Origin of the sequence: Agromyces sp. NPDC127015 (assembly GCF_042725165.1) — a bacterium.
Classification (GTDB): Bacteria; Actinomycetota; Actinomycetes; order Actinomycetales; family Microbacteriaceae; genus Agromyces; species Agromyces chromiiresistens.
In genome coordinates this window covers 621,252-674,840 of sequence record NZ_JBHXDI010000001.1, presented here as the reverse complement: position 1 = coordinate 674,840, position 53,589 = coordinate 621,252, and the positions used below count along the sequence as shown (strand labels likewise).

At 70.8% G+C, this 53,589-nt stretch carries 63 protein-coding genes and 1 tRNA gene (2 of these 64 running past the window's edge); 22 read left to right on the top strand and 42 right to left on the bottom strand.

Going from position 1 to position 53,589, the window contains the following annotated elements; translation table 11 throughout:
* Positions 1-1,571, bottom strand: partial view of a pyruvate carboxylase gene (locus ACFWGP_RS03160; RefSeq protein ID WP_231431218.1) — the 5' end (the start) only. The gene continues 1,834 nt to the left of window position 1, outside the view; only the first 1,571 of its 3,405 coding nucleotides appear in the window; its start codon is at positions 1,569-1,571; the stop codon falls past the left edge of the window.
* Positions 1,572-1,646: 75 nt separating this feature from the next.
* On the opposite strand from ACFWGP_RS03160, the gene ACFWGP_RS03155 reads away from it, so the two are divergent.
* A complete protein-coding gene (locus ACFWGP_RS03155) occupies positions 1,647-2,480 on the top strand; it encodes a ParA family protein (protein WP_231431219.1) in 834 nt (277 codons plus the stop codon).
* Between the two features lie 81 nt (positions 2,481-2,561).
* Here the strand turns inward: ACFWGP_RS03155 and ACFWGP_RS03150 are convergent, their stop codons facing one another.
* From ACFWGP_RS03150 to ACFWGP_RS03130, 5 genes are all read right to left on the bottom strand, one after another.
* The gene (locus tag ACFWGP_RS03150) at positions 2,562-3,107 is read right to left on the bottom strand and encodes a MerR family transcriptional regulator (RefSeq protein ID WP_304504451.1); all 546 of its coding nucleotides are present in this window, start codon (positions 3,105-3,107) and stop codon (positions 2,562-2,564) included.
* Positions 3,108-3,218: 111 nt separating this feature from the next.
* Positions 3,219-3,908: a MerR family transcriptional regulator gene (locus ACFWGP_RS03145; RefSeq protein WP_231431220.1), complete on the bottom strand. Its 690-nt coding sequence runs from the start codon at positions 3,906-3,908 to the stop codon at positions 3,219-3,221.
* Positions 3,908-4,321, bottom strand: a complete 414-nt coding sequence (locus ACFWGP_RS03140; protein ID WP_231432343.1) for an FHA domain-containing protein — start codon at positions 4,319-4,321, stop codon at positions 3,908-3,910. Before ACFWGP_RS03140 ends, ACFWGP_RS03145 begins: the two co-directional genes overlap by 1 nt.
* Before the next feature lie 107 nt (positions 4,322-4,428).
* On the bottom strand, positions 4,429-5,052 hold the full coding sequence (locus tag ACFWGP_RS03135; protein ID WP_275505894.1) for a CDP-alcohol phosphatidyltransferase family protein: 624 nt from the start codon (positions 5,050-5,052) through the stop codon (positions 4,429-4,431).
* 33 nt (positions 5,053-5,085) lie between these two features.
* Positions 5,086-5,535 carry an NUDIX domain-containing protein gene (locus tag ACFWGP_RS03130; protein ID WP_231431221.1) on the bottom strand — a complete coding sequence of 150 codons (450 nt, stop codon included), beginning with the start codon at positions 5,533-5,535 and terminating at the stop codon, positions 5,086-5,088.
* A gap of 59 nt (positions 5,536-5,594) precedes the next feature.
* Here ACFWGP_RS03130 and ACFWGP_RS03125 point away from each other — a divergent pair, with 59 nt between their 5' ends.
* The 3 genes from ACFWGP_RS03125 (at position 5,595) to ACFWGP_RS03115 (ending at position 7,024) form a co-directional block, all read left to right on the top strand.
* Positions 5,595-5,966, top strand: a complete 372-nt coding sequence (locus tag ACFWGP_RS03125) for an RNA-binding S4 domain-containing protein (protein ID WP_275505895.1) — start codon at positions 5,595-5,597, stop codon at positions 5,964-5,966.
* A gap of 78 nt (positions 5,967-6,044) precedes the next feature.
* Complete coding sequence (locus ACFWGP_RS03120; protein WP_231431223.1) at positions 6,045-6,338, top strand: GNAT family N-acetyltransferase; 294 nt, start codon at positions 6,045-6,047, stop codon at positions 6,336-6,338.
* On the top strand, positions 6,338-7,024 hold the full coding sequence (locus ACFWGP_RS03115; protein ID WP_231431224.1) for an NAD(P)H-hydrate epimerase: 687 nt from the start codon (positions 6,338-6,340) through the stop codon (positions 7,022-7,024). The genes ACFWGP_RS03120 and ACFWGP_RS03115 overlap by 1 nt, the downstream gene beginning before the upstream one ends.
* A gap of 29 nt (positions 7,025-7,053) precedes the next feature.
* Here ACFWGP_RS03115 and ACFWGP_RS03110 read toward each other — a convergent pair whose 3' ends face one another.
* Positions 7,054-7,788, bottom strand: a complete 735-nt coding sequence (locus ACFWGP_RS03110; RefSeq protein ID WP_231431225.1) for a hypothetical protein — start codon at positions 7,786-7,788, stop codon at positions 7,054-7,056.
* Positions 7,789-8,046: 258 nt separating this feature from the next.
* On the opposite strand from ACFWGP_RS03110, the gene ACFWGP_RS03105 reads away from it, so the two are divergent.
* Both ACFWGP_RS03105 and ACFWGP_RS03100 read left to right on the top strand, forming a co-directional pair.
* Positions 8,047-8,463 (top strand): YchJ family protein, encoded by a 417-nt coding sequence (locus ACFWGP_RS03105; RefSeq protein WP_275505896.1) that lies wholly within the window; start codon positions 8,047-8,049, stop codon positions 8,461-8,463.
* A gap of 227 nt (positions 8,464-8,690) precedes the next feature.
* The gene (locus ACFWGP_RS03100) at positions 8,691-9,335 is read left to right on the top strand and encodes a GTP pyrophosphokinase family protein (protein WP_376930426.1); all 645 of its coding nucleotides are present in this window, start codon (positions 8,691-8,693) and stop codon (positions 9,333-9,335) included.
* 18 nt (positions 9,336-9,353) lie between these two features.
* Here the strand turns inward: ACFWGP_RS03100 and ACFWGP_RS03095 are convergent, their stop codons facing one another.
* Positions 9,354-10,025 (bottom strand): helix-turn-helix transcriptional regulator, encoded by a 672-nt coding sequence (locus ACFWGP_RS03095; RefSeq protein WP_231431227.1) that lies wholly within the window; start codon positions 10,023-10,025, stop codon positions 9,354-9,356.
* Between the two features lie 64 nt (positions 10,026-10,089).
* On the opposite strand from ACFWGP_RS03095, the gene ACFWGP_RS03090 reads away from it, so the two are divergent.
* Both ACFWGP_RS03090 and ACFWGP_RS03085 read left to right on the top strand, forming a co-directional pair.
* The gene (locus ACFWGP_RS03090) at positions 10,090-10,881 is read left to right on the top strand and encodes a hypothetical protein (RefSeq protein ID WP_376930104.1); all 792 of its coding nucleotides are present in this window, start codon (positions 10,090-10,092) and stop codon (positions 10,879-10,881) included.
* A complete protein-coding gene (locus ACFWGP_RS03085; RefSeq protein WP_376930103.1) occupies positions 10,875-11,687 on the top strand; it encodes an isocitrate lyase/phosphoenolpyruvate mutase family protein in 813 nt (270 codons plus the stop codon). Before ACFWGP_RS03090 ends, ACFWGP_RS03085 begins: the two co-directional genes overlap by 7 nt.
* On the opposite strand, the gene ligD is transcribed toward ACFWGP_RS03085, so the two are convergent.
* Genes ligD through ACFWGP_RS03070 form a run of 3 tightly spaced genes read right to left on the bottom strand, consistent with a single transcriptional unit; the run spans position 11,676 to position 13,576 of the window.
* Positions 11,676-12,713: a non-homologous end-joining DNA ligase gene (gene ligD, locus ACFWGP_RS03080; protein ID WP_275505900.1), complete on the bottom strand. Its 1,038-nt coding sequence runs from the start codon at positions 12,711-12,713 to the stop codon at positions 11,676-11,678. The two genes, ACFWGP_RS03085 and ligD, sit on opposite strands and share 12 nt — an antisense overlap.
* A gap of 51 nt (positions 12,714-12,764) precedes the next feature.
* Complete coding sequence (locus ACFWGP_RS03075) at positions 12,765-13,043, bottom strand: DUF2277 domain-containing protein (protein ID WP_231431231.1); 279 nt, start codon at positions 13,041-13,043, stop codon at positions 12,765-12,767.
* Positions 13,044-13,060: 17 nt separating this feature from the next.
* Positions 13,061-13,576 carry a nitroreductase family deazaflavin-dependent oxidoreductase gene (locus ACFWGP_RS03070; protein ID WP_275505901.1) on the bottom strand — a complete coding sequence of 172 codons (516 nt, stop codon included), beginning with the start codon at positions 13,574-13,576 and terminating at the stop codon, positions 13,061-13,063.
* A 165-nt stretch (positions 13,577-13,741) separates the two neighbouring features.
* Here ACFWGP_RS03070 and ACFWGP_RS03065 point away from each other — a divergent pair, with 165 nt between their 5' ends.
* Positions 13,742-13,996 (top strand): hypothetical protein, encoded by a 255-nt coding sequence (locus ACFWGP_RS03065; protein WP_231431233.1) that lies wholly within the window; start codon positions 13,742-13,744, stop codon positions 13,994-13,996.
* Positions 13,997-14,032: 36 nt separating this feature from the next.
* Here ACFWGP_RS03065 and ACFWGP_RS03060 read toward each other — a convergent pair whose 3' ends face one another.
* A complete protein-coding gene (locus tag ACFWGP_RS03060) occupies positions 14,033-14,950 on the bottom strand; it encodes a YihY/virulence factor BrkB family protein (protein ID WP_376930102.1) in 918 nt (305 codons plus the stop codon).
* A 66-nt stretch (positions 14,951-15,016) separates the two neighbouring features.
* On the opposite strand from ACFWGP_RS03060, the gene msrA reads away from it, so the two are divergent.
* Positions 15,017-15,592: a peptide-methionine (S)-S-oxide reductase MsrA gene (gene msrA / locus ACFWGP_RS03055; protein ID WP_374201125.1), complete on the top strand. Its 576-nt coding sequence runs from the start codon at positions 15,017-15,019 to the stop codon at positions 15,590-15,592.
* Between the two features lie 86 nt (positions 15,593-15,678).
* Here the strand turns inward: msrA and ACFWGP_RS03050 are convergent, their stop codons facing one another.
* Together ACFWGP_RS03050 and soxR are read right to left on the bottom strand one after the other, a co-directional pair.
* The gene (locus ACFWGP_RS03050; RefSeq protein WP_231431236.1) at positions 15,679-16,596 is read right to left on the bottom strand and encodes a lytic transglycosylase domain-containing protein; all 918 of its coding nucleotides are present in this window, start codon (positions 16,594-16,596) and stop codon (positions 15,679-15,681) included.
* Positions 16,597-16,843: 247 nt separating this feature from the next.
* Complete coding sequence (gene soxR, locus ACFWGP_RS03045) at positions 16,844-17,326, bottom strand: redox-sensitive transcriptional activator SoxR (RefSeq protein WP_231431237.1); 483 nt, start codon at positions 17,324-17,326, stop codon at positions 16,844-16,846.
* A 79-nt stretch (positions 17,327-17,405) separates the two neighbouring features.
* Here soxR and fdxA point away from each other — a divergent pair, with 79 nt between their 5' ends.
* From fdxA to ACFWGP_RS03030, 3 genes are read left to right on the top strand one after another with little or no spacing between them, the layout of a single operon-like run.
* Positions 17,406-17,753, top strand: coding sequence for a ferredoxin (gene fdxA, locus ACFWGP_RS03040; protein ID WP_231431238.1), 348 nt, complete (start codon positions 17,406-17,408; stop codon positions 17,751-17,753).
* Complete coding sequence (locus ACFWGP_RS03035; RefSeq protein WP_231431239.1) at positions 17,750-18,289, top strand: flavin reductase family protein; 540 nt, start codon at positions 17,750-17,752, stop codon at positions 18,287-18,289. The genes fdxA and ACFWGP_RS03035 overlap by 4 nt, the downstream gene beginning before the upstream one ends.
* 50 nt (positions 18,290-18,339) lie before the next feature.
* Entirely contained in the window at positions 18,340-18,972 is a 633-nt protein-coding gene (locus tag ACFWGP_RS03030) for a superoxide dismutase (protein ID WP_231431240.1), read from the top strand.
* A 185-nt stretch (positions 18,973-19,157) separates the two neighbouring features.
* On the opposite strand, the gene ACFWGP_RS03025 is transcribed toward ACFWGP_RS03030, so the two are convergent.
* The 4 genes from ACFWGP_RS03025 to ACFWGP_RS03010 form a co-directional block, all read right to left on the bottom strand.
* Positions 19,158-20,408 (bottom strand): Fic family protein, encoded by a 1,251-nt coding sequence (locus ACFWGP_RS03025; protein WP_231431241.1) that lies wholly within the window; start codon positions 20,406-20,408, stop codon positions 19,158-19,160.
* A 138-nt stretch (positions 20,409-20,546) separates the two neighbouring features.
* The gene (rlmN, locus tag ACFWGP_RS03020; protein ID WP_231431242.1) at positions 20,547-21,776 is read right to left on the bottom strand and encodes a 23S rRNA (adenine(2503)-C(2))-methyltransferase RlmN; all 1,230 of its coding nucleotides are present in this window, start codon (positions 21,774-21,776) and stop codon (positions 20,547-20,549) included.
* An 89-nt stretch (positions 21,777-21,865) separates the two neighbouring features.
* Entirely contained in the window at positions 21,866-22,444 is a 579-nt protein-coding gene (locus tag ACFWGP_RS03015) for a histidine phosphatase family protein (RefSeq protein ID WP_376930101.1), read from the bottom strand.
* 84 nt (positions 22,445-22,528) lie between these two features.
* The gene (locus ACFWGP_RS03010; RefSeq protein ID WP_231431244.1) at positions 22,529-23,143 is read right to left on the bottom strand and encodes a helix-turn-helix domain-containing protein; all 615 of its coding nucleotides are present in this window, start codon (positions 23,141-23,143) and stop codon (positions 22,529-22,531) included.
* Positions 23,144-23,251: 108 nt separating this feature from the next.
* Between ACFWGP_RS03010 and ACFWGP_RS03005 the strand changes: the two genes are divergently transcribed.
* Positions 23,252-24,472, top strand: a complete 1,221-nt coding sequence (locus ACFWGP_RS03005; protein ID WP_376930100.1) for a globin domain-containing protein — start codon at positions 23,252-23,254, stop codon at positions 24,470-24,472.
* A gap of 52 nt (positions 24,473-24,524) precedes the next feature.
* On the top strand, positions 24,525-25,031 hold the full coding sequence (locus ACFWGP_RS03000; RefSeq protein WP_376930099.1) for an O-acetyl-ADP-ribose deacetylase: 507 nt from the start codon (positions 24,525-24,527) through the stop codon (positions 25,029-25,031).
* 3 nt (positions 25,032-25,034) lie between these two features.
* On the opposite strand, the gene helR is transcribed toward ACFWGP_RS03000, so the two are convergent.
* Positions 25,035-27,194, bottom strand: a complete 2,160-nt coding sequence (helR, locus tag ACFWGP_RS02995; protein ID WP_376930098.1) for an RNA polymerase recycling motor ATPase HelR — start codon at positions 27,192-27,194, stop codon at positions 25,035-25,037.
* Between the two features lie 342 nt (positions 27,195-27,536).
* Between helR and ACFWGP_RS02990 the strand changes: the two genes are divergently transcribed.
* The 4 genes from ACFWGP_RS02990 (at position 27,537) to ACFWGP_RS02975 (ending at position 30,414) form a co-directional block, all read left to right on the top strand.
* Positions 27,537-27,998, top strand: coding sequence for a DUF6325 family protein (locus ACFWGP_RS02990; protein ID WP_231431248.1), 462 nt, complete (start codon positions 27,537-27,539; stop codon positions 27,996-27,998).
* A gap of 3 nt (positions 27,999-28,001) precedes the next feature.
* On the top strand, positions 28,002-28,166 hold the full coding sequence (locus ACFWGP_RS02985) for a hypothetical protein (protein ID WP_231431249.1): 165 nt from the start codon (positions 28,002-28,004) through the stop codon (positions 28,164-28,166).
* Between the two features lie 494 nt (positions 28,167-28,660).
* A complete protein-coding gene (locus tag ACFWGP_RS02980) occupies positions 28,661-29,485 on the top strand; it encodes a hypothetical protein (RefSeq protein ID WP_376930097.1) in 825 nt (274 codons plus the stop codon).
* 554 nt (positions 29,486-30,039) lie between these two features.
* Complete coding sequence (locus tag ACFWGP_RS02975; protein WP_376930096.1) at positions 30,040-30,414, top strand: hypothetical protein; 375 nt, start codon at positions 30,040-30,042, stop codon at positions 30,412-30,414.
* A 1,379-nt stretch (positions 30,415-31,793) separates the two neighbouring features.
* On the opposite strand, the gene ACFWGP_RS02970 is transcribed toward ACFWGP_RS02975, so the two are convergent.
* The 3 genes from ACFWGP_RS02970 to ACFWGP_RS02960 all read right to left on the bottom strand — a co-directional run bounded on the left by ACFWGP_RS02970 (position 31,794) and on the right by ACFWGP_RS02960 (position 33,525).
* Positions 31,794-32,987, bottom strand: coding sequence for a tyrosine-type recombinase/integrase (locus tag ACFWGP_RS02970; RefSeq protein ID WP_376930095.1), 1,194 nt, complete (start codon positions 32,985-32,987; stop codon positions 31,794-31,796).
* Between the two features lie 33 nt (positions 32,988-33,020).
* Positions 33,021-33,269, bottom strand: coding sequence for a helix-turn-helix transcriptional regulator (locus ACFWGP_RS02965; protein WP_376930094.1), 249 nt, complete (start codon positions 33,267-33,269; stop codon positions 33,021-33,023).
* 179 nt (positions 33,270-33,448) lie between these two features.
* Positions 33,449-33,525: transfer RNA gene (locus ACFWGP_RS02960), tRNA-Pro, on the bottom strand.
* A 136-nt stretch (positions 33,526-33,661) separates the two neighbouring features.
* Between ACFWGP_RS02960 and ACFWGP_RS02955 the strand changes: the two genes are divergently transcribed.
* Positions 33,662-35,068 carry a DUF2252 domain-containing protein gene (locus tag ACFWGP_RS02955; protein WP_376930093.1) on the top strand — a complete coding sequence of 469 codons (1,407 nt, stop codon included), beginning with the start codon at positions 33,662-33,664 and terminating at the stop codon, positions 35,066-35,068.
* Here the strand turns inward: ACFWGP_RS02955 and ACFWGP_RS02950 are convergent.
* Positions 35,065-35,733 carry a hypothetical protein gene (locus ACFWGP_RS02950; RefSeq protein WP_275507104.1) on the bottom strand — a complete coding sequence of 223 codons (669 nt, stop codon included), beginning with the start codon at positions 35,731-35,733 and terminating at the stop codon, positions 35,065-35,067. The two genes, ACFWGP_RS02955 and ACFWGP_RS02950, sit on opposite strands and share 4 nt — an antisense overlap.
* The gene (locus ACFWGP_RS02945; protein ID WP_376930092.1) at positions 35,730-36,191 is read right to left on the bottom strand and encodes a MarR family winged helix-turn-helix transcriptional regulator; all 462 of its coding nucleotides are present in this window, start codon (positions 36,189-36,191) and stop codon (positions 35,730-35,732) included. The genes ACFWGP_RS02950 and ACFWGP_RS02945 overlap by 4 nt, the downstream gene beginning before the upstream one ends.
* A 78-nt stretch (positions 36,192-36,269) precedes the next feature.
* Between ACFWGP_RS02945 and ACFWGP_RS02940 the strand changes: the two genes are divergently transcribed.
* Complete coding sequence (locus tag ACFWGP_RS02940; RefSeq protein WP_275507106.1) at positions 36,270-36,890, top strand: GNAT family N-acetyltransferase; 621 nt, start codon at positions 36,270-36,272, stop codon at positions 36,888-36,890.
* 61 nt (positions 36,891-36,951) lie between these two features.
* The gene (locus tag ACFWGP_RS02935; protein ID WP_231431254.1) at positions 36,952-37,206 is read left to right on the top strand and encodes a hypothetical protein; all 255 of its coding nucleotides are present in this window, start codon (positions 36,952-36,954) and stop codon (positions 37,204-37,206) included.
* Between the two features lie 13 nt (positions 37,207-37,219).
* On the opposite strand, the gene ACFWGP_RS02930 is transcribed toward ACFWGP_RS02935, so the two are convergent.
* The 18 genes from ACFWGP_RS02930 to ACFWGP_RS02845 form a co-directional block, all read right to left on the bottom strand.
* Positions 37,220-38,128 (bottom strand): CHAD domain-containing protein, encoded by a 909-nt coding sequence (locus tag ACFWGP_RS02930; RefSeq protein WP_376930091.1) that lies wholly within the window; start codon positions 38,126-38,128, stop codon positions 37,220-37,222.
* On the bottom strand, positions 38,121-38,369 hold the full coding sequence (locus tag ACFWGP_RS02925) for a DUF167 domain-containing protein (RefSeq protein ID WP_231431256.1): 249 nt from the start codon (positions 38,367-38,369) through the stop codon (positions 38,121-38,123). Before ACFWGP_RS02925 ends, ACFWGP_RS02930 begins: the two co-directional genes overlap by 8 nt.
* Positions 38,370-38,393: 24 nt before the next feature.
* Positions 38,394-39,920: a ribosome biogenesis GTPase Der gene (gene der / locus ACFWGP_RS02920; RefSeq protein WP_231431257.1), complete on the bottom strand. Its 1,527-nt coding sequence runs from the start codon at positions 39,918-39,920 to the stop codon at positions 38,394-38,396.
* Positions 39,921-40,053: 133 nt separating this feature from the next.
* The gene (gene cmk, locus ACFWGP_RS02915) at positions 40,054-40,731 is read right to left on the bottom strand and encodes a (d)CMP kinase (protein WP_376930090.1); all 678 of its coding nucleotides are present in this window, start codon (positions 40,729-40,731) and stop codon (positions 40,054-40,056) included.
* A 21-nt stretch (positions 40,732-40,752) separates the two neighbouring features.
* A complete protein-coding gene (locus ACFWGP_RS02910) occupies positions 40,753-41,835 on the bottom strand; it encodes a prephenate dehydrogenase (protein WP_231431259.1) in 1,083 nt (360 codons plus the stop codon).
* Position 41,836: 1 nt separating this feature from the next.
* A complete protein-coding gene (locus tag ACFWGP_RS02905; RefSeq protein ID WP_376930089.1) occupies positions 41,837-42,616 on the bottom strand; it encodes a pseudouridine synthase in 780 nt (259 codons plus the stop codon).
* Positions 42,609-43,367 (bottom strand): SMC-Scp complex subunit ScpB, encoded by a 759-nt coding sequence (locus ACFWGP_RS02900; protein WP_275507110.1) that lies wholly within the window; start codon positions 43,365-43,367, stop codon positions 42,609-42,611. Before ACFWGP_RS02900 ends, ACFWGP_RS02905 begins: the two co-directional genes overlap by 8 nt.
* The gene (locus ACFWGP_RS02895) at positions 43,357-44,226 is read right to left on the bottom strand and encodes a ScpA family protein (RefSeq protein ID WP_374201126.1); all 870 of its coding nucleotides are present in this window, start codon (positions 44,224-44,226) and stop codon (positions 43,357-43,359) included. The genes ACFWGP_RS02900 and ACFWGP_RS02895 overlap by 11 nt, the downstream gene beginning before the upstream one ends.
* The gene (locus ACFWGP_RS02890; RefSeq protein WP_376930088.1) at positions 44,210-45,097 is read right to left on the bottom strand and encodes a ParA family protein; all 888 of its coding nucleotides are present in this window, start codon (positions 45,095-45,097) and stop codon (positions 44,210-44,212) included. Before ACFWGP_RS02890 ends, ACFWGP_RS02895 begins: the two co-directional genes overlap by 17 nt.
* Positions 45,098-45,166: 69 nt before the next feature.
* A complete protein-coding gene (gene xerD, locus ACFWGP_RS02885) occupies positions 45,167-46,114 on the bottom strand; it encodes a site-specific tyrosine recombinase XerD (RefSeq protein WP_376930087.1) in 948 nt (315 codons plus the stop codon).
* Positions 46,069-46,743: an NUDIX hydrolase gene (locus ACFWGP_RS02880; protein ID WP_231431263.1), complete on the bottom strand. Its 675-nt coding sequence runs from the start codon at positions 46,741-46,743 to the stop codon at positions 46,069-46,071. Before ACFWGP_RS02880 ends, xerD begins: the two co-directional genes overlap by 46 nt.
* Entirely contained in the window at positions 46,736-48,436 is a 1,701-nt protein-coding gene (locus ACFWGP_RS02875) for a CTP synthase (RefSeq protein ID WP_231431264.1), read from the bottom strand. The genes ACFWGP_RS02880 and ACFWGP_RS02875 overlap by 8 nt, the downstream gene beginning before the upstream one ends.
* Positions 48,437-48,554: 118 nt before the next feature.
* Complete coding sequence (recN, locus tag ACFWGP_RS02870; protein ID WP_275507112.1) at positions 48,555-50,252, bottom strand: DNA repair protein RecN; 1,698 nt, start codon at positions 50,250-50,252, stop codon at positions 48,555-48,557.
* Between the two features lie 37 nt (positions 50,253-50,289).
* On the bottom strand, positions 50,290-51,246 hold the full coding sequence (locus ACFWGP_RS02865; protein ID WP_376930086.1) for an NAD kinase: 957 nt from the start codon (positions 51,244-51,246) through the stop codon (positions 50,290-50,292).
* Positions 51,201-52,010, bottom strand: coding sequence for a TlyA family RNA methyltransferase (locus ACFWGP_RS02860; RefSeq protein WP_376930085.1), 810 nt, complete (start codon positions 52,008-52,010; stop codon positions 51,201-51,203). Before ACFWGP_RS02860 ends, ACFWGP_RS02865 begins: the two co-directional genes overlap by 46 nt.
* Complete coding sequence (locus tag ACFWGP_RS02855) at positions 52,007-52,195, bottom strand: hypothetical protein (RefSeq protein ID WP_275507115.1); 189 nt, start codon at positions 52,193-52,195, stop codon at positions 52,007-52,009. Before ACFWGP_RS02855 ends, ACFWGP_RS02860 begins: the two co-directional genes overlap by 4 nt.
* 37 nt (positions 52,196-52,232) lie before the next feature.
* Complete coding sequence (locus ACFWGP_RS02850) at positions 52,233-53,279, bottom strand: HAD-IIA family hydrolase (protein ID WP_275507116.1); 1,047 nt, start codon at positions 53,277-53,279, stop codon at positions 52,233-52,235.
* Positions 53,254-53,589, bottom strand: the end of a protein-coding gene (locus ACFWGP_RS02845; RefSeq protein WP_376930084.1) for a primosomal protein. Its footprint extends 1,455 nt past the window's final position; the window shows 336 of its 1,791 coding nt (coding positions 1,456-1,791); its start codon lies beyond the right edge, outside the window — the gene reads right to left on this strand; its stop codon occupies positions 53,254-53,256. Before ACFWGP_RS02845 ends, ACFWGP_RS02850 begins: the two co-directional genes overlap by 26 nt.

Genomic DNA, 53,589 nt, shown 5'->3' with positions numbered 1-53,589 from the left:
CGGAGCGCGGCCGCGAAGCCCGCCGGCCCCAGCTCGAGCAGCCGCTGGCGCGAGCCGTCGGGTGCGGGCTGCGAGAGGTCGATCTCGGGGAGCTTCTCGACCGGGCTCACGCTGATCGGCGCGGGGCCGTTCGGCTGGTTGACCGTGACGTCGGCGAGCCAGTTGAGGATCTTCGTGCCGCGGTCCTTCGAGACGCGCCCGCGCAGCAGCTGGGGGCGCTCGTCGATGAACGACGTGCTGAGGTCGCCGGCCACGAACGCCGGGTCTTCGAGCACCGCCTGGAGGAACGGGATGTTCGTGGAGACGCCGCGGATGCGGAACTCGGCCAGTGCACGCTTCGCACGCGCGACGGCGGCGGTGTAGTCGCGGCCTCGGCAGGTGAGCTTGGCGAGCATCGAGTCGAAGTGCGGGCTGATCTGTGCGCCCGGGTTGATGGTGCCGCCGTCGAGGCGGATGCCGGCGCCGCCGGGCGAGCGGTAGGTGGTGATCTTCCCGGTGTCGGGGCGGAAGCCGGCCGTCGGGTCTTCCGTGGTGATGCGGCACTGGAGCGCGGCGCCGCGGAGCCTGATCGCTCCCTGCTCGAGGCCCAGCTCGGCGAGGGTCTCCCCCGCCGCGATGCGCATCTGCGAGACGACGAGGTCGACGTCGGTGACCTCCTCGGTCACGGTGTGCTCGACCTGGATGCGCGGGTTCATCTCGATGAAGACGTGCTGCCCGGCCCGCTCGCCCGCGGTGTCGAGCAGGAACTCGACGGTGCCGGCGTTGACATAGCCGATCGACCTCGCGAACGCGATCGCGTCGCGGTAGAGCGACTGGCGGACGTCGTCGGAGAGATTCGGCGCGGGGGCGATCTCGATGACCTTCTGGTGGCGGCGCTGCACCGAGCAGTCGCGCTCGAAGAGGTGCACCGTCTCGCCCGTCGAGTCTGCGAGCACCTGCACCTCGATGTGACGGGGACGAAGCACGGCCTGCTCGAGGAACATGGTGGGGTCGCCGAAGGCGCTGTCGGCCTCGCGCATCGCCTCTTCGAGCGCGGCGCGCAGGTCGTCTTTCGAGTCGACCCGGCGCATACCGCGACCGCCACCGCCCGCGACGGCCTTCGCGAAGATGGGGAAGCCGATCTCGTCGGCCTGGCCGACGAGCGTCTCGATGTCGCGCGAGGGCGGCGTCGACTTCAACACCGGGACGCCGGCGGCGATCGCGTGCTCCTTCGCCGTGACCTTGTTGCCGGCCATCTCGAGCACGTGCTTCGGCGGGCCGATGAAGGCGATGCCGGCCTCGGCCGCGGCCTGGGCGAGCTCGGGGTTCTCGGACAGGAAGCCGTAGCCCGGGTAGATCGCGTCGGCGCCCGACTCCCTCGCGACGCGGATGATCTCCGACACGTCGAGGTAGGCGCGAACCGGGTGCCCGGGTTCGCCGATCTGGTACGCCTCGTCGGCCTTCAGCCGGTGCAGCGAGTTGCGGTCTTCGAACGGATACACCGCGACCGTCTTCGCACCGAGTTCGACGGCGGCGCGGAACGCACGGATGGCGATCTCACCGCGATTGGCAACCAGGATCTTCGTGAACATGCAAGCCTTTCCGAACGGAATCCGCACAGCGAACGTTTAGGTATCGCCCGAGCACTAAAGGTAACGTATCTGTTCGTGCACGTTCTCTCCGTCAGCTCCCTGAAAGGCGGCGTCGGCAAGACCACTGTCACGCTCGGACTGGCGTCGGCGGCCTTCGCTCGCGGCGTCCGTACCCTCGTCGTCGACCTCGATCCCCAGTCCGATGTTTCGACCGGCATGGACATCCAAGTCGCCGGTCACCTGAACGTCGCCGACGTGCTCGCGTCTCCGAAGGAGAAGATCGTCCGCTCGGCGATCGCGCCGAGCGGCTGGGCGCGTCAGAACCCCCAATCGACCATCGACGTCATGATCGGCAGCCCGTCTGCGATCAACTTCGACGGGCCGCACCCGTCGATCCGCGACATCTGGAAGCTCGAGGAGGCGCTCGCCAACGTCGAGGCCGACTACGAGCTCGTGCTCATCGACTGCGCCCCCTCGCTCAACGCCCTCACCCGCACCGCCTGGGCCGCGAGCGACCGCGTCGCCGTCGTCACCGAGCCCGGCCTCTTCTCGGTCGCGGCCGCCGACCGTGCGCTGCGCGCCATCGAGGAGATCCGCCGCGGTCTCTCCCCCCGGCTGCAGCCGCTCGGCATCATCGTCAACCGCGCTCGCGTGCAGTCGCTCGAGCACCAGTTCCGCATCAAGGAGCTGCGGGACATGTTCGGCCCGCTCGTGCTGAGCCCGCAGCTGCCCGAGCGCACCTCGCTGCAGCAGGCGCAGGGCGCCGCGAAGCCGCTGCACATGTGGCCGGGCGAAAGCGCGGAGGAGATGTCGGCGAACTTCGACCAGCTGCTCGACCGAGTGCTGCGCACGGCCCGGATCGCCGACGACGCCGACGATCAGCTCGCCGTCGAGTCGCACGCGATCTGACCGCTCGACGACTTGTCGCGGCACCCGCCGAGCGGGCCCCGAGTATGACGCCGTGTGACATCGCCCGGCCGGGCGATGGCCTCAGGAGATCTTGCGCGACTTCGCGCCGCGGCGCGCCGCGAGCTCGTCCATCGGATCGGACGGCTGCGTGTCGAGCTCGACGAGCGTCGACTCGACCTCGCGGAGCACCTTGCCGACGGCGATGCCGAAGACGCCCTGTCCGCGGTTCACGAGATCGATGACCTCGTCGTCGGAGGTGCAGAGGTAGACGCTCGCGCCGTCGCTCATGAGCGTCGTCTGCGCGAGGTCTTCGACGCCGGCCTCGCGCAACTGCGTGACCGCGGTTCGGATCTGCTGCAGCGAGATGCCCGTGTCGAGCAGGCGCTTCACGAGCTTCAGGACGAGGATGTCGCGGAAGCCGTAGAGCCGCTGCGAGCCGGAACCCGCCGCCCCTCGTACGGTCGGCTCGACGAGCTGCGTGCGCGCCCAGTAGTCGAGCTGGCGGTAGCTGATTCCGGCGGCCCGGGCGGCGATCGCACCGCGATAACCGGTGCCGTCCTCGTACTCGGGCATCCCGTCGGTGAACAGCAGGCCGAGGTCGTAACGCGAGCGCACGGTCTCACTCATCGATTCGCCCCTCACTTCTGCTCCGCCACCTCGGCGACGCGAGTTCCACGCTACCGAGGCGAGGGGTCCGCGCCAAACATATCGGGCCGATCGTCACGGCGTGTCGCGCGATCATCTGGACAGGCGTTCGAGCGACGCCCGCAGGATGCTCGAATGAACCGTCTCGAGCGCGGTCGCGAGTTCGCGCCCCCGCTCGCCGGCGCGGGCCTTGCCCGCGGCGTCGGCCCGGCGGGACGGCGCGAGCGCACGCTCGACGAGCGCCGCCTCGCGCTCGGCCGCGGCACGCACGCCGCGCAGGTGACGGGGCTCGATTCCGACCTCGCGCAGCGCGACGAGGGCGCGCAGCACACCGAGCGAATCCTCGGCGTAGTGCTCTGCCGCCGGAAGCACCGACGCCGAGACCGCGTCGTCGAGGAGCGCCGCACTCGCACCGGCCGCGGTGATCAGCTCGGCCCGGTTCATGCGCTTCGCGGCGAGGAATCCGGAAGCGCTCGCGGCACCGGGGAGTGCCGGCGTCTCACCGGCGTCGATCGCCTCGAGGTGCGCGCGAATGACCTTGAGCGGGAGATAGTGGTCGCGCTGCATGGACAGCACGACGGTGATGCGCTCGACGTCGGCGGACGAGAACTTGCGGTACCCGGCCGCCGTTCGCGCCGGTGACACGAGGCGCTGCTCTTCGAGGAACCGCAGCTTCGACGGCGTCAGCTCGGGGAACTCGGGCTGGAGTCGCGCGAGCACCTGGCCGATGCCGAGCAGTGGCGCCTGGTCGCTCGCGTGCCTCGACGCCGCGGTGCCGGCCACTACTCGCTCGCGACCGGAGCCAGGTCGCGCCGGGAGGCGTAGAAGGTGAGGCGGAACTTGCCGATCTGCACCTCGGCGCCGTCGGACAGCAGCGCCGTCTCGATGCGCACGCCGTCGAAGTAGGTGCCGTTCAGCGAACTCAGGTCCTTGACTTCGAACGCGGTGCGATGCCGCACGAACTCGGCGTGCTTGCGCGACACCGTGACGTCGTCGAGGAAGATGTCGGCGTCGGGATGACGCCCCACGACCGTGACATCGGTGTCGAGCAGGAACCTCGCACCCGTGTTCGGGCCGCGCCGCACGACGAGCAGCGCCGAGCCCGACGGCAGCGCCGCAATGGCCTCGTGCTCCTCAGCCGAGATGTCGGCGTCGACCGCGCCGAGCTGGGCCGCCGCTTCACGGCTGAACCCCATCGTCGAGTCGACGGCGTTGTCGGCCACCGGCTGCGACGAGGTGTGCGCATGCTCGAACTCGGCCTCGCCCGCCCCGTCGGCCTGTGTGTTGTCGGTATCCGCCACGGCTAACCTCCCTCTTCCAGCGTATCGGATCGCGAGTCGCCTGCCACCCGTGGAATACGGATGACCCGTGCGGTCTCGATCGCGTAGATGACACCCGCCCACCAGTAGAGGAACGCGCCCCACAGGGTGATCGCCCAGCCGACGGGTTCGCTGACCGGGGCGACGGCGGGGAATGCCGCCCCGAGCATGATCACCGGCAGGCCGAAGAACAGGGCGAACGTCGCGACCTTGCCGAGCTGGTGCACCGGCAGCGGTCCGAAGCCGTGGTTCGCGAGCACCACCCCGAGCACCAGCAGGAAGACGTCACGGGCCACGATCACCACGACGATCCACCAGGGCACGAGCTGCTGGGCTGCGAGCCCGATGAGCGCGGCGAAGATGTAGAGGCGGTCGGCGGCCGGATCGAGCAGCTGTCCGAGCCGGGTCACCTGGTCGAGGCGCCGGGCGAGATACCCGTCGGCCAGATCGGTGAGGCTCGCGACGACGAGCACCACGAGCGCGAGGACGTTGTCGCCGATGACCAGGCATACCAGGAAGACGGGCACGAGGGCCAGCCTGAGCATGCTCAGGATGTTCGGGATCGTCCAGATCTCCGAACCGACGGCTCCCCCGCGCTCCCCAGCCACGCACCGATCCTATCGGGCGCCGGATGTCCCGCTTCAGAGCCGCGCGGCGAGGTCGGGCCACGCTTCGGCGAATCGAGGGTGGAGCGGCCGGCTCGCGACCGCGTCGATGGGCACCCACCGGAGCTCGATGCTCTCGGGGTCGCTCACGACCGGTTCGAAGCGCACGAGCGCGTCGGCGACGACGGTCGTGTACGACCAGAATCCGAGGTCGAGGATGCTCGTGAAGCGCACCGAGAGCGCCTCGGGCGGTACGCCGGCCTCCTCGCCGGCCTCGCGGATCGCGGCGTCGACGGCTGCCTCGTCCGCGTGCAGCGCGCCGCCGGGGATGCCCCAGGTTCCGCCGAAGTGGCTCCACTCCGCCCGGTGCTGGAGCAGCACCTCGCCCGCGGGACTCACGGCGAGCAGTCCGGCCGCGCCGTATCGCCCCCAGTAGCGGACGCCACCCGGCCCCTCGACCCACGCGTCTCCGCTCGAACCCGTCACCCCTCCAGCATGACGCATGCCGGCGGGTCTGCGAGGCGCGGCGGCCGTAGGCTGGAGCGATGGACGACCAGCGACCGGTGCGCATCGACGCATGGTTGTGGGCGGTGCGCCAGTACAAGACCCGCTCGGCGGCGACGGCCGCATGCCGTGCCGGGCATGTGCGCGTCAACGGCGAGCGGGTGAAGGCCGCCCAGGCCGTACGCCCCGGCGACGAGGTGCGGGTGCGCATCGCGGGATTCGACCGGCAGCTGATCGTGCGCCGCACGATCGCGAAGCGCGTCTCCGCACCGCTCGCCGCCGAGGCGGCCGAGGACCGCACCCCGCCGCCTCCCCCGCGGGCGGAGCTCCCGGCGACGATCGTGCGCGACCGCGGCGCGGGCCGACCGACCAAACGCGAGCGGCGCGACCTCGATCGACTGCGCGGGCGATGACCGGCCGCCGACGCCTCGGAGCGCGAACGGCCGGTGCCGCTGCCGCACGAGCGCGGGTCCGGGCGTAGCCTGTCGCTCGTGCACAAGGAACTCACCCACGAACCCGACGCGCGTCGCTATGTCCTGCGGGTCGACGGCACGATCGCGAGCGTGCTCGACTACCGGGTGCTCGGCGACGCCGTGGCCTTCACGCGGACGTTCACGAATCCGGCGTACCGCGGCTCGGGCCTGGCCTCCGAGGTCGTCGCGTTCGCGGTCGACGACGTCGAGGCGGGCTCGAACCGGCACATCGTGCCCAGCTGCTGGTACGTCTCGGAGTGGTTCGACCGGCATCCCGACCGGCGCGGCCTGCTCGATCCGCGGCTCGGCTGATGGTCGCGGGCTACAGCGCCGCACAGGTCCGCGCCGCAGAGGCGCCGCACCTCGCACGAGGCGAGCCGCTCATGCTCCGCGCGGCCGCGGCGCTCGCCGGGGTCCTGCGCGCTCGACTCGCCGGCCGGGCCGAGCGCTCGCCGCTCGTGCTCGTGCTCGCGGGATCGGGCGACAACGGCGGCGATGCCGTCTACGCGGCCGCCGAGCTCGCCGCAGAGGGAGTCGCGGTCGAGATCGTCCCCACCGGGTCGCGCATGCACGACGCGGCACGATCCGCAGCCGTCACGGCGGGCGCCCGGGTGCTCGACGGCGCCGACGCGTCGATCGTCGCCGCACGTGCCGGCGAGGCATCCCTGATCGTCGACGGGGTACTGGGGACCGGGACGAGCGCCGACCCCGCGCTGCGCGGGCGGGCCCGCGAGCTCGTCGCCGCCATCCTGCCCGTGCTCGCCCGGGTGCCCGGCCCCGAGGTCGTCGCCGTCGACCTGCCGAGCGGCATCGACCCCGACGACGGCAGCGTGCCCGACCCGACCGTGCTGCCGGCGACCGTCACGGTCACGTTCGGCGCGGCGAAGGCGGGGCTGCTCATCGAGCCCGGCGCCGACCTCGCCGGCGAGCTGCACGTCGTCGACCTCGGGCTCGGTCCCGAACTCGCGGCCTTCACCCCGCTCGTCGAGCGCGGCTGAGCCGGGTCACGGCACGCGCGACTGCGGACTCAGTACCAGTTGACGGCCTGCGAGTGCGACCAGGCGCTGCACGGCGAGCCGTACGACCGCGAGATGTAGTCGAGGCCCCAGGCGATCTGCGTCGCCGCGTTCGTCTGCCAGTCGGCGCCCATCGTGGCCATCTTGCTGCCCGGCAGCGCCTGCGGGATGCCGGTGGCACCGCTCGAGCCGTTCATGGCCGTGTACGACCAGCCCGACTCCTTCTGCCACAACTGGTCGAGGCACTGGAACTCGCCGTCGCCCCAGCCATACGTGCTCGACGCCATCGAGCGGGCCGTCGCGCGGGCGCCGTCCGGCGTGTTTGCACGGGCGAGCGCCTCGGCGGCGGCCTTCGCCTTCTCGGCCTGCACGCGGTCGTACTCGGCTGCGGCCGCGGTCGCCTTCGCGACCTCGTCACGCGTTTCGGCGGTGAGGTCGGCGAGCTCGTCCACCGGCAGCAGTTCGTAGTCGCCGAGCGAGGCGACCGAGGCGGCGAGCTCCGACGTGTCGGTCTTGCCGTCGACGGCGGCGAGCGTCGCGCTCGCCGTCGAGAGGGTGTCCTCGGCGGTCGCGCGGGTGCGGGCGGCGGCGATGGCGCTGTAGGCGCCGAGCTGGTCGCGGTGCACGCCGGTCGCCTCGGTCAGGGCGGTCGTCGCATCGATCCGCTCCTGGGCGCTCACGGCGGCCTGCACGGTGAAGCCGGTGCCGACGACGAGCGCGACGCCGAACACCGCGCCGACGGCCATGAGGCGACGCCGGGAGCCGCGGTGACGACGGGCGGCACGGCGCGGGCGGTCGAGGGTGGGGTCTGCGGATTCGGTTTCGGGGCTGGGGGAAGTCTGGTTGCGCATAAGTATCTGAGCTGCTCGGATTCGGCTTTCGTTCGTGGGGGTGGCCCCGAGCACGGGCACAAGTCAGACACCCTGCCTGCCGATTCTGGACGGATCCTCAGTTCTGCCTGTGCGCTTCATGGGTGCACCCGCGAAACGCGCGATACTCGGAGGATGCTCCCAGCCGACGACGCCGAGTTCCCCACCCCCGCCGCGGAGGATCGCTGCCCCTGCCTCAGCGGACTCCCGTTCGGCGAGTGCTGCGGACGTCTCATCGACGGCGAGGCTCATGCGCCGACCGCCGAACAGCTCATGCGCTCGCGCTACACGGCCTTCGTGATCGGCGCCGCGGCCTACCTGCTCGAGACCTGGCATCCCACGACTCGACCGGCCGCGCTCGAGCTCGACCCGTCGATCCGGTGGCTCCGACTCGAGATCGAGCGCGCCGAGCACGGCGGCCCGTTCGACCGGGAAGGACTCGTCGAGTTCACCGCCCACTACCGCCACCACGGTGAGCGCGGCAGCCAGCACGAGACGAGCCGTTTCGCCCGCCTCGACGGCCGCTGGACCTACCTCGACTCGGTCGTCTGAGCGTCGGCCGCAGCCGGGCGGCAGCCGACGGCGCTGCGGCGGGCGGCGCTCCGCTGCGGGCGAACGCGGCCGGGAATCAAAGCGAATCCAGAGCTTCGCCACCTAGCGTGGTGCTCGTGACTCCGCTCGACGGCACTCGTCCCACGAGGCATCCAGACGCCCCCGCCATGCTCACGCCCCGTGCCCAGCGCACGCTCGAGACCATCGACGGCCAGACCCTCGACGAGATGCGGGCGCTCCGCGACGAGACCGAGCGGTTCATGCTGCGCTACAAGTTCGGCATGGACGAGGTCATCACGAAGCTCTCGATCCTGCGCGAGGAGTTCAACCAGACGCACGACTACAACCCCATCGAGCACATCTCGAGCCGGTTGAAGAGCCTCGACAGCGTCATCGAGAAGATGGCGCGCAAGGGCATCGAGCCGAACTTCGACACGATCCGCGAGACGATCACCGACATCGCGGGCGTCCGCGTCACCTGCAGCTTCGTGTCCGACGCGTACCGCATCTTCGAGCTGCTCACCGCGCAGCGCGACATCCGGGTGATCAAGGTGAAGGACTACATCAAGGAGCCGAAGCCGAACGGCTATCAGAGCCTGCACGTCATCGTCGAGGTGCCCGTGTTCCTCTCGACGGGACCGCACCCCGTCGCGGTCGAGGTGCAGATCCGCACGATCGCGATGGACTTCTGGGCGAGCCTCGAGCACAAGATCTACTACAAGTACGACCGCCAGGTCCCGCAGGAGCTGCTCGACGGGCTGACCGACGCGGCCCACACCGCTTCCGAGCTCGACGCTCGCATGGAGCGCCTGCACCGCGAGGTGCACGGAGTGCCGCGGTTGCCGCACGTGCCCCGCGACATCGCGGTCTGATCCGCGGAGCCGCGCAGCTCAGGACTCGAACGCCACCCGGAGCTCGTCGCTCACGCGCAACGAACGGTCGCCCGGCACCCGCGCGACCCAGCCCGCCGAGAGCAGGACCTCGAGCACGTGCGCCCCGAGCGCGCCGGCGAGGTGCGGTCGTCGCTCGGTCCAGTCGAGGCAGCCCCGCACCGGCGGCCGACGGCCGGGGGCGGGCGCCGCCTCGAGCCGCAGTCGGCGCGCGACGGGGCCGTCGGTCGCGAGGATCATGCCCGATCCCCCGGCCTCGAGCGGCGTGATCGCCTCCTCGGCGACGAGCGCGTCCGCGATGCCGAGGGCGATCCGGCCGGCCAGGTGGTCGTAGCACGTCCGGGCCTCGGCGAGCCGTCGTGCGGTCGCGGACTGGCCGTACGAGGTGACCGGTCGCCGCGGCGCCAGCCGCTGCAACGACTCGATGGCGTCGGCGACATCGGCCCCAGCGAGCTCGAAGTAGCGATGCCGACCGAGCGCGCGCGCCCGCACGAGGCCGCCCTCGACGAGCCGGGCGAGATGCGCGCTCGCCGTGGGCGCCGACACGCGTGCGATCGCCGCGAGCTCGCCTGCGGGCAGCGCGCGCCCGTCGAGCAGGGCGACGAGCATGGCGGCCCGGGCCGGTTCGCCCATCAACCGGGCCGGGCTCGCGAGGTCGGCGTCGCCATCCATGTCCCCACGATACGACGAGGATGCTTCGCCCGACGACGAACGATCGCCGTCGTAGCGTCGGAGCATGCCAGTCATCCATGACCGATCCGACGTCGCCCGCATCCTCGACGACCCCGCCTGGCTCGTGCCGGAGCCGGGGCCGGGCGACTCCGCCTTCGCCCGGCTGCGCGTCGAGGCGTCCCGTTTCGCGAACGGCCGCACGCACGACGAACGACGCGCCCTGATCGACGTCCGCCTGGCGGCGATCGATCCCGAGCGACTCGCCCGAGCCGCCGCGGCGTCCGCCCGTGCCGCGCGCGCGGCCGGCGTCGACCGCGCCGAGGTCGCCCGTCGCGCCCCGGTCGAGACGCTCGCCGCCGCGCTCGGGCACACCGACCCAGCTTCGCTGCCCGACGCGGCGGCGATCGTCGCGGCGCCCTACGCGACCGGGGTCGTCGACAATGCGGCCGCCGTGGACGCCGCGGCCGAGCGACTGCTCGGCGCAGCAGCGCCGGGACGACATCGGGTGCTCGACGCGCAGTTGCTCGTCCAGGCGCACGCCGCGACCGGCGGGCTCATCGCCGCGGCACTGCGCCGCGCCGATGCGGTGCCGGCCGTTCCGACCGGGCACGTCGTCGCAGCGGTGCTCCGCGACGAGCCGCCCGTCCCCGCCACCCGCCGCCTCGCGCCGGCGGGCCATGGCTCGGCCGAGCATCTCGTCGAGCTCCGGTTCGGCGGCCCCGATCGCGAGGCCACCGCGGGTGCACCGCCGCGAACGCTGGCCTTCGGCGCCGGTCCGCGGCGCTGCCCCGCGCGGGATCACGCCGTGGCCGCGGCCGCGGCGGTCGTCGACGTTCTCCGGGAGCAGGAGTGCTGAGCCCCGCACGATTCCGCGAGCTGCACTGCCCGGGTGATCCGTTGCTGCTGCCGAACGCGTGGGACCTCGCGTCGGCCCTCACGCTCGCCGCGCACGGCGCCGAGGTGGTCGGGACGACGAGCCTCGGCGTGGCGGTCGCCGCCGGCGAGCCCGATGGCGCGGGTGCGACCCTTGCACCCACGATCGAACTCGCGCACCGCATCACGGCCGCCGGCATCGCCGTCACCGTCGACCTCGAAGCGGGGTTCTCCGACGATCCCGTCGCCGTCGGCGACGTCGTCGCGGAACTCGCCCGGGCGGGCATCGTGGGCGTCAACCTCGAGGACTCGACGGCCCAGGGACTGACCGAGCCCGTGGCGTTCGCACGCAAACTGACCGCCGTCGCCGCTGCGGCGCCCGAGCTGTACTTGAACGCGCGGACCGACGCGTTCTGGGTCGGCGCGCTCGACGGCATCGGAGCGCGGACGTCGGCATCGCTCGAACGGGCCCGTCGCTACCTCGACGCGGGAGCGACCGGCGTCTTCGTGCCGGGAACCCTCGACGACGGCACGATCGCGACGCTCGCATCCGGGATCACCGCGCCCCTCAACGTGCTCGCACAACCCGGGCGCGCGATCGGCGACCTCGCCGCCCTCGGGGTCGCCCGCATCAGCACCGGATCACTGCTGTTCCGAGCATCGCTCGCCGCGATCACGGCAGTGCTCGACGACGTCCGCCTCGGCGCTCCACCCGGAACGACCGCGCGGTCGATCCCCGACTACTCGGCCGCGGTCGCACTCGGCGTACGCCGGCCGTCACCCGGATGACTCGTCGTCGACCTTCTTCGCCCGGCTCGGCTGCACGCGAGTCGGCTCGCCCGGCATCTTGGGGAAGTCGGGCGGGAAGGGCAGCTCGCCGAGCCCGTCGTCGAGGTCGCGCCGCCACCATTCGAGCAGCGTGTCGATGCGACCCGGCCCATCGTGCATGCCCGCCCAGGGATCGCCCCGCTCCGCGAGACGCCGCGGCACCGTGCGGATCGTGTGCTCGGCGGGGTCCGTGCGCTCGAGCTCGGTCCACTCGAGGGGGCACGACACCGGGGCATGCGGCAGCGGGCGCGGGCTGTACGCGCCCGCCATCGTGCGGTCGCGGTTGGCCTGGTTGTAGTCGATGAAGATGCGGTCGCCGCGCTCCTCCTTCCACCAGTTCGTCGTGACCCGTTCGGGCAGGCGCCGTTCGAGCTCTCGGCCGAGTGCGATCACCGCGTGCCGCACGTCGAGGAACTCGTGCTCGGGTTCGATGGGTGCGAAGACGTGGATGCCTCGGCTGCCCGAGCTCTTCACGAACGCCGTCAGTCCGACCTCGCCGAGCAGGTCTCGGAGCGCCACGGCGACCGGCACCGCTTCGGCGAAGCCGGTGCCGGGTTGCGGATCGAGATCGATGCGCAACTGGTCGGGGAAGTCGCTGCGCTCAGCGCGAGACGCCCACGGGTGGAAGACGACGGTGTTCATCTGTGCCGCCCAGACGGCGGCGGCGGGCTCGTCGAGCACGAGCTGCGGGTGCTTGCGGCCGCTCGGGTAGGTGACCGTCACGGCGCGCACCCAGTCGGGAGCGCCCTTCGGCGGGTTCTTCGAGAAGAACTGCTCGCCGTCGACACCGCCCGGGAACCGCTGGAGCGAGACCGGACGGTCGCCGTTCGCCGCGATGAACGCGTCGCCGACCGCCACAAGGTATTCGGCGAGCTCGCGTTTCGTGATGCCGGCCTCGGGCCAGATCAGCCGCGTGGGACTGGAGACCCGCACGGAGCGTTCGCCGTGGGGCCCGGGAACAGTGAGCTCGATCGCATCGCCGGCCATGGCTGCGACGCTACCGGTTCGCACCGACGGAGCGCAGCCCCGGTGCGGGCATCAGGCGGGAATCGACTCGTACCTGCGTGCAGCGCGCGCCCTCGCCTTCGCCGCCTCGACGTCGCGATTCTTCGGCGGGGCGTTGGTGACGAGCTCGTCGAGCAGGTGCCTCGTGATGTGCGCGATCTCGGCCACGGCGCGGTCGAACGCCTCGGCATTCGCCTTCGACGGCTTCGTCGACCCGCTGACCTTCCGCACGAATTGCAGCGCGGCGGCATGCACCTCGTCGTCGGTGGCGACCGGCTCGAAGTTGTGGAGGGGATGGATGTTCCTGCACATGCGGTGCAGCCTACGCCTCAACGCCGAGGAACGCTCGGGTTCACCTCGTACGCGACCGGCTGCAGCAGAAAGAGACGTACGACTCGGCCCGATTCGCGCTCGTACGCCCGGTAGCCCGGCCACTGCGCCTCGATGCGCGCCCATGCCGCGTCGCGCCCCTCGTCGTCGATGCGGCTCGCGCGCACCGGCATCCGTCGCCCCCGCACGGTGATCGACGCCTCCGGGTGCGCGACGAGGTTGTAGGTCCACGCCGGGTGGCGATCGCGCGCGAAGCTCGTGCCCGCCACGATCGCCCGGCCATGGCCGTCGGGCGTGTACATGAGCGCCGTGTCGCGCGGTTCGCCCGATCGGGCGCCCGTGGTGTGCAGGACGAGCGACGGCACGAGGAGTGCGCTCAACTGCACTCGCCCGCCGCTCACCCAGCCGATCAGGCGCTCGATCGGCGGGAGGACCCGCGGGGCCGCCCAGCGGAACAACCGGGTGCGCGTGAGCGGAGAGACGACGGAGCGGACGAGGTGGACGACGGTGGGCATGCGCCCCATTCTGCATGGCCCGCGATCGGCTCGTCGAGGACGGGGTACGGCTCCTGCGGCGTCGAGACGGTCCGGATGGCAGAGCCCGCTGGGCGGCAGAGGTCAACCCCCTTGCTGCGGGCAGCTCACGACCTAGCGTGGAAGAGACGAGAGATCGGAGCAGTCATGACCGACCCGATGCGCCCCCGCGAACCCGCCGAGGGCGAGTACACCGACTCCGAACTGCCGGAGGACGCCACACGCGCGGCTCCGCTGCGGGACCACGACGCGGAGGCCGTGAGCGCCGAGCACGACACCGAGGCGATCGAGATCGACGCCGATGAGCACGAGGGCGATGTCGAGATCGACGAGGAGAGCGACGACGTCGAGATCGTCGCACCCGACGCCATCGTCCCGCCCGGGCGCGAGTTCCCGATCTGAGCCGCGACCGAGCCGGCTCGCCCGCCCGAAGCAGCTTCAGCTCCGCGGGCGGGACTCGACGACCTTGTGGTCGGCGACGATGTAGGCGCCCGCGATCAGGATGACCTGGCTCGAGAGATTCAGCCAGATCAGCAGGGCGATGAGGGCGGTGAACGACGCGAGCAGGGGGTTCACCATCGCTCCCCCCACGAAGAGCCCAGAGAGCACTTGGAGCCCGGTCAGGCCCAGTCCGCCCAGGAGCGCACCACGCCAGAGCGAGCGGGCTCGGACCCGGATGCCGGAGAGCAATCGGAAGAGGGCGGCGATCGCCGCGGTGTCGATCGCGAAGGCCAGCAGCACCGAGACGGTGCGCGTGAGTCCGTCGAACCATCCCGACCGCGTCGAGACCCCCAGCCAGTCGAACACCGTGCCCAGGGCTGCGGTGCTGGCCACCATGATGACCGCCGCGACGACGAACGCGGCACCGAATCCGATCGCGAACACGAAGTCGCGGAACATCAGCCAGCCGAAGAACCGCGGATCGTCGGGCTGCTCGGCGAGATCACGGAAGGCGACGCGCAGCGAGCCGATCGCCCCGATCGCCGCGCCGACGAGTCCGACGAGCGCCAGCACTCCCGCGACGCTCAGCGTCACGGGCTGGACGAGCTGCTCGGGCGTGATCACGCCGTCCTCGCCGACGAGCCCGGGGATCACGGCGTCGATCGCCCTCATCAAGGCGTCGATCGCCTCGGGCCTTCCGGCCAGCCACACCCCGGCGACGGCGAAGCCGAGGAAGGCGCCCGCGAACACGGAGAACAGCGCACGATACGTCACGCTGTCGGCGAGCATCGGGCCGTGGCGGGAGAAGTAGTGGACGATCGCCTGCACGAGTGTGAACCGGAGCGCCCACTCCCACACGCGTTGACCCCGGCGGACCAGCGCCTGCCAGAACGAGTCCCCCTGCCGTGCCTCCACCGTGTCAGGCTATCGAGTGCGGCGGAACACGAACCACCCCCTTGTTGTTGAGGCATTCGGGCGGGTATGACGCCTCGCCCATCGAGAGACCAGGAGAGACACACCATGAGCACACGAACCGAGACCGCGATCCTCGCCGGCGGCTGCTTCTGGGGCGTGCAGGATCTCATCCGCAAGCGTCCCGGGGTGCTCGCGACCCGGGTCGGCTACACGGGCGGCGACGTGCCGAACGCGACGTATCGCAATCACGGCAGCCACGCCGAGGCGATCGAGATCGTCTTCGATCCCGAGCAGCTGGCTTACCGCGACCTGCTCGAGTTCTTCTTCCAGATCCACGATCCGTCGACGAAGAACCGCCAGGGCAATGACATCGGTACGAGCTACCGCTCGGCGATCTTCCCGACGACGCCCGAGCAGGAGCGCGTCGCTCGCGACACGATCGCCGACGTGGACGCCTCGGGGCTGTGGCCTGGACCCGCGACCACCGAGGTCTCCCCCGCCGGGCCGTTCTGGGAGGCTGAGCCCGAGCACCAGGACTACCTCGAGCGCTACCCGAACGGCTACACGTGCCACTTCGTGCGCCCGGGCTGGAAGCTGCCGAAGCGCGACGCCGAGGCACCCCGCGCCGGATCGATCGCGTAGCAGCGGGTCGCGCGCGGCCGAATGGCGGAAGGACCGTGGCGGACGAACGTCCGCCACGGTCCTTCCGCGTTCGAGTGGGGGTCGGCTCAGTACCAGCCGGCCGACTCCGACTGATCCCAGGCGCCGCACGGGGTGCCGTACCGGTCGGCGATGTAGCCGAGGCCCCAGGCGATCTGGGTCGCGGGGTTCGTCTCCCAGTCGGCACCGGCCGAGCCCATCTTCGAGCCGGGCAGCGCCTGCGGGATGCCGTAGGCCCCCGAGGGGTTCGAGGCGTAGACGTTCCAGCCCGACTCGCGGTCCCAGAGGGCCACGAGGCATCCGAACTGATCGTCGCCCCAGCCGCGGGCCGCGAGCATGTCGCGCGCGATCGCCTGGGCGCCGCTCGGGTTCGCCGGGCCGGAGGGCCGCGAACCGCCCGACGACTCCGCCTCGGCCGCGGCGGCCTCTTCCGCGGCGGCCTTCTCGGCAGCGGCACGGGCAGCGGCCTCGGCTGCGGCCTTCTTCTCGGCCGCGATCTTGTCGGCCTTCGCGATGGCCTGCTTGACCTCGGCCGCGTGGGCCGCGGTCGCGTCGGCGAGTTCGAACACGCGCTCGGGCGCGAGCAGGCGGTAGTCGTCGAGTGCCGCGACCGACGAGGCGAGCTCGGCGGCGTCGGCCTTGCCCTTCGCGGCGGAGATGGTGTCCTTCGCCCCGCTCAGGGTGTCCGTCGCCGTCTTGACGGCGCGCGCCTCGAGGATGTTCGAGTGCGAGCCGAGCTGCTCGACCTTGAGGTCGGTGGCCGCGCTGAGTTCGGCCGTCGCGGCGACGCGCTCGTTCTGGGCGGCGACGGCCGACTGCAGCATGAATCCCGAACCGACGAGGGCGCCGACGGCGACGACGGCGCCGGCGGCGATGACCGGACCACGGCGCCAGCCGGGGCGGGCACGCCGCGCTCGGCGGCTCAGACCGGGTTCGTTCTCGGGGGAATTGTCAGGGGTGTTCAGGGAGGAAGGCTGGTTCTGCATGACTTTCACGTGGGCGGCCTGCTCGCGCGAGAGCGCGGGCCCGGCCTTCGATCGACGTTCCTCGGACGCGGGGGCGCCCGGGCGAAGTGGCCAGTCTGCCGAGGGGTTCTGGACGGAACCTCACTTCTTCCTGTGAAAGTCATCCGAAACCGAGTCGAACTCAGTATTTATGGGATGCCTCATCACCGTGCCGATTCGATCCCCGACGGAGATCACGCTCGCGCCGGACCGTCGGCGCCTGAAGCGCTCAGTCGACTCCGTCGAGCTCCTCCTCGCCCGATTCGGGGCCGAGTCGGCGCGGGCCCGCACCGTCGTCACCGAGCGCATCGTCGGGATTGAGCAGGCCGCACGCCTTCATCGAGAGGCACCCGCAGCCGATGCATCCGGTGAGCTCGCGCTCGAGCCGTTCGATGCCGAGTCGACGCACCTCGAGTTGCCGCTTCCAGCGGCGCGAGGCACGCTGCCAGTCGTCGTGACTCGGCGTGGTGTCGAGCGGCACGTGCTCGAAGGCCGTCTGCACGTCGCCGAGCGGGATCCCGAGGCGCTTGGCGACGACGATGAGCGAGACTCGGCGCAGCATGTGCCGGGCATACCTGCGCTGGTTGCCGCCGGTACGGTGCGATGCGATGAGGCCGAGCTCCTCGTAGAACCGCAGCGCCGACGGGGCGACGCCCGTTCGGCGGCTCATCTCCCCGACGGTGAGCAGCTCATCGGGCGCGTGCTTCGCCATGGGATTCTCCTCCGATTGGACTTCAAGGGTACTTGAAGTTTTAGGCTTGACCCATGCGTTCCATCTGCGGGGTGATCGCGTGACCTACGTGATCGCCCTTCCCTGCGTCGACGTCAAGGACAAGGCGTGCATCGACGAGTGCCCCGTCGACTGCATCTACGAGGGCGAACGATCCCTCTACATCCACCCCGACGAGTGCGTCGACTGCGGCGCCTGCGAGCCCGTCTGCCCGGTCGAGGCGATCTACTACGAAGACGACCTGCCCGACGAGTGGTCCGACTACTACAAGGCCAACGTCGAGTTCTTCGAGATCGCCCCCGACGGCGCCTCCGCGCTCGGATCGCCGGGCGGCGCCGCCAAGACCGGCGTCCTGCCGTACGACCACCCGGTCGTCGCCGCGCTGGCGCCGCAGGGCGGCCACGAGTGAACGCGGCGCGCCACACCGCCCTCACCGACGAACCGACGCCCTCCGAGGTCACTGCCGAGGCCTTCAAGGCGGCGTTCCGCGTGCACCCCGCCGGCGTCGCGCTCGTCTCGGCGGCGACCGCGACCGGCCCGGTCGGACTCACCGCGTCGAGCGTCGCCTCCGTGGCCGCCGATCCGCCCGTGCTGTCGTTCTCGGTGACCCGGGCGACCGGTTCGGCGGGAGCACTGCTCGGCGCCGACTCCTTCGTCGTGCACCTGCTCGCCGACCACCAGGTCGACCTCGCGCGGGCCTTCGCCAGATCGGGGGCGCCCCGATTCACGCCGGAGCAGGGTTGGAGCCGGCTCCCGACCGGCGAGCCCGTCCTGCCGGAGGCGCGAGCGGCGCTGCGCTGCCGAGCGCTGCAGCTCGTGCCCGTGGGAAGCTCGACCCTGGTGCTCGCCGAGGTGCTCGAGGTGCACGGGGGCTCCGACGCTCCCCCGCTCGTGTACCACGATCGACGGTTCCACCGCCTCGACCACGAGGCATCCGAACTCTGAACCAGGCCGCCGGCGACCGCAGGCGGCGACACCGAAGAAGGAGACACGCAATGTCGACGTACACCCTGCCCGACCTGCCGTACGACTACGCGGCCCTCGCGCCCCACATCTCGGCGACGATCATGGAGCTGCACCACTCGAAGCACCACCAGGCCTACGTGACGGGCGCCAACACCGCCCTCGAGCAGCTCGCGGAGGCGCGCGCGAAGGGGGAGCTCGCGAACGTCAACAAGCTCGAGAAGGACCTCGCGTTCAACCTCGGCGGCCACATCAACCACAGCGTGTTCTGGCAGAACATGTCGCCCGACGGCGGCGGCTCCCCCGAGGGCGAACTGTCGGCGGCGATCGACGACGCGTTCGGCTCGTTCGACGCGTTCCGCGCGCACTTCACGGCGACGGCGCTCGGCGTGCAGGGCTCGGGCTGGTCGGTGCTCGCCTGGGACTCGGTCGGCGCGCGCCCCGTCGTGTTCCAGCTCTTCGACCAGCAGGGCAACGCCCCGCTCGGCGTCACCCCGCTGCTGCAGCTCGACGTGTGGGAGCACGCCTATTACCTCGACTACAAGAACGTCCGCGCCGACTACGTGAAGGCCTTCTGGGAGATCGTGAACTGGGCCGACGTCGCGGCCCGCTTCGACCGCGCCCGCTCGGCGACGAGCGGCCTGATCGTGCCGGGTGCCGCCTGAGCACGCCCGCACCGCGTCCGCCGAGGCGCCGGCGACGCCGGCGCCTCTCGGCGGCGCTGCTCGCCGTGCAGCTGCGCCGGTGGGGGCTCGTCGGCATCATCGTGCTCGTCGCGATCGGCACCCTGATCGCCGCACTGCAGGGCCGCTGACGCCCGACCTCGGTGACCGTCGCGGCCGACCGCGGCTCAGGCCGGCCGTGGCGGCCCGAGCCGCGGCGCGCGGTCGCGGGTGTCGCCGCCGCCGACCCGGTTGCTGCGCTCGGTGAGCGAGACGAGCGCGAGGTGGCGGTCTGCCGTCCAGCAGATGAGGCGGCCCTTCTGGTCCTTGTTGCGTCCGAGCACCCCGGCATCGGCGAGTTCCGCCAGGGCGCGCTGGGCGGCGGCCTTCGAGACGCCGTGACGGGTCGCGACGTGGTCGATCGTCTGCACCGGCTCGGCGGCGAGATCGCCGAGCACCTTCAGCACGACCGCGTCGCTGCGCGGGACGGCCGGCGAGGCGCCGCGCGCTCGGCGGCTCTCGACGAGCTGCCGGGTCAGTTCCTCGTCGAGGCGGTCGAGCTCGTCGGCGAGGCGGACGGCGTTTCCGGCGGCGAGCTCGGCCGCGTGTGCGAAGCCGATGATCCAGTCGTCGAGCGCGGGCGGGTCGGCGCGGAAGGCGGTGAGCCCCGCGAGATAGGCGTTCGTGTCGCCGGCGAACACGGTGCTGATCGGCACGAGCACGTTGCGCACCGCGTCGGCCCGCCGCAGCACCGTGTGGATGATGGCGCGACCGGTGCGGCCGTTGCCGTCGATGAACGGGTGGATCGTCTCGAACTGCGCGTGGGCGATCGCCGCACGCACGACCGGGTTCCCGTCGGTCGCCGTGACGAACCGGGCGAGATCGTCGACGAGGCGGGGCACCTCGGACTCGGGCGGCGGCACGAAGTCGGCGCGGAGCGGGCTCCACCCTGTGCCGCCCACCCAGTTCTGCTCGGTGCGAAGGCCGGGCGCGAGCGTCGGCTCGATCAGGTGCTGCAGCCGTTCGAGGTCGGCGGCGGTGACGGCCCGCTCGCGATCGGCGAGCTCGTCGATCGCGCGCTCGGTCGCGCGCACGTTCGCCACGACGTCGAGCGCGACCTTCGGCCCCGCCTCGAGCAGCTCGGCGATCGCGAGCCGCTTCGGCGTGATGCGGTTGCCCTCGATCCACGACGACGAGATGCTCTCGGAACGGATGAGCAGGTGGTTGAGGTACCTGCCTCGCGCGCCGATCCGTTCGTCGGCGCGCGCGAGCACGGCGAGCGCGTCTTCGGCGGCCCGGCGGGCGGCGCCGCCCGGCTCGGGCAGGCCCTCACCGAGCTCGTCGGGCACGTAGGCGAGGAATCGGCCCGGCTCGCGGTCCCGCCGGCTGAGGTGCCCGGCGTCGCTCGGGTGCCAGGTGCGTTCGACGAATCGGCTCATGGTGCCCTCCATCCGTCGACGATCGATCAGTAAATCAACTTTAGGTCATCTAAAGTTGAAATACTACGTCGGGTGCCTCGGCTGTCCGCCGACCCAGCCGGATCGTCCGCGGCATCTGCACCGCCGGAACCACGCCGCCTAGGCGTCGGCCGCCGCGAGCTGCCCGCAGGCGCCGTCGATCTCCTTGCCGCGGGTGTCGCGGATGGTCGTCGGGATGCCGGCCGCCTCGAGCCGGCGCACGAACTCCTGCTGCACGTCCGTGTCGGAGGCCGTCCAGATGGAGCCCGGCGTCGGGTTCAGCGGAATCGGGTTGACGTGCACCCAGCCGCGACCGCGCTCGTTGAGCTTCTCCGCGAGCAGATCGGCGCGCCAGCCGTGGTCGTTCATGTCCTTGATGAGGGCGTACTCGATCGAGACGCGACGACCGGTCTTGTCGAAGTAGGCACGGGCGGCGTCGAGCGCCTCGTCGACCTTCCAGCGCGAGTTCACGGGGATGAGCTCGTCGCGCAACTGGTCGTCGGGGGCGTGCAGGCTGAGCGCGAACGTCACGGGGAGGTCTTCGTCGGCGAGCTTCCTGATGGCCGGCACGAGACCGACGGTCGAGACCGTCACGCCTCGTGCCGACATGCCGAGCCCCTCGGGCGCGGGCGCGAGCATCGTGCGCACCGCCGACATGAGCCGGGCGTAGTTCGCGAGCGGCTCCCCCATGCCCATGAACACGATGTTCGAGACGCGATCGGGCGTGTGGTCGCCCTTCTTGCGACCGCCGAGCTCTCCGCGTGCGAGGGCGGCGTTCGCCAGCACGACCTGCTCGACGATCTCGGCCGCCGACATGTTGCGCGTCAGGCCGGCCTGCCCGGTCGCGCAGAACGGGCAGTTCATGCCGCAACCGGCCTGGCTCGAGACGCACAGCGTGATTCGGCCCGGGTAGCGCATGAGCACGGACTCCACGAGGGCGCCGTCGTGCAGCTTCCACAGGAACTTGATCGTGTCGCCGTTGTCGGTCGTGAACCGGCGGACCTCGGTGAGGAGCTTCGGCAGCACCGTCGTGACGAGCTCGTCGCGCGAGGCCGCGGGCAGGTCGCTCATCTCGGCCGGGTCGTTCGTGTGGTGCACGAAGTAGTGCGTGGCGAGCTGCGCGGCGCGATAGCCCGGGAAGCCGAGCTCGGCGACGTGCGCTTTGCGGTCGGCCGGCGCGATGTCGGCGAGGTGCACGGGCGGCTTGCCGCGCTTGGGCGAGGCGAACTGCAGCATCGGCCGCCCGTCGGGGCCCTTCTTCTGCTCCCAGCCTTCGGTGGCCGGGCGCACCTGGCGAGGTTTCGTGGGGCGCACCGCAGCGGCGGCGGTCTGGTCGGTCGAGTTCGTCACCTCTCAAGGGTACGCGGCCCGGTCGGGCGAACGCTGGATGCCTCGTGGGATGCGCCGTCGGTATCGCCTCCCGATCATCGTCCCGCGCGTCAGGCGAGGTGCCCCGTGTCGTTGAAGGAGAGCACGCGAGGCTCGCGGTCGGACTGCCACTGCAGCACGGTCAGCGAGGCGTTCGAGACGGGGAGGCTGATCCATCGCCAGGCCGGGGCATCGAGCACGGACCGCACGAACCAGCCCACGACGAAGGCGTGGGTGATCGCGACCACGGTGCGATCCTGGTCGCCGATCGCGCTCAATGACCGGACGGCGGCGTCGAGACGACGCCCGTCGGGGTCGTGCTCGTCGGCGGGCACGTCGCGCAGGAGACGGTGGTGCCGCTCGGGCACCGCCGAGAGGTCCTCGGGAACGGCGGTGCGATCCTCGACGTCGTCGCTCGCTCGGCTCGCCCAGCCGGCGTGCGCCGTCGCGACGATCGCGGCCGTGGCGGCGGCACGACGGCGCGAGCTGTGGAGCAGGACGTCGTCGTGGACATCGACTCGCATCGCCGAGAGCCGACGGGCGAGTGCGGCGGCCTGAAGCTCGCCGCGGGGCGACAGGCCCGGATCCGCACGCTCGTCATCGACGGCGGCCTCGGCGTGGCGGATCAGGTACAGGGTCGTCGTCGGCATGCCCCCACGATTCCACACCGCCGCGGTGGGGACTCCGGCCGCTCCGGTCTCGACACGACGAGGACTCGCGCAGGGTCGACGGTGTCAGTCCGCCTCGCGGCGCGCGAGCGCGACCTTGCAGCGATGATCGGTGACGAACGGCTGGAGACCCTTGAGGGCGAGCGGACCACCGGTCTGGCGGAGCACGTCGCCGACGAGGCGAGCGTGCACCGAGCAGACGAGCGCCATGTCGTCGTCGATGAGATCGTGGTAGCGGCACGGCGCGAGTTCGAAGGAGAGCTCGGCCTCGTCGACCGCGGGCTCGAGCCCCGCGTCGTCGAGGTGCTCGTAGAGCACGTCGAGTTGCATGCGGGCGTCCTCGTCGAGGTCGCCGTCGATCACGCCCGTCGTGGCGCGCAGGAGGGCACCTCGCCGCCGCGCCCCCGCGATGCGCTCCCCCGCGACCGCGCTCGTCGCGGCATCCTGCACCGGATGGAAGCCGATCGGCGGTCGCCCGCGCGACTGCGTCGGCACGGCCACGCCGCGGATGAGGCCCTCGCGCTCGAGGACCTGCAGGTGATCGCGCACCGTGTTCGTCGGGATCCCGCTCTCCTCGGCGAGCTCGCTCGCACGGCGGCCGGGTTCGCGCTGGATGGCTCGGAGCAGGCGGATGCGGCTCGGCTGCGTGAGACCGCGGAAGTCTCCGACTCGACGTGGCACCCAGCAATTCTACGTCGTGTCGAATTAAACCGGTGGAACGGCGAGCGCACGCCGCGGCACGGTTCGAGACTCGGAGGGACGCGTTCTGTCGAATCTGGAAGGTACGTCATGCAGCTCTCTGCCGAGTCCGAAGCCATCGTCCGCGCGACCGCCGGCGTGGTCGCCGAGCACGCCGAGGAGATCACCAGGGTGTTCTATCCGGCCATGTTCGCCGCGCACCCCGAACTCCTGAGCGTCTTCAATCGCGCGAACCAGGCGATCGGCGAGCAGCCCAAGGCGCTCGCCGCCTCGGTCGTCGCGTTCGCCGTGCAGCTCATCGATCCCGACGCTCCCGATTTCACCCCGGTGATGCGGCGCATCGCGCACAAGCACGTCTCGCTGGGCATCACGGCCCGTCAGTACACGATCGTGGGCAAGCACCTGCTCGATGCGGTCGGTGCCGTGCTCGGCGACGCGGTCACCCCCGATGTGCGCGCGGCATGGGACGAGGTGTACTGGCTGTTCGGCTGCTCACTGATCGCGGAGGAGGCGAAGCTGTACGCGCTCGGGGGAACCGACCCCGAACACCCGTGGCGGAGCTACCGAGTGGTCGAGCGCTTCGAGGAGTCCGACGAGGTCTTCTCGCTCGTACTGGCACCCGTCGAGGGCGTCGTGCCCGGTCATCGCACCGGGCAGTACGTCGCGATCGCCGTCGACCTGCCCGACGGCTCGCGACAGCCGCGGCAGTACACGATCTCGTCCGGCCCTCGCGGGGACTCGCTGCGGGTCACCATCAAGAGGGTGCTCGGGGTGGACGGCGCGCCCGACGGACAGGTCTCGGGCTGGCTGCACGAGCACGCACGACCCGGCACGATCCTCGATGTCTCGCAGCCGGCGGGCGATGTGGTGCTCGACGACTCGGACGCCCCGCTCGTGCTCGTCTCGGCGGGCATCGGCATCACGCCGATCGCGGCGATCCTCGAGGACCTGTCGCGCACGCAGCCGCACCGCACGGTGCGCCTGTTCCACGCCGATCGCGCGCACGACACGCATGCGCTGTATCCGTCCCTCCGCCGACAGGTGCTCGCCATGGACGACGCCCGCGCTCAGAACTGGTACGAGCGCGACGCCGCCGACGCCCCGACGCTGCACCCGGCCCTGCCGGGCCTGATGGACCTCGGCGACGTCGAGCTGCCCGACGGATCGACCGCGTTCATGTGCGGGCCGCTTCCGTTCATGCGCGCGATGCGCGAGACGCTCATGGCCCGCGGCATCCCGAGCGAGCAGATCCAGTACGAGGTGTTCGGCCCCGACCTGTGGGCGCAGAACCCGGCCGCCGTCCCGGTCTGATCCCGCACCGGGCGGCCTCGCACGAACGGGCCGCCCGGTGCAGACTGGGTGCATGGCCGTCGTCACCGCCGTACTCGGCGACATCACGGAACAGCACGTCGACGCGATCGTCAACGCGGCGAACAACGCGATGCGCGGTGGCGGCGGCGTCGACGGCGCGATCCACCGCGCCGGCGGCCCGGCGATCCTCGACGACTGCATCGCACGTTTCCCGTACGGCCTTGCGACCGGCGACGCGGGGTGGACGACCGCCGGGGTGCTCCCGGCGACCTGGGTCGTGCACACCGTCGGCCCCGACCACCGCTCCGGCGAGCGCGATCGTTCGCTCCTCAAGTCGTGCTACCGGCGCTCGCTCTCCGTCGCCGACGAGCTCGGCGTCCGCTCGATCGCGTTCCCGCTGGTCAGCGCCGGCGTCTACGGCTGGCCGCTCGACGATGCGATCGCGGTCGCGGTCGAGACGATCGAGGCGGCGGAGACCCGCGTCGACGAGGCGCGGCTCGTCACCCGCGATCCCGGGACGTTCGAACGGATCCGTGCGGCCCTCGCCGAACGCGGTTGACGGTCAGCCGCTCGTGAGGACGACGAGCTGCCTGGTCGTCCTCGTCATCGCGACGTAGCGGTCGACCGCGCCCTCGACGCCGTCACCGTCGCCGAAGCGATCGGGGTCGACGAGGACGACGAGGTCGAACTCGAGTCCCTTCGAAAGCTCGGGCGTGAGTGAGCGCACACGCGAAGTTCCGACGAAATCGGGCGCCCCGATCACCCACGCCGTGCCCTCGGGCTGCCCGGCGAGCCCGCGTTCGAGCACCGCGCCGAGTTCGCCGATCGAGCCGTACGCGACCGGCACGCCGCTGCGCCGGATCGACGTCGGCACGTTCGCATCCGGCAATGCGGCTCGGATGACCGGCTCCGCGACCGCCATCACCTCCTCCGGCGTGCGGTAGTTGATGCCGAGCGAGGCGAGCCGCGTGTTCGTGAGACCGAGGCGGGCGAGCCGATCGCTCCAGGTCTCGGTGAACCCGTGCCGGGCCTGCGCCCTGTCACCCACGATCGTGAGGCTGCGCGACGGACAACGGGCGAGCACCATCTGCCATTCGGCGTCGGTGAGCTCCTGCGCCTCGTCGACGACGATGTGCGCGAACGGCCCCGCGAGCAGTTCGGGATCGGTGCGCGGCCGGCTGTCGACATCGTCGGCGAGCGTGTTCGCGACGTCCTGGCCGCGCAGCATCGACATGATCAGCATCTCGGAGTCGTCGGCCGCGATGAGCTCGTCGCGCACTCGTTCGCGCTGCTCGAGCTCGGCGGCCGCCGCGAGCCGCTGCCTTCTCCGGCGACGGGTCGCCTCGGGATCGCCGATGCGACGGCGGGCAGCATCGAGCAGCGGCAGGTCGGCCGCGGTCCATGCCCGGGGCTCGTCACGCTGCAGGCGCGCCACCTGCGTCGGCGTGAGCCACGGTGCGCAGCGCTCGAGATAGGCGGGCACCGCCCAGAGGTCGGCGACGACGCCGGCCGGGTCGAGCAGCGGCCAGGCGCGGTTGAACACGCGCACGAGCTCCTCGTCCTGCTCGACCGCCCGCCGGACGAGGGCCGCCGGCACCTCGTCGTCGCCGATCTGGTCGACGAGGATCTCGACGAGCGCCTCCCACACCTCGGCCCGGCCGTCGTTGTGCGGCGTGCCGGCCTCGGGAGCGTGGAACGCCTCCGACCAGTCGGCGGCGGTCAGGATCGGTTCCGCCCACGGGGTCTCGACGACGAGCTCGTCGGCGGGCGGTCGCTCGTAGGCCCTGACGGCCGACTCGATCGCACCGACGAGTTCACCCGTCGCCTTCAGGCGCGCCGTCTCGGGGTCGCGCTCGGGTACCGCGCCCGCGCCCTCGTCGACGAGGTCCCGCAGCGTCGCCATCTGCACGCCCTCCTCGCCGAGGCTCGGCAGCACATCGTCGACGTACGACATGTATGCGTGACTCGGGCCGACGAACAGCACCCCGCCGCGCCGGGCGTCGAGCCGCGGGTCGGAGTAGAGAAGGTAGGCGGCACGGTGCAGCGCGACGACGGTCTTGCCGGTCCCGGGCCCCCCGTCGACGACGAGCGCACCGCGCGACCCCGCGCGGATGATCGCGTCCTGGTCGGCCTGGATGGTGCCGAGGACGTCGCGCATGCGGGGCGAACGGCTCGCTCCGAGGCTCGCGATGAACGCGGACTGGTCGTCGGGCGCGAGCCCGCCCGCGTGCTCGCCGGGCGTGAACACCTCGTCCCAGTAGTCGGTGATGCGGCCTCGGGTCCAGCGGTATCGCCGTCGGCTCGAGAGCCCCATCGGGTCGCCGTGCGTCGCCCCGAAGAACGGTTCGGCGGCGGGGGCCCGCCAGTCGATGAGCAGCGGTTCGCCGTCGTCGGCGCTCAGCCCCGCTCGTCCGACGTAGACGGGCTCGCGGCCGTCTGTTCCGACCATTCGGCCGAGGCACAGGTCGAGACCGAAGCGCCGCAGCAGTCGCAGCCGGCCGCTCAGGCGATGGATCTCGAGGTCCCGATCGAGTCCGGCCTGCCCGCCCCGGGCGGGTGCGGCGCGCAGTTCGGCGAGCCGGGACTCGGCCTCTGCGACCTGCGCGTCGAGGCGCTCGGCGATGCGCGCGAAGTGCCGCACGTCGACGGCGATCGATTCGGGCGCCGCCTTGGCGGCGAGGCGGTCGGGCAGGGCGAAGACGTCGGTGGACGAGAGGGTCAAATGCGCGCTCCAGATCGGCGGAAAGCGTCCATCATGACCCCGACGGGGGCCCTTGCCGCAAGCCCCCCTCCCCCGGATAGACTGGACGTGGCGGGACGGGGTCCCGCCATTCGCATGCCGGCGAGGCCCGGGCCTGCGGCCCTCGGCGAGTATCGCACCGACGCCACCCGCTCCCGATGCATCCGCCGCGCACCCGTGCCGACATCGGCGCACATCGCCGAGGCCGCCGAGACCTGCGCCCGCGATTCACGCAGTTCACGTGATGCCGCACGGCGAGCGCGCGCCCTTTGATGGACTCGCACCCCTCGACGAGGCGGTGCGACCGACGAAGGGAGCCGGCACGTGTCGGAACAGACCACTGAGGACCTCGACCTCACCGAGGAAGAACTGGGGCCGATCGACTACATCGTCGTCGAGTTCCCGGCGGGGGCGACCCGATTGACGGGCGAGGCCGCCGCCGAGCTCGCAGCGCTCGTCGCGTCCGAGACGATCCGGGTGCTCGACCTCGTCGTCGTGCACAAGCGCGAGGACGGATCGATCGACGTCGACGAATTCGAGGACTTCGAGGACCTCGGCCCGCTCGGCGTCATCGAGGCGTCGCTCGCCGACGTGCTCGCCGAGGCCGACCTCATCGACATCTCGGCGGCGATGGAGCCCGGCAGCGCCGCGGCCGTGCTCGTCTGGGAGAACACGTGGGCCGCCCCGTTCGCGGTGGCCCTGCGCAAGACTGGCGGCCAGCTCATCGCGTCGGGCCGCATCCCCACGCAGGCGCTGATCGCCTCGATGGCGAAAGAAGGAGAGTAGAAGATGCCCATCGGAATCGGACGCGTCGGACGCGTCGGCATGATCGGTCGCCCCGTCGCGCGCACCGCGGCAGTGGTCGGCACGGCGAAGGTCGTCTCGAACGGCATCGACCGGCGACAGGACCGACGACAGGACCGCCGCGAAGATCGGCGCGACCGCCGCTTCTGAGCGGCGCGAGACGAGCGGATGCCTCGGTGGGATGTCGATCCCGCCGAGGCATCCTCATGTCAGCGGTCGACCCAGCCGTCGTCACGCGGATCTCGAGGCAGCGCCGTGCAGGCCTCACAGCGGTCGCCGGAGACGACGAAGCCCCGGTGAGAATTCATTCTCACCGGGGCATTTGCGTCGGGCTGACAGGATTTGAACCTGCGACCCCTTGGAGGATTCAAGCCCGTCTCGGGTTGCCTCCGGATGCCTCGAAAACTCGCGGATTCCCTTGTGATGACTGGGGAACCGGGCGGTTCGACAATTCCGAGTGTACGCGGACGACGCTGGACGTTCACGGTCGATTTCGATGGCAAAGCGGTGGGCGAGCCTGCTTCAGTCGACTCCGGCGTCGTCAGCTTCGTCCAAGGTGGCGAGCCACCAAGACTTCAGCAGACCCCCACTTCTTCGCCGGAGGTTCGGCGTCGCACCGGTGGCATCCGAAATAGCCTGAACCTGTGGACATCGATGAGGACGAGCTCAAACGCATTTCTGCCCTCCTTGGGGCGCATGTGTCGAGACCTGGCCCGCAGGAACAAGTTCGGGCCATCCGCACACGGCTGGAATCAGTGGGCGAGCTTCTTGAGAGTGTGACAATTATCCCCGGCGGACGGGCGTCCGCCGTTGATCGTTGTTTCCAGGAGACTTTCCTCCCCTCAGACCTCGTTCGGACTCAACTCCGACTGTCACAGCACTACATCCAGTCCGCTTGCAACGGCCAAGCCCCGACTCTTACTTCATTCGTTGTGCTGAGAGTCGCGATCGAGTGCATGGCGACAGCGCAATGGCTCATCGCGGCCAATTCTCACCGAGTCAGGGTTGAGCGATTCCTAAAGCGGATGTGGTGGGACACCCAAAGCGCGGTCGACATGGCGGTTGTTGCCGACGCAATTCCCGATCTAAATGCGGTGTATGACCTTGAGGAGACGATCCACGAGATCGCTGAGCCAATCAAGGGACTAGATCCGAACAAAGTGACGACTTCGAAGCGAGTGGCGCTGAGCAGCATCGTTCGCGAGGCAAGCCAAGCTGTGCGCCCGGGCTATCCGACTTTGATGCAGTCGTGCTGGATGGCGTGCGCAGGCGTGTCGCACGGGAACGTCCCGATGTCAGCGGGCGTCGGTGTAGCACCGCATTCGGTGCGGACTCCTTCGGAGCACGCGATCAGTTGGAGCGTCTACGCCAACTTCCTTGAGATCGCTGTCACTGATCTGCAAACCACCGTCGAGCTTTTCAGGCGGTTCGCGATGGAGGAGCATCAGAACCTGCGCCAGACAGGTTGACGGCCAACGACCATGAGGAGGTCACTGCCGTCCGAAGGAGTTGACTGAGCGCCGTGGAACAGATTCTTTAGCTCGGCTCATTGGCAGAATTCATGGTTTCATCGCGCTCGCTGCGCCGGTCGGCACCCGGCTGCTGGCAACTCAAGGGACGAGAAGAAGGCTAGCGACCGTGCCGCACACTACGCCAAGGCCGTCCAGGCGTCCCTGCTATCGTGTCGCTGTCCGCTCGTCCTGGTCTGGGTCGGGGTGCTGGTTCGAACCCAGCGACGCGACGCCTGTGACAGTCCTGCTTTGCATGATCGCTCTGCTCTTCACCAACCTGTTCGCCATCAGTAAGCGTCTGAAGAAGAAGCCATCGATCAAATGGAAGGGGAAGCTTATGAACCTGAGTTCTTCAGTTCTCGCGGTGGCGTCGTTTAGGGAATTGGTCCCGCTCCAGACCAGGTCGAGCGGCTTGCATGCTGGAGATGCTTGACCGATCCCGGCGTCCGTCGCCATCTGGGATCCTTCAGCGGGCCGAGCTGCGATCCGCCTCGGTATGCCAGTCTCGTGTTGTGTCCAAACTCGATGAGGTGGTCGATGTCGCTCTGACTGATGAGGAGCGGTTCCTTCTTGACCGCGGACTTGTCGAGTGGGGTGGGCCGGCGCGTTGCACCGAGTCGCTGGCCATCGCGATCGGGTTCGACAGCGTCGCTGACCTGCTCGCGGAGGGCTATCGAATCGCGGACGACATATCCAAGGGAAAGTCGCTCACACGCCGCGACTGGACCCGGGCCCTCTTGGCTACCGAAGTGGTGTTCGCCAGCGATGTGCTCGGCTCGGGACATGATTGGGAAGCCACCACCGGCCTCGACGACGCTTCTACGATGCGCGTGCTTCGAAACGTTCAGCTGCGCCTGGCCGGGGTGATCCTCCGACCGTCAAGGTAGGCGTAGGTACTCCCGACTCACGATCCTGCGGACGAGCGCAAGCCAATCGACAATGCAGACTCGAGTGGTGGGCGTGTTACAGCAGCTCCAGATAACCGGCCACCCGAGACTCCCGCATGACCCGCCCGCGAGTATGTCCCGGTGCCCAAAACGCTTCACCTGTGAGCGAGCATTGTGAGTAGTGCTTTGGGGCCTCAGGCGGGGGCACTGGTGGCTCCTCATCGCGGGTACTTAGCCACGTCGGACGCCTGACGCCTCCGGAGATCAACTCGATGCGATCGCCTTCAGCGCCGGTGACGCCAGGGGTCGCGCTCGGATGAATCCCGGAGTGCATAGTTCAACTGGGCGACCGCGCGCACAGCAGGCGCCCACCTGCCGTTCCGCCGTAGGGCGCCCGATCGGACCAGGCTGCTCAGAGTAGAGAGGACATTCGTAACCGCGCGAGGCGATCCGCAAACCCGTCGGACGCACTCGATGATGTCGTGGCCCTCGTCGATGGTCGAGATGGTCTCAAGCGTCTGCACGACAGTGCGCTCAACAACTCGGACCTGAAACGCCTCCGGCTTCCGGGCCCGTCTGTCGTCGTAGGCCGCCTTACGGCATCCGGGCCCGCAATAGATGCGTGGACGCCCGGTGGTAGCCGGCCGCGGCAGCGCCGCTGCGCATCGTGCGCATCGGCTTGGCGGGATCCGCCGGATGGTGGTTCTCTGTCGGTTGCTCACACTCCGAGGTGCGCCAAGCTATCCCGTTTCGTCACCGACGAAACAGCGAAGTCCTCGATCTGCAAGAGGCGTGGCATCTCGGAGGGATGGTCGCAGTCGGTTCGAGGCGGGCTCGGTCCTGACACGGGAGAACGAGGCTCGCGCGGGCCGAACATGAATACGGGAGCTGCGGATGTGTAGGTCTGTGCGCGAGGGAGCGGGTGCGCACCTACTTCACGTGGATAGGCCTCCGGCAACCAGCATGAAGGACGCATCGCGCCGCCAGGCGCAGCAGGATCGAAGGCGTGCGCTCCCGAAGGGGCCAAGACGGGGCCCACGGTGCCGCGTCCGACGCGGCACCTTGGCTTGCCAGCTTGTCGAGCTACCCCAGGACGTCGCGATGCCGCACCGGGTGCGGCACCACAGCGCAGCCTGGTGGCACGTGCCGCTCGAAAGCCGCTTTCCCGATCACCATCAGGGTCGGGCACGCTGAAACTCGGTGGACTGCGAACGGCGCCGTGGCCCCGAGCACCTCGAAACGAAGAATCCCCGATCACAGGGTGGTGCCACCGTGGCCCCACCGTGGGACCTCGTCCGAACACCGGCAACTACTTCGACTCGTGTGATCAGCCGGGTCTGCGTGTGCGTGCCTCCGCCACTGATCCCTGGAACGGCTGCTTAGTCTCCATCCCATCTGAACGCCCTCTCCAGTAGCTCGGCCGTCGCTGGGTTCACGAGCTCCCGACGCTGGATGTAGTGCTGCACCGTGATCTTCGTGTCGGTGTGGCCGAGCAGCTCGGCGGCGAGCTCGACACTCGCGTTGTCGCTGACAGCCGTCGCCACCGTGCGGCGGAAGAGGTGCGGCGTCACTCCCCCGATGCCGGCCCGCTCGAGTACCTGGCGCAACTGGCGACGCACGTTGGCCGTGCTCAGCGGCGTGCCTTCGCGCGAGTGGAACACCAGCGAGTCAGGATCCAGGTCGCAGGCTCCCGCGAGCCGACGACGCACGGCTGCGGCGGTGAACGATGGAATCGCGACGATCCGTCGTGACTTCGCCGTCTTGGGATGGTCCTGTCGGAACGTCGATTCGCCGTTGCGGCTGATGATCGTCCCGCCAATCCGGATGGTGGGCGTCGGACCGGTGACATCCACGTCGCGGCGACGGATGGCGAGCACCTCGCCGATGCGGGCGGATGTGCCAAGCATCACCTCGACGATCGCGCCAAGCTGCCCGTCTGGGCGCGGACCCGAAACGTGGTCGATGCCGGACTCCCAGCGCGCGATCACGGCGCGGATCGCGTTCACCTCCAGGCTGGTCAACGCATCCGGCATCCGCACCTCGCGGTGGATCCGCGACACATGATGCATCGGGTTGGCCGTCAGCACCTCGTGCCGCACCGCGAGTTCGAGCGCGAGCCGCAGCACGACACGGGATTGTTTCGCACGGTTGTACGAGATCCTCGCCTGCTCCTTGATGAACCGGTCGCAGCGAGCGACGCCGATCTCGCGGAGGGTGAGGTGCTCGAACACGGGCAACACGAGGGTGCGCATGTTCCGCTCGTACAGCATCCGGGTCGTCCGCGAGATCCGGCCCTCGAGATCGATGTCCTGCAGCCAGTACGCCACAAGGTCGCCGAAGGGGCTGTCGGGCGTCAAGTGGCCGTGCCCCGAGGCCAGGTGCACTTCCGAACGCCCGACCAACTTCGCCTTCAGCGCGCTTTCCGCCGCCTTCGCGCTGTCGCCGGTGGCCTGGACTATCCGCGTGCGCCCATCCCAGTCTCTGAACCGTGTGCGCGCCTCGAATCTGCCGGATCGCGTCGCCCGGGTCGTGATGTCTCCGAACGTGCCGATCGACAGTCGTGGCCGGCCCATCTCAGCTCACCACCGTTCGCTGCGTCGGCGCGGCTATGCGGACTCGCGCTGCTCGGCGACCCACGCCCGCACATCTGCGACAGCGAACTTCAGGTGCTTGCCGAAGCGGTACGCCACCGGGCCCTTCCCATGGGTCCGCCAGTCGTAGACGGTCGAGACCGGCACGCCGAGGTAGGCCGCCAACTCGGTGATGTCCATCAAACGGTCGAGCCCCCAGCCGTCGACAGAAACAGAAGCGGGAGCTGAAGCGGCAACGATCTGCGATTCGTTCATGGTGTCCATGTGCCGTAGGTGCGCCCGCGGCGCCGCAGCGACCAACGTCGACCGGGAACATCCGCCCCCTGCCGTACGGCAGTCGGGGCTGATCGTGCTCAGCGGTGCGAAAACGATGGGTTTTCGATGGGAGGATCAAATCTCTTAACCTCAAAAGTCCCGGAAACCCTTAGGTTTCCGGGACTTTCTGGTCGGGCTGACAGGATTTGAACCTGCGACCCCTTGACCCCCAGTCAAGTGCGCTACCAAGCTGCGCCACAGCCCGATGCTCCGGCATCTCGCCGAGGCAACTTGACCATCATAGCGGTATCCGGAGGGGTGCTCGTGCACGCGCGCACGTCGACACCTGCACCCCCGCTCGCGGCCTATCCCCCGACACACGCCTGTGGCACGATCGAGCCATGTCGACGACCGACCCCGTGGGGCGACTCCGCTACGAGCACGGCACGGTCGCTGCGCGCGACTCCTACCGCGAGGCAGGGCGCGAGGCGCGGCAGCATGCGAAGCGCTCGAGGCACGCGCGCTACGAACCACCCGAGCATCGCGACCCGCTCGGCATCATCGAGCGCCAGAACGCCGACCGGCTGCAGGCGCTCGTGCCGCTCCGCATGGCGCGCATGGCCGAGAGCCCATTCGCGTTCTTCCGCGGCACGGCCGCGCTGCAGGCGGCCGACCTGGCGAGCTCGATCGACACGGGCTTCTTCGTCGTCGCCTGCGGCGATGCGCACATCAGCAACTTCGGCGTCTTCGCCGCGCCCGACCGCAGCCTCGTGTTCGACCTGAACGACTTCGACGAGGCATCGCTCGCCCCGTGGGAGTGGGACCTCAAGCGCCTGGCCACGAGCGTCGTGATCGGCGCCCGGTCGAACGGGTTCGACGACGACACCGGCCGCGAGGCGGCGGCTCACGCGGTCGCGGCCTACCGGCGAAGCATCCACCGCATGACCGACCTCTCCCCCGTCGAGCGGTTCTACCTCCGCGACCTCGGCAACCCCGCCGGCGGCAGGCACGCCAGTTCGCGCCTCGCGATCCGGCGCGTCGTGAAGGACGCGTCCAAGCGCACGTCCGAGCGGGTCGCGGCCAAGATCATGGATCGGGATGCCTCGGGGGCGCCGTTCATCCGCGAGCAGCCGCCCACGCTGACCCACGTGCCCGCCGAGATCGAGGCGCGCCTGGGCGGCATCGTCGAGGACTACCTGCGCACCGTTCCGCCCGACGTCGCGATGCTCATGTCCCAGTACACGGCGACGGATGTCGCTCGCCGAGTCGTCGGCGTGGGCAGCGTCGGCACCCGGTGCTTCATCGTCGTCTTCGCCGGATCGCACGGCGACGTCGTCATCCTGCAGGTCAAGGAGGCGGGCCGGTCGGTGCTCGACGAGTTCGGCGGACTGCGCGATCGCGAAGACCGGCCGCCGTCGGCCCGGATCGACGAACTCACGGGCGGCGCACGGGTGGTCACGCTGCAGCGGATCCTGCAGTCCACCTCCGACCTGTTCCTCGGGCACATCACCGTCGAGGGCCGGGGATACTACGTGCGCCAGTTCCGCGATCTGAACGCCTCGTTCGACCTCGCCGACCTCGATCGACCGGCGTTCTTCGACTACGTCGAGGCCTGCGCGACGAAGCTCGCCCGTGCGCACTCCCAGAGCCCGCGAGCCGGGTTCATCGCCGGATACACGGGCCGGAGCAAACGGTTCGACGAGGCGATCGCCGAGTGGTCGCTCGCGTACGCCGAGCAGTCGCGCGCCGACTACGAGGCCTTCTGCGCGGCGATCGAGGCCGGGCGGTTCCCGGTCGCCGAGCGCTAGAGGTACGTGCGCACCTCGTCCATGAACGCCGTCGGATCGTCGACCCAGATGCGCACCGCGTCGACGAGCTGCGCTCCCCCGGCGGCACCGTGCCCGGGCAGCAGCACCGGGGTGGGCCGCTCGAGCTCGATCTCGATGACGGTCTCGTTGTTGACGCGCAGCAGCAGCATCCGCGCGGCATCCGCACCGTCGCCCGTCTCGACGATCTTCGGGGACTTGGGCTCGTCGACGCGCAGTCGACGCGCCACCGAGGCGATGTCGTCCCATCGCAGCAGCACGTCGGTCTCGAGCCCGGCACGCACCCGGATGCCGGCCGGGCCGACCGTGTGCGGCCGGACGAGGTAGGCGCAGAGGAGCCCGAGCATCCACGTGAGCCCCCAGATGCCGAGCACGAGGAGGGGTATGCGCACGGCCGGCCAGCGGTGCACGACGAGATCGAAGATCGGGATCTCCACCGCCGACAGCACGATGAAGATGATGAGCACCGTCAGCACCGGCCGGTGGTAGCCGAACCCCGCGCCGCCGCGCTCGATCGCGGGGCGCCGGGCGATGAATCGCCCGATGCTCGCGTAGATGGCGAGTTCCATTCGAAGCGCCCGCTTCACGACCTCCCAGGCGCCGCGCAAGCCGGAGGCCGCGCGGTCGGTGCCCACCGCGGTGCTCACGACGCACCCGCCGGGCCGGCGGCCGCCTTCGCGACGAGGTCGCGGAGGCGCTCGGCGATGGCGGTGATGCCGCGCTCGAGCGCCGCTCGGTCGCCCGGCGCGACCGCGCCGAGCAGATCGGCCGTGAGGTCGGCATGCTCTTGCTGCATGTTCGCCATCAGTGTCGCTGCGGATGGCTCGAGCGAGACGACGATCGCCCGGCGATCATGCGGATGGGGCGAACGCAGGACGTATCCACCCGCCTCGAGCGCATCGACGAGGCCCGTGACGTTGCGGGGGCTCACCTCGAGCCGGGCCGCGAGCGCGTGCTGGGTCGAGGGGCCGTTCGCCGCGAGATCCCAGAGCACCCGCACGCGCGAGGGCGTGAGCGGGGTGCCCGCGAACGCGCGCGCCATGTCCTTCTGGAAGAGTTCGCTCACCTCCAGGAGGCGATCGAGCACGGTGATCTCGGGCGTCATATCGTGAGTCTACTGCATTGTTACCTACATTCACGATTCGCCGTGGCGATGTCGGTGGTGACCGCTAGCGTGGGCTCCATGATGAGCGATCTGAGCGGTGAGCTCGAGCCGAATCCGCTACGCGTCGTGCCGGCGGGCGATGTCCCGTTCGCCGATGTCGAGGCCGTGTTCGGCACGAAGGGCGACCCCGCCCGGTGCTGGTGCCAGTGGTTCAAGCTCCCGCCCGCCGACTGGCGCACCGCGTCCCCCGACGACATGAGAGACCTCCTGCATCATCAGCTCGAGGCGTCCGGCACCGGTCCGGGCCTCCTCGCCTACGACGACGAGACCCCGGTCGGCTGGTGCGCCGTCGAGCCGCGGCCGAGGCTCCCCCGCTTGCAGCGCAGTCGCATCATCGCCGGTGCGACCCCCGAGCCCGATTTCGACGACGAGAGCGTCTGGGCCGTGTCGTGCTTCGTCGTCCCCCGTGAGTACCGCATGCGGGGCGTCGGTCGTGCGCTCGCCGTCGCCGCCGTCGACTACGCGCGCGCGAACGGCGCCCGCGTGCTCGAAGGGTACGCCGTCGATCCGGCCGAGCGGGCGAAGACCCCTGCCGCCGACCTCTACCACGGCACCGTCTCGATGTTCGTCGACGCCGGTTTCAACGAGGTGGCGCGTCCGCGGCCCGATCGCGCGATCATGCAACTCCAGCTCGACTGAGGCGGGGAAGGCGGGGCGAACCTGCCGGCATCGCGCGTACGGGCGGCGCTACGATGACCTCATGTTCTACGGAATGGGTGGTTGGCACGTCCTCGTCATCTTCGGGGTGCTGCTCGTGTTCGCGCTGGTCGTCGCCGCGATCGTCGTCCCCATCGTGCTCGTCACCCGACGCCAGGGCGCAGTCGACGACCGCGCCGCCGCGCTCCCACGGTCGGTCGAAGCGCGCCTCCGAGAGCTCGACGACCTGCGGAATCGCGGTGTCGTATCCCCGGGCGAGTACGAGGCCCAACGGGCGGCGATCATCCGCGAACTCTGATCGAGCCCACGCGTCAGTCACCGACGCGCTCGAACACCCGCGCGCGCACGTGCAGCTCGTCGATCGCAGCGGGCAGCCCGCGCAACCGAGCGGCAGCCTCGGCCTGCACAGCCGCCGCGAGCTCGCGGTACGCGGCGATCGACGCCTGGCCACCGCCACCACCGCCACCGTCGCCGTCGCCGCCGATGGCGGCGAGATCGTCGGCGAACAGGCATGCATCCCGATGCGCACCCAGCAGGTCCTGCACCGCCTCCGCCGCGACCGAGACGGCCCGCGCCTCATCGCCGAACACCGGCACCGGCCCGTCGGTCACGGCGTCCACGGCGTAACGCAGTCGTCGCGCGGCTCGGCGAAGGCGATGCAGCGATGCGAGGTCGCTTCCTGCCCGTGCCCATGCCCGTCTCACGCGCGCTGCCTCCGCCACGAGCGGCCCGGCCAGCCCCACCTCGAGCGCCGCCCGGGTCTCGGGCTCGCCGCGCCGCGCCGGCGCCTGGGCGGCGAGGAACCCATCGATCGGCGCCGCCATCGGACCGCCGGAGCTGAGCCCCGCGACGAGTCGCGCATGCGCACGTCGGTGCCGGGCTCGGACGTCGTCGACGAGTCGCCTCCGCATCGCGGCGGGCACCCGGGCATCGAGGCGCGCCTCCGCCTGGGCGACCCGCACCTCGAGATCCCGCACGCGGCCGAGCTCATCGCCGAGCCCGGCGAGTTCGTCGCGAACGCGAGCGACCTCGGCGCGGTCGAACAGCCTCCGGTACGCGGCGAGCACGCTGCGAATCCGGCGGACGAGCACTCTCGCCTGGTGCACCGCGTCGTGTTCGTCAGCGGACACCGCCGGAGCGAGCGCCGAGAGCCGGGCCGAATACTCCGCGAGGGCTGCGATGACGACCGCGCGCGCCCGGCCGGAGGCATCCTCATGCATCGGGCGCCCCGAGGTCGACCCGCACCCGCTTGACGCGCGCGGTCGCGCCGCGCACGATCTCGACGTCGCGCTTCGGCACGCCGAAGTGCGACGCGATCGCCGCGACGACGCCGGCGTTCGCCGCACCGTCGACGGCGCGCTCGCGCACGAAGACGGTCAGCGACGCCGCCGGGTCGTCGTCGGTCGCCTCGACGAGCGGACCCTTGCGACTGCCGGGCTTCACCCGGACGGTGACCTCCATGGGCCGCTCCCCGTGCCGCCGACGCTAGCGCTGGCGGCGTTCGCGCACGCGCATGTTCACGACGATCGGCGTGCCCTCGAAGCCGTAGACCTCGCGCAGGCGCCGCTGGATGAAGCGGCGGTAGCCCGGGTCGAGGAACCCCGTCGTGAACAGCACGAATGTCGGCGGGCGGCTGCCCGCCTGGGTGCCGAACAGGATGCGCGGCTGCTTGCCGCCGCGCACCGGATGCGGGTGCTCCTGGGTGAGCTCGGTGAGGAAGGCGTTGAACTTGCCGGTCGGGACACGGGTGTCCCAACCCTCGAGCGCGGTCTCGAGCGCGGGGACGAGCTTCTCGAGATGACGGCCGGTGCGCGCCGAGATGTTCACCCGGGGCGCCCACGTCACGTGGTGCAGGTCCTGCTCGATCTCCCGCTCGAGGTAACGGCGGCGGTCGTCGTCGAGCTGGTCCCACTTGTTGTAGGCGAGCACGAGCGCACGACCCGACTCGAGCACGAGGTCGATGATGCGCACGTCCTGCTCGGAGATCGGCTGCGTCACATCGAGCAGCACGACCGCGACCTCGGCCTTCTCGAGGGCGGCCTGCGTGCGCAGCGACGCGTAGAAGTCGGCGCCCTGCTGCAGGTGCACCCTGCGGCGGATGCCCGCCGTGTCCACGAACCGCCAGATCTTCCCGCCGAGCTCGATCTGCTCGTCGACGGGATCGCGCGTGGTGCCGGCCAGGTCGTTGACGACCACCCGCTCCTCGCCTGCGGCCTTGTTGAGCAGCGAGCTCTTGCCGACATTCGGCCGGCCGACGATGGCGACCCGGCGGGGGCCGCCGAACTCCTCCTTCGCGACCGCAGAGACCTGCGGCAGCACCTTGAAGACCTGCTCGAGCATGTCGGCCACGCCGCGGCCGTGCAAGGCGGAGACCGGATACGGCTCACCGAGTCCGAGGTTCCACAACGCAGCGGCCTCGGGCTCCTGGCGGGCGTCGTCGACCTTGTTCGCGACGAGGAAGACGGGCTTCTTCGTCTTGCGCAGCAGGCGCACCACGTGCTCGTCGGTCGCAGTGGCGCCGACGGTCGCGTCGACGACGAAGAGCACGACGTCGCAGAGGTCGATCGCGACCTCGGCCTGGGCTGCGACCGAGGCGTCGATGCCCCTCGCGTCGGGCTCCCAGCCGCCGGTGTCGACGAGCGTGAAACGACGATCGAGGTATTCGCCCTTGTACGAGACACGGTCACGGGTGACGCCGGGGGTGTCCTCGACGACGGCCTCGCGGCGACCGAGGATGCGGTTCACGAGCGCCGACTTGCCGACGTTCGGGCGACCGACGATCGCGATGACCGGAAGGGCGGGCAGGTATCGGATGCCCTCCTCGCCCTCCTCCGAGAGCTCGAGCACCTCGAGGTCGTCGTCGTCGAGCTCGTAGTCGCTGAGGCCCGAGCGCAGGGCTGCCGCCCGCTGCTCGGCGAGCTCGTCGTCGACGTCGGCGAGCCGCTCGGCCAGGCCGTCGTCCGCGACGTCGCCGTACTCGTCGCGCAGGTTCTCGTCGCGCTGGTCGGTCATGCTGTCTCCTGGAAAGATCGTGGGCGCGAATGCGCGCGGCTACCAGTCTGCCGTATGCCGGCTGGGAACTCGGGATGCCGCCGCGGTCTCCCGCGTGACGGGGCGGTCGCGGGAACGACCGGATCGGGCCTCGTCAGGCGCGGCCCTCGACGACCGCGATCATCGCGTCGACGGTCTGGTCGAAGTCGAGTTCGGTCGAGTCGACGGTCGTGACGCCCTCGGCGGCGGTCATGAACTCGACCACCTTCGAGTCGGCGGCGTCGCGCTTGCGCATGGCCTCGCCGACGGCATCGACCGAGCTGCCGATGAGCTCGGCGGCGCGCCTGGCCATCCGCACCTCCTCGGAGGCCGTGAGCAGCACGCGCACCGGCGCGTCGGGGGCGACGACGGTCGTGATGTCGCGACCCTCGACGACGATGCCGGGGCGCACCTCGGCGGTCATGATCGACCGGAACAGCTCGATGAGGTGCGTGCGCACCTCCGGCACGCGGGCGACACGGCTCACGACAGCCGAGATCTGCGGGTCGCGGATCGCCTCGGTCACGTCGGTCGCTCCGACGTGCACGCGGTATCCGGCCGGGTCGGTGCCGATGCGGTAGTCGAAGCTCGCGAGGCACGCGACGACGGAGTCCGCGTCGTCGGTGTCCACGCCCGACGCCTCGACGTGCCAGGCGAACGCGCGATACGCCGCGCCGGTGTCGAGGAATCCGTACCCGAGTCGCTTGGCGACGGCTTTCGACACGCTCGACTTGCCGCTGCCGGCGGGGCCATCGACGGCGACGACGACGGGGATCTCCACGGATGCCTCCATTTGGTGGTGGTTCGGGCCGGCTCAGCCGGCGATGCGCCAGCCGCGCTCGGCCAGCTCATGGGTCAGTCGGTCGGCTGCCTCGGGTACGACCTGCACTTCTGCGAGGCCGACCTGTCGTCCAGGCGAGTGCTCGAGCCGCAGGTCTTCGAGGTTGACGCCGATCTCGCCGATCTCGGCGAGCAGCCGCGCCAACTGGCCCGGCCGGTCGTCGACCATGACGACGACGGTCGTGAAGCGCTTGTCGGTGCCGTGCTTGCCCGGCAGGCGCGAGACGCCGGTGTTGCCACCGGTCAACTCCTCGGCGACGCGGCGCCGGGCGCCGGGTGCCGCCGGATCGCCGAGCGCGTCGATGAAGCGGTCGAGGTCGTCGCGGAAGGCGACGAGGATGTCGCGGACGGGCGCCGAGTTCGCGCCGAGGATCTGCACCCAGAGGTCGGGGTCGCTCGCGGCGATGCGGGTGACGTCGCGCACGCCCTGCCCTGCGAGCCCGAGCGCCGCATTGGGCGCGTCGATGAACCGGCGGGCCATGACGCTCGCCACGACCTGCGGCACGTGCGAGATGAGGGCGACCCCGCGGTCGTGCTCGTCCGGGGTCATTTCGACGAGGGTCGCCCCGAGGTCGAGGATCAGGTCGTCGATCGCCCCGGCGCGCTGGTAGCTGATCGCGTCGTGCGCGGCGACGACCCAGGGCCGGCCCGCGAAGAGGTCGGCTCGGGCGGCGAGCGGGCCGCCGCGTTCGCGCCCGGCGAGCGGATGCGAGCCGATGTACCGCGAGACGTCGGCGCCGCGGTCGACGAGTTCGTCGAGGATCCCGGCCTTCACGCTCGCGACGTCGGTCACGATCGCGTCGGGGAACGCCGCGAGCTCGTCGGCGACGACGCGCGCCGTCACGTCGGGCGGCACCGCGACCACGATGAGCTGGGGCGCGTCGTCGGGCCGGGCGGGACGCCCGGCGCCGAGATCGGTCGCGATCGCCACGTGCGTCGGCGAGGCGTCGGCGAGGATCACGTCGAGGCCTCGGCCCCGCAGCCCCAGTGCGACGCTCGTGCCGAGCAGGCCGGCACCGACGACGCGCACCGGGCCGGTGAGCCGCGATTCGACCACGTCAGTGCCCCTCTCGGGCGGGTGCGCCGCCACCTGCGGCCCTGGCGATGGTGAGCAGCCGGCCGCGTTCGTCCTTCGTCAGCTCCCGCAGCTGACCGGCCTTCAGTGTACCGAGGTGCAGGGGGCCGAACTGGCGACGCACGAGGTCGACGACCGGGTGGCCGACCGCCTTCAGCATGCGACGCACGATGCGGTTCTTGCCCGAGTGCAGGGTGATCTCGACGATCGTGTGCTTGTCGTCGCCCTGCGTCTGCAGGATCTTCGCGCGATCGGCCTTGATCGGGCCGTCGTCCAGCTCGATGCCCTGCTTGAGTCGCTGCAGCGTCTGCGGGGTGAGCCGGCCGCGCACCTTCGCGACGTAGGTCTTCTCGACCCCGAACGACGGGTGCGCGAGCACGTGCGCGAGCTCGCCGTCGTTCGTGAGCACGAGCAGGCCGCTCGTCTCGGCGTCGAGCCGGCCGACGTTGTAGACGCGCTCCTCGAGGTCGTCGGTGAACCTGCGGAGGTCGGGGCGCCCCTGCTCGTCGCGCATCGACGAGACGACGCCCGTCGGCTTGTTGAGCATGTAGTAGCGCTTCGCGGTGTCGAGCTGCACGGCGACGCCGTCGACCGAGACGAGGTCGCTCTCGGGGTCGATTCGCGTGCCGAGCTCGGTGACGATGCGGCCGTTCACCTCGATGCGTCCCGCGAGGATGTACTCCTCGACGACGCGCCGGCTCGCAACGCCGGCGGCGGCGAGCACCTTCTGCAGGCGCACGCCTGCGACTTCCGATTCAGCCATCGAGGTCGAATCCTCCCTGTCCGTCGTCGAGCAGCGGCGAGATCGGCGGCAGCTCGTCGAGTGAGTTGATGCCGAGGTTGGTGAGCAGCAACTCGGTCGTGCCGTAGAGGATCGCCCCGGTCTCGGGGTCGGTGTCGACCTCGGTGACGAGCCCACGGCCGAGCAGCGTGCGCACGACCGAGTCGACGTTGACGGCCCGGATCGACGCGACCTGCGAGCGTGAGATCGGCTGCTTGTAGGCGATCACCGACAGCGTCTCGAGCGCGGCCTGCGAGAGCCGCGTCGACGACTGGGTCACCACGAAGTCGGTGACGAGGGCGTCGTACTCGCCGCGCACGTAGAACCGCCAGCCGCCGCCGACCTCGCGGAGCTCGAAGGCGCGACGGATGCCTCGTGCCGTCGCCTCCTCGGCGGCGAGGTCCGTGCGCGGCTCGCCCGACGCGGCGCCGCCGTCGTAGTCGTCGCGCAGTCGTGCGATCGAGGCGCGCACCTCGGCGACCGGACGGGCGACCGCAGCCGCGAGGTGGACGACGCTCTGCGGCTCGTCGGCGATGAACAGGATCGCCTCGATCGCGCGGTCGAGGTCGAGGCGTGGCTGGCCGGGCACATCGAGCGGGGTCGCCACCGACAGTTCGGGGCCGTCGTCGGCAGGGTGAGGAGCCGACGGCGTCGGCGATTCCGGGCCGTCGCCGGACACGGCGGGCGGCGCCGACTCGACGCCCTCCTCCGCGTGCGTGGTCTCATTCGTCATAGTCGGCCCCCAGGCTCTCGAGGTTCTCGTCGGACCAGTGCTCGGCGGCCCAGTGCAAGGTCAGCTCGCCGAGCGGCTCGATCTGGTCGAAGCCGATCGCCGCGTGCCGGTACAGCTCGAGCACGGCGAGGAAGCGCGCGACGACGACGCCCCGCTGGGCGACCCCGGCGATCAACTGTCGGAAGGTCACCGGTTCGCCGCGGCGCAGCACGGCGACGACCTGAGCGGCCTGCTCGCGGATCGACACGAGCGGCGCGTGCAGGTGGTCGAGCCCGACGACCGGGATCTCGCGCGGGGTGAGGGCGAGCGTCGCGAGCGCGGCGAAGTCATCGGCCGAGAGCGTCCACACGAGCTCGGGCGCCCGCTGCCGGAACTTCTCCTCGAGCCGCACGGTGCGAGCGTGGCGCAGGGCCTCGGCGTCGAGCTCACCGCTGAACCATCGAGCCGCCTCCTTGAAGGCGCGGTATTGCAGCAGGCGGGCGAACAGCAGGTCGCGCGCCTCGAGCAGCGCGACGTCCTCGGCGTCGACGAGTTCGCCCTGCGGCAGCAGGCCCGCCACCTTGAGGTCGAGCAGCGTCGCCGCCACCACGAGGAACTCGCTCGCACGGTCGAGCTCCTCCTCGGAGTCGAGGCCCTTCAGGTAGGAGATGAACTCGTCGGTCACCTTCGAGAGCGAGACCTCGGTGATGTCGAGCTCGTGCTTCGCGATGAGCGAGAGCAGCAGGTCGAAGGGCCCCTCGAAGTTGGTCAGTGCGACCCGGAACCCGGCGTCGTCGCCCCCGGCCGAGGCATCCGTCACCGCGGCGCCGTCGGTTGATGCAGCCTCGTCGGCGGGCGCCCGCTCAGGCGACCGCGCCACGGAAGACCAGCTCCCTCGCGAGCTGCCGGTACGCCTTCGAGGCCTGGTGCTCGGGAGCGAACTCGGTGATCGGCGTCGCCGCGACCGTCGCGTCGGGGAACTTCACCGTGCGTGTGATCACCGTCTCGAGCACCTTTTCGCCGAACGCGTCGACGACCCGCTCGAGCACCTCGCGCGAGTGCAGCGTGCGAGCGTCGTACATCGTCGCGAGGATGCCGTCGAGCGCGATGGCCGGGTTGAGGCGGTCGCGCACCTTGTCGATCGTCTCGATGAGCAGGGCGACGCCGCGGAGCGCGAAGAACTCGCACTCGAGCGGGATGACGACGCCGTGGCTCGCCGTGAGCGCGTTCACGGTCAGGAGCCCGAGCGACGGCTGGCAGTCGATGAGGATGACGTCGTAGTCGGGTGCGACGCGGCGCAGGACGCCCGCGAGGATCTGCTCACGGGCGACCTCGGTGACGAGGTGCACCTCGGCCGCCGAGAGGTCGATGTTCGCCGGGATGACGTCGAGGCCCTCGACGGTCGTCTGCTGGATCGCGTCCTTCGGCTCGAGCTGGCGCGAGAGGAGCAGGTCGTAGATCGTCGGCACGTCGTGCGTCTGCACCCCGAGACCGGCCGACAGCGCGCCCTGCGGGTCGAAGTCGATCGCGAGCACGCGGCGGCCGTACTCGGCGAGGGTCGCGCCGAGGTTGATCGTCGTCGTGGTCTTGCCCACGCCGCCCTTCTGGTTGCACAGGGCGATGATGCGCGCGGGCCCGTGCGACGTGAGCGGCTTCGGATCGGGGAACTCGCGGTGCGGACGACCCGTCGGACCCAGCTCCGGCTCCAGCGAAGCGATCCCGTCCGCCGAGTCGTGCTTGTGCTGCGTCACGTGTCGTCTTCTCTCCTGGGGCCGGGGCCGCTCGCTGTCGGCCCTGTTCGGATCTGGGCTTGGTCGATTCTAGCGAGCACGTGGGTGTGCTGCCGTGTACATCTCCCGGAGTGTATCGGCTGTGACGAGCGTGTAGATCTGCGTGGTCGCGACCGACGAGTGCCCGAGCAGCTCCTGCACGACCCGCACGTCGGCCCCGCCCTCGAGCAGGTGGGTCGCGAACGAGTGGCGAAGGGTGTGCGGTGAGACGGATGCCTCGATCCCCGCCCGTTCTGCCGCTGCGCGGATGACGTCCCACGCCGCCTGGCGCGAGAGCCGCCGGCCGCGCACACCGAGGAACAGGGCCGGAGTCGCCTGCCCGCGCGCCGAGAAGACCGGCCGGGCGCGCACCAGGTAGGCGCCGATCGCCCGCCTGGCGTAGCTGCCGAGCGGCACGACCCGCTGTTTGCCGCCCTTGCCGAACAGGCGGACGACCTCGTCGTCGATGAGGTCGTCGACGTTGAGCGAGATCGCCTCGGTCACGCGGGCGCCGGTCGCGTAGAGGAGTTCGAGCAGGGCGGCGTCGCGCAGTTGCGCCGGCTCGTCACCGCCCGCGGCGGCGATGAGCGCCTCGACGTCTTCGACCGGGATCGCCTTGGGGAGCCGGGCCGGGAGCTTCGGGGGGCGCAGCTCGCGCGACACGTCGGAGGCGAGCTCGCCCTCCTCGGCGAGGAACCGGTGCAGCCCGCGCACGGCGGACAGCACTCGTGCGACGGAGGAGGTCGCGAGCACGGGATCGCGCTCGGCGCCGAGGAAGCGCACGAAGTCGGACAGGTCGCGTTCGGTGACCCGGTCGAGGTCGCCCGGGCCGCGGTCGGCGAGCCAACCGGCGTAGATCGCGAGGTCGCGCCGGTACGACGCCGTCGTATTGCGCGACAGGCCGCGCTCCACGGCGAGATGCCGCAGGTACCCGTCGACCCGCGCGGCGGTCGTCACGGTGCCGACGCGCCCCGTACCGGTGCGGTGCGACTCGGCCACGGGGCATCCGCCTCGCCGAGGCCGCGCCACCCGCGGCCGCGCACCGCGTGCGCGGCGAGCACCGCGATCGCCAGAGGGCCGTTGTGCACGCGCCGCTCGAGCACCGCGTCGACGCACTCGTCGAGCGGCACCCACCGCGTCTCGAGCTCGGCCTCTTCGTCTTCGCGGTCGAACGCCTCGGGCCTCGCGCGCAGACCGCGCGCGAGGTAGACGCGGATGACCTCGTCGCTGCCCCCGGGAGAGGTCGCGAAGTCGGCGAGCACCGCCCACTCGGATGCTTCGAGGTCGGCCTCTTCGGCGAGCTCGCGCTGCGCGGCTGCGAGCGGGTCCTCGCCCGCGACGTCGAGGAGACCCGCCGGGATCTCCCAGTCGCGCATGCGCACCGGGTGGCGGTACTGCTTGATGAGCAGCGCACGGTCGTGCTCGTCGAGCGCGAGCACGCCGACGGCGCCCGTGTGGTCCATGAACTCGCGCACGATCGGCGCGCCGCCGAGCTCGAAGGTCTCGCGCCGGATGCTCCAGACCCGACCGGCGAAGACCTCCTCGCTCTCGATGATCGCGAGTTCGACGGGGTCGTCGGCGAGTCGATCGAACGACCCGCCGACGGCCGCGTCAGCAGCTTCAGCCATTGTTGACGTCGAAGAGGCGGCTCGCCTGCTGACGCTCGAGCGCTGCGCCGACGAGGCCGCGGAACAGCGGGTGCGCGTCGTTCGGGCGGCTGCGCAGTTCGGGGTGCGCCTGCGTGCCGACGTAGAACGGGTGCACGTCGCGCGGAAGCTCGACGTACTCGACGAGGTTGCGGTCGGGCGAGAGCCCGGAGAACACGAGGCCCGCCTCGGCGATGCGATCGCGGTACGCGTTGTTGACCTCGTAGCGGTGCCGGTGGCGCTCGCTGACATCGGTCGAGCCGTACAGCTCGGCCGCGATCGTGCCCTCGCCGAGCTTCGCCGGGTAGAGGCCGAGTCGCATCGTGCCGCCGAGGTCGCCGCCCGAGATGATCTCGACCTGCTCCTCCATCGTCGCGATGACCGGGAACTCGGTGTCGGGGTCGAACTCGCTCGACGACGCACCTGGCAGTCCCGCGACGTTGCGCGCGTACTCGATGACCATGCACTGCAGGCCGAGGCACAGGCCGAGCACGGGAATGCCGTTGTCGCGCGCGAAGTGCAACGCACCGAGCTTGCCCTCGATGCCGCGCACGCCGAACCCGCCGGGCACGCAGATGCCGTCGAGATGGGCGAGGTGCTTCTGCGCCCCCTCGGGCGTCTGGCACTCGTCGGACGGGATCCACTCGATGTTGACCTTCGCGTCGTTCGCGAAACCGCCTGCGCGGAGCGCCTCGGTCACCGAGAGGTACGCGTCGGGCAGGTCGATGTACTTGCCGACCAGTCCGATCCTCACCTCGTGCTTGGGGTCGTGGACGACGCGAAGCAGGTCGCTCCAGCCCGACCAGTCGACGGCGTCGGCCTTCTCGCCGAGACCGAGCGCGTCGATGAGGTACGAGTCGAGGCCCTGCTCGTGCAGCATCGTCGGGATGTCGTAGATCGAGGGCACGTCGACCGCGTTCACCACGGCGGCCTCGTCGACGTCGCACATGAGCGCGATCTTGCGCTTGTTCGACTCGGTGACGGGGCGGTCGCTGCGGAGCACGAGCGCGTCGGGCTGGATGCCGATCGAGCGCAGCGCTGCGACCGAGTGCTGGGTCGGCTTCGTCTTCTGCTCGCCCGAGGCGCCCATGAACGGCACGAGCGAGACGTGCACGAAGAACACGTTCTTGCGGCCGAGCTCGTGACGCACCTGGCGCGCGGACTCGATGAACGGCTGCGACTCGATGTCGCCGACCGTGCCGCCGATCTCCGTGATGATGACGTCGGGCTTCGGGCTCTCGGTCGCCTGCAGGCGCATGCGGCGCTTGATCTCGTCGGTGATGTGCGGGATCACCTGCACCGTGTCTCCGAGGTACTCGCCGCGACGCTCCTTCGCGATGACCGTCGAATAGATCTGGCCGGTCGTGACGTTCGCCGCCTGCGACAGGTCGATGTCGAGGAAGCGCTCGTAGTGGCCGATGTCGAGGTCGGTCTCAGCGCCGTCGTCGGTCACGAAGACCTCGCCGTGCTGGAACGGATTCATCGTGCCGGGGTCGACGTTGAGATAGGGGTCGAGCTTCTGCATGACCACCCGGAGGCCGCGCGCCGTCAGCAGGTTGCCGAGGCTCGCGGCGGTGAGTCCCTTGCCCAACGAAGAAACGACACCACCGGTCACGAAGATGTGCTTGGTCGTGTCGTTATTGTCTGCGCTCTGCGCTCTTCCGCGTTCATCCACCACGGGCTTGTATTCTAACCCACGTTCCCGATCGCTTGCCGCGACATGCCCCACGCGCTCCCCCTTCGTCGTGCGGGGCCGATCGGCCCCGGTCGGTTCGGCCCTGCGGCCGGTGATCTCAGGCCGCCCGTTCGGAGGCGATCTCGAGCAACTCCCGCGCGTGCGCGAGCCCGCTCTCGGAATCGGCGAGCCCCGAGAGCAACCGCGCCATCTCGGCTTCGCGCTCGGCGCCCTGCAGCTGTCGCACGCTCGACGCGGTGACCGCGCCGTCGGTGCCCTTGACGACGCTCAGGTGGTTCGTCGCGAACGCGGCGACCTGGGCGAGGTGGGTGACGACGATGACCTGCGAGCGTTCGGCGAGGCGGGCGAGGCGACGCCCGATCTCGATGGCCGCGGCGCCGCCGACACCCGCGTCGACCTCGTCGAAGACGAACGTGGGCACGGGGTCGGTGCCGGCGATCACGACCTCGATCGCGAGCATGACCCGCGAGAGCTCGCCGCCGGACGCGCCGCGCGAGACCGAGCGGGGCTCGGCACCGGGATGCGGCCGCAGCAGGATGGCGACGTGGTCGCGCCCGTGCGTCGTCGGCTCGGCGCTCGGCTCCACGCTGACGCTCAGCACCGCGTCGGGCATGGCCAGGGCCGCGAGTTCGTGCGTCACGGCCTCGGCGAGCCGCGCGGCCGCCTCGGTGCGCTGCTCGGTGATGCGGGTGGCGAGTCGATCGACCTCGGCCGCGAGCTCGGCGACGGCGATGTCGAGCTCGGCGATGCGTTCGTCGTCGCCGTCGAGCTCGACGAGTCGCAGCCCGCCGTCGCGCCGGAACGCGAGCACGCCGTCGAGATCGCCGTGGCGGCGGATGAGGCCGGCGAGCACCGCCCGGCGCTCCTGCACGAGCTCGAGCTCGCGGGCGCCATCGGTGTCGAGCCCGGTGAGGTAGCCGGCGAGCTCGGTGCCCGCGTCGGCCAGGAGGAAGCCGGCGTTCGCAAGCGACTCCGCGATCGGTGCGAGCGCCGCGTCGTGCTCGGCGACCCGCTCGAGGTGCCGTCGTGCGGCCTCGATGAGCGTCACCGCGTCTGGAGCGTCGTCGACGACCTCGTCGCCCGAGACGAGCGCCTTCGCCTGGGCGGCGGCGAGGCGGAGCTCTTCGAGGTTCGAGAGCCGTTCGGCACGCTCGTGGAGTTCGGCGTCCTCACCGGGCTGCGGATCGACGGCCTCGACCTCGTCGAGGTCGGCTCGCAGCGCCTCGGCCTCCCGCGCGCGGGCGTCGTGCTCGTCGCGCAGGCGCGCGAGTTCGGCGGCGTCGGCCCTCCAGCGGTCGAACACGTCGCGGTACGCCTCGAGCGATTCGGCGAGCGGCGCGCCGGCGAAGCGGTCGAGTGCGTCGCGCTGGGCCGAGGCCGAGCGCAGCCGCTGCTGGTCGGCCTGCCCGTGCACCACCACGAGCTCGTCACCGAGTTCGGAGAGCACCCCGACCGGAGCGCTCCGACCGCCGACGACGGCGCGGCTGCGCCCCTCGGACGAGACCGAACGTCCGAGCAGCAGCTCGCCGGCCTCGACCTCGCCGCCGGTCTCGGCGACGCGGTCGGCGATTGCTCCCTCTTGGGGCACGATCCATCGCCCCTCGACCCAGGCCTGCTTCGCGCCGGACCGCACGGCTCCGGCGTCGGAGCGAGCGCCGAGCAGCAGCCCGAGCGCGGTCACGACCATCGTCTTGCCTGCGCCCGTCTCACCCGTGACCGCCGTGAACCCGGCCCCGAGCGGCAGCGTCGCCTCGGCGATGACGCCGAGGTCGCGGATGCCGAGCTCCTCGATCAACTCGCGCCCTCCCTCATCGGATCCCGGCCTCTCGTGCTCATTCGCGGCCCGCCGGCCCGCGCCACCCCGTCACCGGCAACTGGAACTTGTTCACGAGCCGGTCGGTGAACGGCGCCTCATGGAGCCGTGCCAGCCGCACCGGGGTGTCGGAGCGGCGCACGATCACCCTGGCCCCGGGCGGCAGGTCGAATGTGCGCCGCCCGTCGCACCAGATGACGGCCGCGGTCTCGGTGCGCTGCAGGATCTCGACCGCGAGGGACGACTCGGGACCGACCACGAGCGGGCGGGCGAACAGCGCGTGCGCGCTGAGCGGCACGAGCAGCAGGGCCTCGAGACTCGGCCACACGACCGGCCCACCCGCCGAGAACGAATAGGCGGTCGAACCCGTCGGCGTCGACATGACGACGCCGTCGCAGCCGAACGACGAGAGCGGCCGGCGATCGACCTCGATCACGACCTCGAGCATGCGCTCGCGCTCGGCCTTCTCGACGGTCGCCTCATTGAGCGCCCAGCTCTCGTACACGACCTCGGAGCCGACCTTCGCCCGCACGGACAGGGTCATGCGCTCCTCCACGACGTAGTCGCGCGCGAGCGCCCGGGAGACGGTGTAGCCGAGGTCGTCGCGCTCGCTCTCGGCGAGGAACCCGACGTGACCGAGGTTGACGCCGAGCAGCGGCACGGGGTGGTCGCGGATGAGCTCGGCTGCGCGAAGGATCGTACCGTCGCCGCCGAGCACGATCACGAGCTCGATGCTTGCGGGATCGGTGTCTTCGAAGCGCACGACGCCGCCGTCGAGCTCGGGCACGAAGGCGTGCACGTCCTCCCAGTGCTCGGCGGCGATCACCGGCACGGCGCCCGCGGCGAGCAGCTGCGTGCAGACCGCCCCCGTCGCCTCGAGCGCGGACTGCCGGCCCGTGTGCGAGACCACGAGGAAGTGGCGTGCGTCGTTCACCCGTGCTCTCCTCTCGTCAGCGCGTCGACCCGACCCGACCATTCTGTCGGATTCGCACCGCCCGTCGCCTGAAGGTGGACGAGGAACTCGCGGTTTCCGTGCGAGCCGGCGATTGGGGAGGACAGGACGCCGACGGTGCCGAGATCGAGGTCGTGCGCGGCCCACAGCACGTTCATGACCGCCTCCGAGCGCAGTGCCGGATCGTGGACGATCCCCTCACGTACTCCCCCGCGGCCGACCTCGAACTGCGGCTTCACGAGGAGCACGAGGTCGGCGTCGGCCGTCGCGGTCGCGCGCAGTGCGGGCAGCACGGTCGTCAACGAGATGAACGAGAGGTCGGCGGTCACGAGGGCGGGACGCGCGTCGACGCCCGTCGTCGCCGCGAGCGAATCGGGCGTGAGCCCGCGAACGTTGCAGCCCTCGACGAGCACCAGACCGGGCGCGCCGTGCAGCTCCGGCGCGAGCTGGCCGTGGCCGACGTCGACGGCGAGCACGGTGCGCGCACCGCGTTCGAGCAGCACCTGGGTGAAGCCGCCGGTCGACGCGCCAGCGTCGAGCGCGATGCGGCCCGCCGGGTCGACGGCGAAGCCGTCGAGCGCGGCGACCAGCTTGTGCGCGGCACGGCTGACGTAGTGGTCGGATGCCTCGACCGAGAGCTGCGCGTCCGGTCCGACCTTGAACGACGCCTTCACGACGGGGCGACCGTCGACCGACACCCGCCCTTCGGCGATGAGTGCGGCCGCCTGCGTGCGCGAACGCACGAGACCGCGCGCCGCGAGGGCGGCATCGAGACGCTCGTGGCTCATGACGACCGAGGTGCGCCCGACGGGTCGGACTGCTCGAGTTCCTCGCGGAGGCGCGCGGCCAGCGCCTCGTAACCCGGCGCGCGCTCCTCGATCGGGAGCCCCTCGATGTCGGCCAGGGCGGCCCTGGTGCCCTCGGCCACCTCGTCGGAGGAGTCGCTCGGGTCGTGCTCGTGGTCGATGCTCACCCGACCACGCTACCTCGCGCGCACGACACGCGGTCGATCACGCGTAGAGGCGCGCCGGGACGTCGAGCACGTGGATGCCGATGCCCGACTCCCAGATCGTCGCGCACGCCGCGCGCAGGAGGTCGAGGCCGCCGTCGCCCTCGGCGACGATCTCGACGCGGTTGCCGGCGAGGCGCACGCGAGCCGCGCCGACCCGCACCACGTCGCCCCGCAAGCGCTCGACCGTCGGATAGGGCTCGTGAAGTCCCCGCAGGTCGGAGAGGATGAAGTCGGGTCGGCTGGCCGCATCGGCGGCGAGCAGCTGCTTCGCCCGGTCGATGCCCGTGAGCACGATCGCACTCGCCATCCCGGCCCGGTTCGCCCCGAGGATGTCGGTGTCGAGTCGGTCGCCGACCACCAGCGGGTTCGCGGCGTCGAACCGCCGGCGCGCCTCGTCGAAGATCGGCGTCTCGGGCTTGCCGGCGACGAGGGGCAGTCGTCCGACCGCCGTGTGCACGGCCGAGACGAGGGTGCCGTTGCCGGGGGCGATGCCGCGGGCGACGGGTATGGTCCAGTCCATGTTCGTCGCGATCCACGGGATGCCTCCGCGCGAGGCATCCGCGCCGTCGATGCCCGGGTCGTCGGCATGCAGGGCGAACGCGGCCTCGGCGAGGTCCTTCCAGCCGATCTCGGGGGTGAACCCCTGCACGAGGGCATCGGGGCCGTCGTCGGCCGACCGCGTCACCCGATAGCCGCGCTTGCGCAACTCGACCTCGATGCCCTCGCCGCCGACGACGAACACGAGTGCGCCCGGCGCGACGTGGCCCTCGAGGAGTCGCATGGCCGCCTGGGGCGACGTGACGACATCGTTCGGCGCCGCTTCGAGGCCGAGGTCGGTGAGGTGGCCCGCGACGGAGGCGTCGCTGCGCGACGCGTTGTTCGTGATGTACCCGACCGCTCGCGAACGCTTCGCGAGGTTGAGGCTCTCGACCGCATGCGGAATCGCGCCGGCGCCCGCGTAGACGACGCCGTCGAGATCGGCGAACACCGCGTCGACGCCGTCGAGCGGTGTCGTGGGTTCAGTCCTCGCTCGGAACAGCGCCATCGGCGGAGTCCTCGGTCGCGTCTTCGCCGTCGAGAGCGTCGCCTTCGGCGAGCACCGCTCGGACGTCGTCCTCGAGCACGTCTCCGGGGTCGCCCGACGCCGTGTCCTCCGACGACGCGACGAGCTCATCGATCGCGGCGTCGCCGTCCACGACGTGCTCCTCGTTCCCGATCTCGACGTCGGCCTCGAACGCCTGGTCATCGATTTCGGCGTCGGCGGGCTCGTCGGACTCGAGCTCGAAGATCTCGATGAGCTCGGCCTCGGCCGGACCCGCCAACGCGGCTTCGGCCCGCGCGGCGAGCACACGCCA

What these genes read in the sequence shown, in the direction of transcription:
- ACFWGP_RS03065 (WP_231431233.1), top strand. Translation starts at nt 13,742, where the DNA reads ATGACCGACCCGATGCGCCCCCGCGAACCCGCCGAGGGCGAGTACACC.
- ACFWGP_RS02945 (WP_376930092.1), bottom strand. Translation starts at nt 36,191, where the DNA reads ATGACGCCCGAGATCACCGTGCTCGATCGCCTCCTGGAGGTGAGCGAA.
- soxR (WP_231431237.1), bottom strand. Translation starts at nt 17,326, where the DNA reads ATGGCGAAGCACGCGCCCGATGAGCTGCTCACCGTCGGGGAGATGAGC.
- ACFWGP_RS03025 (WP_231431241.1), bottom strand. Translation starts at nt 20,408, where the DNA reads ATGAGCCGATTCGTCGAACGCACCTGGCACCCGAGCGACGCCGGGCAC.
- msrA (WP_374201125.1), top strand. Translation starts at nt 15,017, where the DNA reads ATGACGCCTCGCCCATCGAGAGACCAGGAGAGACACACCATGAGCACA.
- ACFWGP_RS03105 (WP_275505896.1), top strand. Translation starts at nt 8,047, where the DNA reads ATGCTCCCAGCCGACGACGCCGAGTTCCCCACCCCCGCCGCGGAGGAT.
- ACFWGP_RS02865 (WP_376930086.1), bottom strand. Translation starts at nt 51,246, where the DNA reads ATGGTCGGGTCGGGTCGACGCGCTGACGAGAGGAGAGCACGGGTGAAC.
- ligD (WP_275505900.1), bottom strand. Translation starts at nt 12,713, where the DNA reads ATGGCCGGCGATGCGATCGAGCTCACTGTTCCCGGGCCCCACGGCGAA.
- ACFWGP_RS03125 (WP_275505895.1), top strand. Translation starts at nt 5,595, where the DNA reads ATGGACGACCAGCGACCGGTGCGCATCGACGCATGGTTGTGGGCGGTG.
- ACFWGP_RS02940 (WP_275507106.1), top strand. Translation starts at nt 36,270, where the DNA reads ATGATGAGCGATCTGAGCGGTGAGCTCGAGCCGAATCCGCTACGCGTC.
- ACFWGP_RS02955 (WP_376930093.1), top strand. Translation starts at nt 33,662, where the DNA reads ATGTCGACGACCGACCCCGTGGGGCGACTCCGCTACGAGCACGGCACG.
- ACFWGP_RS02905 (WP_376930089.1), bottom strand. Translation starts at nt 42,616, where the DNA reads ATGGCTGAATCGGAAGTCGCAGGCGTGCGCCTGCAGAAGGTGCTCGCC.
- ACFWGP_RS03050 (WP_231431236.1), bottom strand. Translation starts at nt 16,596, where the DNA reads ATGCAGAACCAGCCTTCCTCCCTGAACACCCCTGACAATTCCCCCGAG.
- ACFWGP_RS03095 (WP_231431227.1), bottom strand. Translation starts at nt 10,025, where the DNA reads ATGGATGGCGACGCCGACCTCGCGAGCCCGGCCCGGTTGATGGGCGAA.
- ACFWGP_RS02970 (WP_376930095.1), bottom strand. Translation starts at nt 32,987, where the DNA reads ATGGGCCGGCCACGACTGTCGATCGGCACGTTCGGAGACATCACGACC.
- der (WP_231431257.1), bottom strand. Translation starts at nt 39,920, where the DNA reads ATGACCGACCAGCGCGACGAGAACCTGCGCGACGAGTACGGCGACGTC.
- ACFWGP_RS03000 (WP_376930099.1), top strand. Translation starts at nt 24,525, where the DNA reads ATGGCCGTCGTCACCGCCGTACTCGGCGACATCACGGAACAGCACGTC.
- ACFWGP_RS02860 (WP_376930085.1), bottom strand. Translation starts at nt 52,010, where the DNA reads ATGAGCCACGAGCGTCTCGATGCCGCCCTCGCGGCGCGCGGTCTCGTG.
- ACFWGP_RS03005 (WP_376930100.1), top strand. Translation starts at nt 23,252, where the DNA reads ATGCAGCTCTCTGCCGAGTCCGAAGCCATCGTCCGCGCGACCGCCGGC.
- ACFWGP_RS03150 (WP_304504451.1), bottom strand. Translation starts at nt 3,107, where the DNA reads ATGAGTGAGACCGTGCGCTCGCGTTACGACCTCGGCCTGCTGTTCACC.
- ACFWGP_RS03110 (WP_231431225.1), bottom strand. Translation starts at nt 7,788, where the DNA reads ATGGCCGTCGGCGCGGTGTTCGGCGTCGCGCTCGTCGTCGGCACCGGC.
- ACFWGP_RS03100 (WP_376930426.1), top strand. Translation starts at nt 8,691, where the DNA reads ATGCGGGCGCTCCGCGACGAGACCGAGCGGTTCATGCTGCGCTACAAG.
- ACFWGP_RS02935 (WP_231431254.1), top strand. Translation starts at nt 36,952, where the DNA reads ATGTTCTACGGAATGGGTGGTTGGCACGTCCTCGTCATCTTCGGGGTG.
- ACFWGP_RS02985 (WP_231431249.1), top strand. Translation starts at nt 28,002, where the DNA reads ATGCCCATCGGAATCGGACGCGTCGGACGCGTCGGCATGATCGGTCGC.
- ACFWGP_RS03115 (WP_231431224.1), top strand. Translation starts at nt 6,338, where the DNA reads ATGGTCGCGGGCTACAGCGCCGCACAGGTCCGCGCCGCAGAGGCGCCG.
- ACFWGP_RS02930 (WP_376930091.1), bottom strand. Translation starts at nt 38,128, where the DNA reads ATGCATGAGGATGCCTCCGGCCGGGCGCGCGCGGTCGTCATCGCAGCC.
- ACFWGP_RS02900 (WP_275507110.1), bottom strand. Translation starts at nt 43,367, where the DNA reads ATGACGAATGAGACCACGCACGCGGAGGAGGGCGTCGAGTCGGCGCCG.
- ACFWGP_RS03070 (WP_275505901.1), bottom strand. Translation starts at nt 13,576, where the DNA reads ATGCCCACCGTCGTCCACCTCGTCCGCTCCGTCGTCTCTCCGCTCACG.
- cmk (WP_376930090.1), bottom strand. Translation starts at nt 40,731, where the DNA reads ATGGAGGCATCCGTGGAGATCCCCGTCGTCGTCGCCGTCGATGGCCCC.
- ACFWGP_RS02880 (WP_231431263.1), bottom strand. Translation starts at nt 46,743, where the DNA reads ATGGCTGAAGCTGCTGACGCGGCCGTCGGCGGGTCGTTCGATCGACTC.
- ACFWGP_RS03140 (WP_231432343.1), bottom strand. Translation starts at nt 4,321, where the DNA reads ATGGGGTTCAGCCGTGAAGCGGCGGCCCAGCTCGGCGCGGTCGACGCC.
- ACFWGP_RS03090 (WP_376930104.1), top strand. Translation starts at nt 10,090, where the DNA reads ATGCCAGTCATCCATGACCGATCCGACGTCGCCCGCATCCTCGACGAC.
- ACFWGP_RS02925 (WP_231431256.1), bottom strand. Translation starts at nt 38,369, where the DNA reads ATGGAGGTCACCGTCCGGGTGAAGCCCGGCAGTCGCAAGGGTCCGCTC.
- ACFWGP_RS02850 (WP_275507116.1), bottom strand. Translation starts at nt 53,279, where the DNA reads ATGGCGCTGTTCCGAGCGAGGACTGAACCCACGACACCGCTCGACGGC.
- ACFWGP_RS02965 (WP_376930094.1), bottom strand. Translation starts at nt 33,269, where the DNA reads ATGGACACCATGAACGAATCGCAGATCGTTGCCGCTTCAGCTCCCGCT.
- ACFWGP_RS03015 (WP_376930101.1), bottom strand. Translation starts at nt 22,444, where the DNA reads ATGCCGACGACGACCCTGTACCTGATCCGCCACGCCGAGGCCGCCGTC.
- ACFWGP_RS03075 (WP_231431231.1), bottom strand. Translation starts at nt 13,043, where the DNA reads ATGTGCAGGAACATCCATCCCCTCCACAACTTCGAGCCGGTCGCCACC.
- ACFWGP_RS03030 (WP_231431240.1), top strand. Translation starts at nt 18,340, where the DNA reads ATGTCGACGTACACCCTGCCCGACCTGCCGTACGACTACGCGGCCCTC.